The organism is Streptomyces sp. NPDC022910 (genome assembly GCF_055561075.1).
In genome coordinates this window covers 1-54838 of record NZ_JBVHHL010000052.1, presented here as the reverse complement: position 1 = coordinate 54838, position 54838 = coordinate 1, and the positions used below count along the sequence as shown (strand labels likewise).

At 69.3% G+C, this 54838-nt stretch carries 44 protein-coding genes and 4 pseudogenes; 22 read left to right on the top strand and 26 right to left on the bottom strand.

Annotated elements, in window-relative coordinates; genetic code table 11:
* Positions 1-174 (top strand): annotated as a pseudogene (locus ACZ3TS_RS33400) (ABC transporter ATP-binding protein); the annotation flags it as partial.
* Between the two features lie 426 nt (positions 175-600).
* Here the strand turns inward: ACZ3TS_RS33400 and ACZ3TS_RS33395 are convergent.
* Both ACZ3TS_RS33395 and ACZ3TS_RS33390 read right to left on the bottom strand, forming a co-directional pair.
* Complete coding sequence (locus ACZ3TS_RS33395) at positions 601-993, bottom strand: LysR substrate-binding domain-containing protein (RefSeq protein ID WP_467625365.1); 393 nt, start codon at positions 991-993, stop codon at positions 601-603.
* Positions 994-1033: 40 nt separating this feature from the next.
* Positions 1034-1990 carry a L,D-transpeptidase gene (locus tag ACZ3TS_RS33390; protein WP_467625363.1) on the bottom strand — a complete coding sequence of 319 codons (957 nt, stop codon included), beginning with the start codon at positions 1988-1990 and terminating at the stop codon, positions 1034-1036.
* A 1100-nt stretch (positions 1991-3090) separates the two neighbouring features.
* Here ACZ3TS_RS33390 and ACZ3TS_RS33385 point away from each other — a divergent pair.
* Complete coding sequence (locus tag ACZ3TS_RS33385; RefSeq protein ID WP_467625360.1) at positions 3091-4635, top strand: MFS transporter; 1545 nt, start codon at positions 3091-3093, stop codon at positions 4633-4635.
* Positions 4636-4742: 107 nt separating this feature from the next.
* Positions 4743-5993 carry an MptA/MptB family glycosyltransferase gene (locus ACZ3TS_RS33380; protein ID WP_467625369.1) on the top strand — a complete coding sequence of 417 codons (1251 nt, stop codon included), beginning with the start codon at positions 4743-4745 and terminating at the stop codon, positions 5991-5993.
* A gap of 340 nt (positions 5994-6333) precedes the next feature.
* Here ACZ3TS_RS33380 and ACZ3TS_RS33375 read toward each other — a convergent pair whose 3' ends face one another.
* The 4 genes from ACZ3TS_RS33375 to ACZ3TS_RS33360 all read right to left on the bottom strand — a co-directional run bounded on the left by ACZ3TS_RS33375 (position 6334) and on the right by ACZ3TS_RS33360 (position 9197).
* Complete coding sequence (locus ACZ3TS_RS33375; protein WP_467625357.1) at positions 6334-6876, bottom strand: dihydrofolate reductase family protein; 543 nt, start codon at positions 6874-6876, stop codon at positions 6334-6336.
* Between the two features lie 448 nt (positions 6877-7324).
* Positions 7325-8032, bottom strand: coding sequence for a dienelactone hydrolase family protein (locus ACZ3TS_RS33370; protein ID WP_467625368.1), 708 nt, complete (start codon positions 8030-8032; stop codon positions 7325-7327).
* 215 nt (positions 8033-8247) lie between these two features.
* Positions 8248-8655, bottom strand: coding sequence for a hypothetical protein (locus tag ACZ3TS_RS33365; protein WP_467625354.1), 408 nt, complete (start codon positions 8653-8655; stop codon positions 8248-8250).
* Positions 8625-9197 carry a hypothetical protein gene (locus ACZ3TS_RS33360; RefSeq protein ID WP_467625351.1) on the bottom strand — a complete coding sequence of 191 codons (573 nt, stop codon included), beginning with the start codon at positions 9195-9197 and terminating at the stop codon, positions 8625-8627. The genes ACZ3TS_RS33365 and ACZ3TS_RS33360 overlap by 31 nt, the downstream gene beginning before the upstream one ends.
* Before the next feature lie 465 nt (positions 9198-9662).
* Here ACZ3TS_RS33360 and ACZ3TS_RS33355 point away from each other — a divergent pair, with 465 nt between their 5' ends.
* On the top strand, positions 9663-10625 hold the full coding sequence (locus tag ACZ3TS_RS33355) for an NAD(P)-dependent oxidoreductase (RefSeq protein WP_467625349.1): 963 nt from the start codon (positions 9663-9665) through the stop codon (positions 10623-10625).
* 89 nt (positions 10626-10714) lie between these two features.
* Here the strand turns inward: ACZ3TS_RS33355 and ACZ3TS_RS33350 are convergent, their stop codons facing one another.
* Complete coding sequence (locus ACZ3TS_RS33350) at positions 10715-11572, bottom strand: aldo/keto reductase (RefSeq protein WP_467625346.1); 858 nt, start codon at positions 11570-11572, stop codon at positions 10715-10717.
* A gap of 191 nt (positions 11573-11763) precedes the next feature.
* On the opposite strand from ACZ3TS_RS33350, the gene ACZ3TS_RS33345 reads away from it, so the two are divergent.
* Complete coding sequence (locus ACZ3TS_RS33345; protein WP_467625343.1) at positions 11764-12201, top strand: zinc ribbon domain-containing protein; 438 nt, start codon at positions 11764-11766, stop codon at positions 12199-12201.
* Here ACZ3TS_RS33345 and ACZ3TS_RS33340 read toward each other — a convergent pair.
* Positions 12187-12963 (bottom strand): IclR family transcriptional regulator, encoded by a 777-nt coding sequence (locus tag ACZ3TS_RS33340; RefSeq protein WP_467625341.1) that lies wholly within the window; start codon positions 12961-12963, stop codon positions 12187-12189. The two genes, ACZ3TS_RS33345 and ACZ3TS_RS33340, sit on opposite strands and share 15 nt — an antisense overlap.
* Positions 12964-13058: 95 nt before the next feature.
* Between ACZ3TS_RS33340 and ACZ3TS_RS33335 the strand changes: the two genes are divergently transcribed.
* The 4 genes from ACZ3TS_RS33335 (at position 13059) to ACZ3TS_RS33320 (ending at position 19607) form a co-directional block, all read left to right on the top strand.
* Positions 13059-14225, top strand: coding sequence for a pyridoxal-phosphate-dependent aminotransferase family protein (locus ACZ3TS_RS33335; RefSeq protein ID WP_467625338.1), 1167 nt, complete (start codon positions 13059-13061; stop codon positions 14223-14225).
* 37 nt (positions 14226-14262) lie between these two features.
* Positions 14263-17190, top strand: coding sequence for an FAD-binding and (Fe-S)-binding domain-containing protein (locus tag ACZ3TS_RS33330; RefSeq protein WP_467625336.1), 2928 nt, complete (start codon positions 14263-14265; stop codon positions 17188-17190).
* 154 nt (positions 17191-17344) lie between these two features.
* Positions 17345-18679 (top strand): MFS transporter, encoded by a 1335-nt coding sequence (locus tag ACZ3TS_RS33325; RefSeq protein WP_467625333.1) that lies wholly within the window; start codon positions 17345-17347, stop codon positions 18677-18679.
* 142 nt (positions 18680-18821) lie between these two features.
* The gene (locus ACZ3TS_RS33320) at positions 18822-19607 is read left to right on the top strand and encodes a fumarylacetoacetate hydrolase family protein (RefSeq protein ID WP_467625331.1); all 786 of its coding nucleotides are present in this window, start codon (positions 18822-18824) and stop codon (positions 19605-19607) included.
* A gap of 241 nt (positions 19608-19848) precedes the next feature.
* Here the strand turns inward: ACZ3TS_RS33320 and ACZ3TS_RS33315 are convergent, their stop codons facing one another.
* Complete coding sequence (locus tag ACZ3TS_RS33315; protein ID WP_467625329.1) at positions 19849-20574, bottom strand: DedA family protein; 726 nt, start codon at positions 20572-20574, stop codon at positions 19849-19851.
* 270 nt (positions 20575-20844) lie between these two features.
* A pseudogene (locus ACZ3TS_RS33310) lies at positions 20845-20976 on the bottom strand (antibiotic biosynthesis monooxygenase); the annotation flags it as partial.
* Between ACZ3TS_RS33310 and ACZ3TS_RS33305 the strand changes: the two are divergent.
* From ACZ3TS_RS33305 to ACZ3TS_RS33270, 8 genes are all read left to right on the top strand, one after another.
* Positions 20918-21277: a beta-eliminating lyase-related protein gene (locus tag ACZ3TS_RS33305; RefSeq protein ID WP_467625327.1), complete on the top strand. Its 360-nt coding sequence runs from the start codon at positions 20918-20920 to the stop codon at positions 21275-21277. The pseudogene ACZ3TS_RS33310 and the gene ACZ3TS_RS33305 overlap by 59 nt on opposite strands.
* An 81-nt stretch (positions 21278-21358) precedes the next feature.
* Positions 21359-21664 carry a DUF427 domain-containing protein gene (locus ACZ3TS_RS33300; RefSeq protein WP_467625325.1) on the top strand — a complete coding sequence of 102 codons (306 nt, stop codon included), beginning with the start codon at positions 21359-21361 and terminating at the stop codon, positions 21662-21664.
* Positions 21661-22242 carry an SRPBCC family protein gene (locus tag ACZ3TS_RS33295; protein WP_467625322.1) on the top strand — a complete coding sequence of 194 codons (582 nt, stop codon included), beginning with the start codon at positions 21661-21663 and terminating at the stop codon, positions 22240-22242. The genes ACZ3TS_RS33300 and ACZ3TS_RS33295 overlap by 4 nt, the downstream gene beginning before the upstream one ends.
* Before the next feature lie 274 nt (positions 22243-22516).
* Complete coding sequence (locus ACZ3TS_RS33290) at positions 22517-22765, top strand: hypothetical protein (RefSeq protein WP_467625320.1); 249 nt, start codon at positions 22517-22519, stop codon at positions 22763-22765.
* A 323-nt stretch (positions 22766-23088) separates the two neighbouring features.
* Positions 23089-24666 (top strand): radical SAM protein, encoded by a 1578-nt coding sequence (locus ACZ3TS_RS33285; RefSeq protein ID WP_467625317.1) that lies wholly within the window; start codon positions 23089-23091, stop codon positions 24664-24666.
* Complete coding sequence (locus ACZ3TS_RS33280; RefSeq protein WP_467625315.1) at positions 24663-25484, top strand: class I SAM-dependent methyltransferase; 822 nt, start codon at positions 24663-24665, stop codon at positions 25482-25484. The genes ACZ3TS_RS33285 and ACZ3TS_RS33280 overlap by 4 nt, the downstream gene beginning before the upstream one ends.
* 457 nt (positions 25485-25941) lie before the next feature.
* A complete protein-coding gene (locus tag ACZ3TS_RS33275) occupies positions 25942-26517 on the top strand; it encodes a TetR/AcrR family transcriptional regulator (RefSeq protein WP_467625312.1) in 576 nt (191 codons plus the stop codon).
* Positions 26518-26622: 105 nt separating this feature from the next.
* Entirely contained in the window at positions 26623-27417 is a 795-nt protein-coding gene (locus ACZ3TS_RS33270) for an SDR family NAD(P)-dependent oxidoreductase (RefSeq protein WP_467625310.1), read from the top strand.
* A gap of 510 nt (positions 27418-27927) precedes the next feature.
* Here the strand turns inward: ACZ3TS_RS33270 and ACZ3TS_RS33265 are convergent.
* Together ACZ3TS_RS33265 and ACZ3TS_RS33260 are read right to left on the bottom strand one after the other, a co-directional pair.
* Positions 27928-28008: pseudogene (locus tag ACZ3TS_RS33265) on the bottom strand (DUF3761 domain-containing protein); the annotation flags it as partial.
* Between the two features lie 140 nt (positions 28009-28148).
* Positions 28149-29393, bottom strand: coding sequence for an MFS transporter (locus ACZ3TS_RS33260; protein WP_467625307.1), 1245 nt, complete (start codon positions 29391-29393; stop codon positions 28149-28151).
* A gap of 134 nt (positions 29394-29527) precedes the next feature.
* Between ACZ3TS_RS33260 and ACZ3TS_RS33255 the strand changes: the two genes are divergently transcribed.
* Positions 29528-30496 (top strand): LysR family transcriptional regulator, encoded by a 969-nt coding sequence (locus ACZ3TS_RS33255; RefSeq protein WP_467625305.1) that lies wholly within the window; start codon positions 29528-29530, stop codon positions 30494-30496.
* Positions 30497-30659: 163 nt separating this feature from the next.
* Here ACZ3TS_RS33255 and ACZ3TS_RS33250 read toward each other — a convergent pair whose 3' ends face one another.
* From ACZ3TS_RS33250 to ACZ3TS_RS33225, 6 genes are all read right to left on the bottom strand, one after another.
* Positions 30660-32912 carry a carbohydrate-binding protein gene (locus tag ACZ3TS_RS33250; protein ID WP_467625303.1) on the bottom strand — a complete coding sequence of 751 codons (2253 nt, stop codon included), beginning with the start codon at positions 32910-32912 and terminating at the stop codon, positions 30660-30662.
* 811 nt (positions 32913-33723) lie between these two features.
* Entirely contained in the window at positions 33724-34137 is a 414-nt protein-coding gene (locus ACZ3TS_RS33245; RefSeq protein WP_467625300.1) for a hypothetical protein, read from the bottom strand.
* 139 nt (positions 34138-34276) lie between these two features.
* The gene (locus ACZ3TS_RS33240; RefSeq protein WP_467625298.1) at positions 34277-34930 is read right to left on the bottom strand and encodes an FAD-binding oxidoreductase; all 654 of its coding nucleotides are present in this window, start codon (positions 34928-34930) and stop codon (positions 34277-34279) included.
* A complete protein-coding gene (locus ACZ3TS_RS33235) occupies positions 34927-36150 on the bottom strand; it encodes an anhydro-N-acetylmuramic acid kinase (RefSeq protein WP_467625296.1) in 1224 nt (407 codons plus the stop codon). Before ACZ3TS_RS33235 ends, ACZ3TS_RS33240 begins: the two co-directional genes overlap by 4 nt.
* 156 nt (positions 36151-36306) lie before the next feature.
* Positions 36307-37878: a sodium:solute symporter gene (locus ACZ3TS_RS33230; RefSeq protein ID WP_467625293.1), complete on the bottom strand. Its 1572-nt coding sequence runs from the start codon at positions 37876-37878 to the stop codon at positions 36307-36309.
* Between the two features lie 8 nt (positions 37879-37886).
* Positions 37887-38738: a BadF/BadG/BcrA/BcrD ATPase family protein gene (locus ACZ3TS_RS33225; protein WP_467625291.1), complete on the bottom strand. Its 852-nt coding sequence runs from the start codon at positions 38736-38738 to the stop codon at positions 37887-37889.
* Between the two features lie 363 nt (positions 38739-39101).
* On the opposite strand from ACZ3TS_RS33225, the gene ACZ3TS_RS33220 reads away from it, so the two are divergent.
* The gene (locus ACZ3TS_RS33220) at positions 39102-40049 is read left to right on the top strand and encodes a MurR/RpiR family transcriptional regulator (RefSeq protein ID WP_467625289.1); all 948 of its coding nucleotides are present in this window, start codon (positions 39102-39104) and stop codon (positions 40047-40049) included.
* A gap of 67 nt (positions 40050-40116) precedes the next feature.
* Complete coding sequence (gene murQ / locus ACZ3TS_RS33215; protein WP_467625286.1) at positions 40117-41013, top strand: N-acetylmuramic acid 6-phosphate etherase; 897 nt, start codon at positions 40117-40119, stop codon at positions 41011-41013.
* Between the two features lie 408 nt (positions 41014-41421).
* On the opposite strand, the gene ACZ3TS_RS33210 is transcribed toward murQ, so the two are convergent.
* From ACZ3TS_RS33210 to ACZ3TS_RS33190, 5 genes are all read right to left on the bottom strand, one after another.
* Complete coding sequence (locus ACZ3TS_RS33210; RefSeq protein ID WP_467625284.1) at positions 41422-41769, bottom strand: hypothetical protein; 348 nt, start codon at positions 41767-41769, stop codon at positions 41422-41424.
* Positions 41770-42059: 290 nt separating this feature from the next.
* Entirely contained in the window at positions 42060-44528 is a 2469-nt protein-coding gene (locus ACZ3TS_RS33205) for an alkaline phosphatase D family protein (RefSeq protein WP_467625282.1), read from the bottom strand.
* Between the two features lie 614 nt (positions 44529-45142).
* Entirely contained in the window at positions 45143-46936 is a 1794-nt protein-coding gene (locus ACZ3TS_RS33200; RefSeq protein ID WP_467625279.1) for a nuclease/transposase family protein, read from the bottom strand.
* 78 nt (positions 46937-47014) lie between these two features.
* Entirely contained in the window at positions 47015-47269 is a 255-nt protein-coding gene (locus ACZ3TS_RS33195) for a hypothetical protein (protein WP_467625278.1), read from the bottom strand.
* Positions 47270-47424: 155 nt separating this feature from the next.
* Positions 47425-48090 (bottom strand): DUF4097 family beta strand repeat-containing protein, encoded by a 666-nt coding sequence (locus ACZ3TS_RS33190; protein ID WP_467625276.1) that lies wholly within the window; start codon positions 48088-48090, stop codon positions 47425-47427.
* 238 nt (positions 48091-48328) lie between these two features.
* Here ACZ3TS_RS33190 and ACZ3TS_RS33185 point away from each other — a divergent pair, with 238 nt between their 5' ends.
* Positions 48329-49084, top strand: a complete 756-nt coding sequence (locus tag ACZ3TS_RS33185) for a helix-turn-helix domain-containing protein (protein ID WP_467625273.1) — start codon at positions 48329-48331, stop codon at positions 49082-49084.
* Positions 49085-49188: 104 nt separating this feature from the next.
* On the opposite strand, the pseudogene ACZ3TS_RS33180 reads toward ACZ3TS_RS33185, so the two are convergent.
* A pseudogene (locus ACZ3TS_RS33180) lies at positions 49189-49395 on the bottom strand (LacI family transcriptional regulator); the annotation flags it as partial.
* A gap of 161 nt (positions 49396-49556) precedes the next feature.
* Between ACZ3TS_RS33180 and ACZ3TS_RS33175 the strand changes: the two are divergent.
* Entirely contained in the window at positions 49557-52172 is a 2616-nt protein-coding gene (locus ACZ3TS_RS33175) for a PA14 domain-containing protein (protein WP_467625272.1), read from the top strand.
* Positions 52173-52375: 203 nt separating this feature from the next.
* Here ACZ3TS_RS33175 and ACZ3TS_RS33170 read toward each other — a convergent pair whose 3' ends face one another.
* Both ACZ3TS_RS33170 and ACZ3TS_RS33165 read right to left on the bottom strand, forming a co-directional pair.
* On the bottom strand, positions 52376-53572 hold the full coding sequence (locus tag ACZ3TS_RS33170) for a cytochrome P450 (protein ID WP_467625269.1): 1197 nt from the start codon (positions 53570-53572) through the stop codon (positions 52376-52378).
* A gap of 525 nt (positions 53573-54097) precedes the next feature.
* Positions 54098-54574 carry a transcriptional regulator gene (locus ACZ3TS_RS33165; protein ID WP_467625267.1) on the bottom strand — a complete coding sequence of 159 codons (477 nt, stop codon included), beginning with the start codon at positions 54572-54574 and terminating at the stop codon, positions 54098-54100.
* Positions 54575-54838: the final 264 nt, after the last annotated feature.

Here is a 54838-nt window from a genome sequence, read left to right as displayed (position 1 = left end):
AACCTCGACGAGTCGATGCGCGACGAGATCATGGACGTGCTCGAACGCATGTGGAAGGAGCACGGACTGACCTTCATCATGGTCACCCACGACTCGTCGATCGCGAAGAAGGCCCCGCGGCTCGCCACCATCCGCAAGGGCCGGATCACCGTCAAGGAGAACGCCGCCCCATAGGGCGCTGGCCTTCCGCGGGCGAAATGGCTGTCAGGATCAGGGCGGGCGCCCAGTAGGGCGCCCGCCCTGACGGCGTTGCAGACCGGGCCGAGAAGCTGCTTTTGATCTCGTTGTCCTCCTCGACCTGCCAGCGGCCACCGGCCCGGGCGATGATCTGCGGAACCGTGGTACCGAGGCCCCGGCCTCATTCGCGCACCGCCAGAAGATCTGGATCAGCAGCCGAGCCACGATCGGAACGGTGTCGGGGGAGGGTACGGCGGGCTTCGGGGGGCGGCCCGTGGTGATGGACGTGGCAGCCACGGGACTACTCTCGCCGACGCGGGTAGCTTGTGACGCGTCGGCATGGTTGCGTGCGCTCGCCACTCTTCCCTCAAAACTTCTGGAAGACCTTTGAGTGCTCCCCTCGCTCGCCGATTCAGAGGAGAGTCAGAAGCTCCCCCGCTCGGTCAGCGGGACGGGATCCGGGACGGCGTGGGTGGCCAGGACGAGGTCGACCAACGCCTTGGCGGCGGCGGACGGGCGGCGTTCCGTGGAGGTGACGAGGGAGACCTCGAAGCGGGGGGCGGGCTGCACCGGGCGCAGCGCAAGGGCGTCGGCGCGGGAGCCGGAGGTCAGCGAGGCGCTGAGAAAGGCGCAGCCGAATCCGGCGCGGACCAGGTCTACGGCCGTGGGGATGTCGGTCACCTCCACGGCGATCTCCCGCCGCAGGCCGGTACGGGTGAACAGGCGGTCGACGCTGGCCCGGGTGCCCCACCCGGCGGCAGGCGAAACACACACCTGCCGCCACCAGCGTGAGTCCGACGAGTTGGTGGTGCTCACCGCCGGCCGCCAAAACCGCGAGGCGGCTGAGCGAGGTGGGTCAGGACGTGCTGGTCGTCAGCTGCCCTGTGGCGCTGCCCGCGAGCCACTGCGGCCAGGACGCGTTGTAGTCCGTATACCCGTTGTCCCCCGGGGACTTGCCGCGCGGAGACCCGGAGATGGTGACCGGGTCGCCCTGTTCGACGTAGTTGTAGAACCACTCGGCATTGGCATAGGACAGGTGGACGCAGCCGTGCGAGCCGTAGGAATGTCCCGGGTCCGGGTCGCCGGTGGAGTAATGGACGTAAGTGCCCGACGTGGTGAGGTGCACGTCCCAAGGCAGCGTCAGATCATAGTAGTCGGGGCTGTTCGGGTTACAGCTGATGCCGACGCTGCAGGACGTCATCCGCACCGCGCGTTCCTTGTCGATCACCGCCATGGTGCCGTCCCAGGAGGGCCAGCTCGGGCTGCCGGCGTCGATGGGCATGGTGTGCACCAGCTTGCCGTTGCGGTAGACCTTCATGGTGTGGCTCGGGGCGTTCACCTGAGTCTCGACATCCGCCCCGATGGTGAAGCTGTGGTCGTAGTCGTGCGCGCCGTAGCGGCCGTTCCCGTCGCCGACCCCCTTCAACTCGGCGTTGAGCGTCACCTTGGTGCCCGACGGCCAGAACGCCTTGGGCCGGAAGTCGACCCGGGTGCTGCTGAACCAGTGCCAGGCACCGGTGACCGGTGTGGAGGTGGTCACCTTCAGGTGTCGCTCGATCGCGGCGCGGGCGGAGGTAGCCACGGGGTCGCTGAATTCGATGGAGATCGGCATGGCCACTCCGACGGTGGCGCCCGGCTCGGGGACGATCGTGTTGAGCAGCATCGGCGGGCCGGACGGTCGCGTAGGGGAGGGGCTCGCACTCGCGCCGACCGTCGCGGACGGGTGCGTCGCGGCCGTGGCGCTGTCTCCGCAGGCGCTGAGCCCTGACATCAGCATGCCGACGACTCCGGCGACGCCGACCGTCCTCCTCATTCGCTTGATGCTTTTGCTCCGCTCAGGTCGCTTCATACTTGTGGAAACGCTTGTACTCCACAGGCTGTTTCAGGGCGTGAGTAAGAAGCAGGGATGGAAGTCATATGTTTGCTGAGTTCCGATCCCGGCGGACCCGCACGGGCACGCGGCAGGGGCCCGCGCCGTCCGCATGGCAAGCGGCGCGGTTCGCCGACCGGTTGACGAAGCCGCAGACGATGCTTCCAGTTCTGCCTCGCCGCCAAGTCCCGTCACGAAGCCGGCCATGTGCACCTTTCACAGAATCAAGCCCGAGTACGCGCAGAAGTGGCCCGAGATCTCAAGGGAGTTCGTGGAAGCCACCGGCGCTGAGCCCGCTCCTCATACGCCTCGCCGCGGGGGCGAGTGGTGGACTGCGGCGATGGCGGCCGCGACTGCTCGTCGTCCGGCTGCTGAGACACGGGTCGGCGGATCCGTGGCCGCCTAATATAGTGAACTAACAGTACAGAAATATGAGCATGCTCAGGGACGGGAATGCATGAGCGGGGCCCAGGGGGCGAAGGAGAGCAGACGGAGCGGAGCCGCCGTTGAGTCCTCCGGCAAGCGCGGGCCCCTGCTCTCGCCCGTCGCCGGCACGTTCGGCGGGAGCCACGGCAGCGCCACGCTCGTCGTTGCCCTGACCCCGTTCGCATACGCCCTCGGGTCGCTCCCTCTGCCGCCGCTCGGCGACATCCCGGAGAACCGGGCGCTCGTGGAGGTCAGGCCCATGAGGACTGAGAGGCGAGGAACATGCCGAAGCAAGACCCAGCCGTCCAGGGCCACCGAAGCTTCAGCCTCCCGGACACCCGCAGCCCGCGGAAGAACGTCCGGGCACGCGTCAGCAGCCGCTGCCTGGTCTTCAGCTTCACCGGCGGTGCCATGGCGACGGCCCCGTCCGGCATCGTGAACGGCACGCACGAACGGAAAGGCCTCTGCCTGCTGGGAGCGCCCCTGGACCTTATGGCCCTGCTCGTCTCGGCGTACTCCCTCCGGCGTCCCCCTCCGGGTCGTACGGGAGCTCCCCCCGCATGCAGGTCCGCCGCCTCCGCTCGGGAACGGGCCGAAGGCGCGGGGAGGGTGGCGGTATGACGGCCACACCGGCTCGGGCCGGCCTCGCACGGCCGGCGAGTCGCGGTTCGCGCCGGCACGGTGCGAACACCCAGTGGGCGGGCAGCGGGCTGGCCCTCCTGGTCGCCGCGACGTACTTCATGGAGAACCTCGACGGCACCATCATCGCGACCGCCGCGCCCCGCATGGCGCACAGTTTCCACACCAGCGCCGACAGCATCGGCGTGGTCATGACCGTCTATCTGGTCGCCCTGGCAGTCGGCATTCCAGCGAGCGGCTGGCTCGCCGAGCGATGGGGACCCCGGAGCGTCTTCGCCCTGGCCATCACGGTCTTCACCGTCGCCTCCGTGCTGTGCGCCCTCAGCGACAGCCTGCCCCTGCTCACAGGCGTGCGTGTCCTGCAAGGACTGGGCGGCGCCATGATGGTGCCCGTCGGCCGACTCATCGTCCTGCGCACCACCGACCGCAAGGACCTGGCCACGGCGATCGCCTACCTCACCTGGCCCGCGATGCTCGCACCCGTGCTCGCGCCGGTCCTGGGCGGCCTCTTCGTCACCTACGCCTCCTGGCGATGGATCTTCCTGGTCAACCTGCCGCTCGGTGTCGCCTGCCTGATCGCGGAACTGCGGATGGTCGCCACGACACAACCCGCCGAAGAGAAGGCGCCCCTGGACTGGCCGGGTTTCCTGCTGACCGGCACGGGCCTTGCGACGCTGGTCCTCGGCATGGAGGAAGTCGGCGGCGGAGGCGGCCTCGCTCGCCCCCTGGTGGCGCTCGCCGTCTCAGCAGCGCTGCTCGCGGTGTCGGTGCGCCACCTGCGCCGCGCCGCGCGCCCCCTCCTGGACCTCAGGAGCCTTCAGGTGCGCACCTACCGGGCGTCCACGCTCGACGGCTCGCTCTACCGGACGATGGTCAGCGCGGCCCCGTTCCTCCTCCCTCTCATGTTCCAGGACGCGTACCGCTGGTCACCACTGCGGACGGGCCTCATGGTCATCGCGGTCTTCATCGGTAACGTCGGCATCAAGCCCGCCACCACGCCCCTCATGCGCCGCTTCGGTTTCCGCCCGGTGATCCTGGTCAGCACGGTCGGACTCGCGGTGAGCTTCGCGGGCTGCGCGGCTCTGTCGTCCGGCACACCGCTGTGGGTGACGGCGCTGATCCTGCTGGCGAGCGGCATCTTCCGGTCGACCGGGTTCTCGGCGTACAACACCCTGCAGTTCGCCGATGTCGGCCCGGACATCCTGCCCGCCGCCAACACCCTGGCCGCGACGGCGCAGCAACTGGCCGCGGGCCTCGGAGTCGCCGTCACCGCGCTCGTCCTGCGCGGAGCGCAGGCCCTGCCCGGCGCCACCGGGCACAGCACCGAACCGTACCGCGTGACCTGGCTGGTGCTGGTGCTCATCACCTGCCTGTCCGGATGGCAGACCTTCAAGCTCCCTCCCGACGCGGGCTCCGCGGCCCGTCCGTCGGCGAGGGTGGTGTCCACATCGGCCGCGCCCAGGGTTTCTTCGGCGGACGTCGGGCGAACGAAACCCGACAGCGACTCGGAGAGTCGGCCTTGACGACGGACAGCAACGAGTGGTCTCCGGGTTCTGCGGGCCGGATCAGGACGGCTCCCTCCTGGGCGGTGACGGTCGTCGCGCGCCCCCGGCCACGTGCGGCCGTGTGGATGTCCGGGGCAGGCGTCGCACTCTTGGCGCTCGTCGGGGCAAGCGCGCCCAACACCAACACGCTCAGGGCGCCGATCACCTTGTTCCGACTGCCTGCCATGCCTGGCACCGTCTCCGAGGTGGTCACGTCCGCGGCCATCGTGCTGTCGTGTCTTGGTTCACTGCGCATGCTCAAGGCGCACAGTCGGGGCTGGAGTCCGAACCCCCGGCTTCTGTTCCGCGCCGGCGCGCTGGCGGCGCTCGTCGTCGCCAATCTCACTCCGGTCGGTTCCTCGGACACGGCCAGTTATGCCGCATACGGCCGTATAACCGCGCTCGGCGCTGATCCGTATGTGATGACCCCCGCCCAATTGGGAGGCGCCTACGCCCATCTGGTGGGCGCCGCGTGGCGGAACACGGCATCCGTGTACGGGCCGGTCGCGACGTGGTGGCAGGCCGTTGCAGCGTTTGTCGGCGGCGATCGGCCGTGGCTGACGATCTGGGTGCTCATGCTCGCGAATGCGGCCGCGTTCGTGGGCACCGGCTACCTGCTGATGCGCACCGCCGACGATCCGGTCCGGGCCGGCCTGCTGTGGATCGCCAACCCGCTCCTGATCGGTGTGCTGGTCGCGGGCGGGCATCTGGACACCCTCGTCGCCTGCCTGGCCGTCTGCGCGGTCCACTGCGCCCTCCGGGCTGCCCGACGGCACCACGATCTGGCGGTCGGAGTGCTGGTGGGCCTGGCGTGCGGTGTCAAGATCAGTGCTGCCCTGCTCGGCGTGGGACTGGCCTGGCCGTGGCTGCGTGCAGGCCTCTGGCGCCAGGCTGCCCGGCTGACGTGCGCGGCCACGCTGATGCCGGCCGTCCTCTACGGTGTCTACGGCCTGCACGCCCTTGTCCCGCTCTCGGCGGCCTCACACATGGTCTCGACACCCTCGATGTGGGCAGTGTTCGACCACTTCGGTACCGCGTTCCTGGGCCGTCGTGCGACCGCCACCGCTTCCGGTGTTCTGTGGCCCGTCCTGATGCTCGCACTGGCTTGGATACTCCACCGCCGCGTTCCGGCGGACACGCCCGCCGTCGTCGCCGTACCGTTCGCGCTCGCTTTCGCCTGGGTCCTCTCGGCGCCGTGGTCGATGCCCTGGTACACAGCTCTCGCCTGGGCACTGGCCGCCTTGTTCCGCCTAGGCCGCCTCACCCAGTACCTCGTCGTGACCACCGCCGTCCTGGCTTTGTTCCACAGCAACGGCGGTCACGGCTGGACATGGTGACGACTCCGTGGTTCCGGTGAACGGCACGAACGTGGCCTTCTGCGGTGGCCCCGGACACGACCTGCTGGACCACGACTTCGGCACCGTCTACAACGCCCGCCGCCAGTGGTGATGCGTGCGTGCGGTGGCGGGCCGGGGGAGCGGGCGGTTGCCGGGGCCGTGCTCGTCGGCCCCGTCTCCGGCTGACTGGTGGGTGGTTCGAGGGAGCGTGCACACCGCAGCATGATCAACCCACTCGTCGAACGATCGCGGCCAACGCACGAGGCACGTCGCCGATGTCCGGCCCGAGCTGGACATCAGGGTGTCCGAACGTGCTGGTGCAACTGCTGGAGGGCTGCGCCTACTCTCGCACGCGGAAGCGGAGCATCGTGACGGCGCCAGACTGGGTGTTGCTGAAAGGTTCCAGGTCGATCCTGTCGAGGCTTGGGGGCGAGAAGCGGACACCGTCGCCGAGTAGCACCGGTAGGACATACACCAGGATCTCGTCGACGAGCCCGCGCTGCAGGCACTGGGCGGCCACGTCAGCACCGAGGATCTCCAGGTTCTTGCCGCCCGCGGCGCTGCGTGCCGTGGCAACGGCTTCCTCAAGGTCACAGGTGAGGAACGTGACGGTAGGGTCCGGCTCGTCGGGAGGCTCGTGGGTGAGGACGAACTGTGCTCCCCCGTCGTAGGCGGTGTCCTGGTCGGCCATACGCTTGGCGACCTCGTACGTGCCCCGGCCGACGAGCATGGCGCCCGTGGCCGCCATAACCTCCGGGAACGCATCCGCAGTCAGGTACTCGAAGATCCAGTCCATCGCGTGGCCACGACCGGCGATGAACCCGTCCAGCGACATCGCCCTGTTCACGACCACTTTGCCGGTGCCGATGCTCACATCACTCATGCGTCTTCTCCAAGGATTCTGGAGGCCCGAGGTCGAATCATAGTTCGGCCGGTGGGGAGGGCGACGGCGGGAGTTGTATGCGTATCTGCGGTGGCCCAACGCTAACAACCGGCATCCGGATGTGCTGGTCGCGCAGCGTCGGGAACGTGCCCGGTTACGGAGTGAACGACACGTGGGGTCGTCCCCAGTCCCGGGCTGCGTGACCAACCCGGTGATCGTTTGTGGTCACCGCCTAGTACTGCAACCGCACTCATGGAATCAGCGCAGGTCAGCGTAGGCGTCTGGGCATTTCGGAGCTGACAGTCCATCGGATGAAGATGCCGTTGACCTGCCAGTTCGCGATCGGTCCCGGCGCGGCGACTATCACCGTGCACCGTCGGATCGCCACCGCCCGAAAAGCGCCGCACTGCGCCTGACCTGCGGTGACGCGACAGGTGCGGTTGCAGTACTAGCCGACGTGAGAGTTCAGGAACTCGAGCGTACGGTTCCAAGCCAGCTGCGCGGACGCAGCATGGTACGTCTCACGGCCGTCGTTGAAGAATGCGTGGCCCGCCGGGTAGAGGTGGAATGTCGGTACGATGCCGGCCTGCTGCTCGATCGCGGTGCGCAGCTGCTCCAGCGACTCCAGCGGGACGGTCGTGTCCAACTCGCCGTAGTGCCCGAGCACTTCGGCCTTGAGCCCGGAGAAGTCCGGCAACGCGCCCGGGATGACCCCGTAGAAGGGCACCGCCGCCACCACCCGCGGATCACGGGCGGCGAGGGCGAGGACGAAGCCGCCTCCCATGCAGAAGCCGGCCGTGCCCACACCGGCGCTGGTGACCTCCTCCTGCGAGAGCAGGAAGTCCACGGCCCCGGACAGCAACTGCGCGCCGAGCTCGGTGGGGAGCTCGGACATCATGCGGTGCGCCTCGGCGGCGTCGTGGGCCACCCGTCCCCCGTACAGGTCCGGAGCGAGGGCCACGAACCCGGCCTCGGCGAACCGATCGGTGATGTCGGCTATGTGGTCGGTCAGTCCCCACCACTCCTGGATGACGATGATGCCGGGCCCGCGGCCGGACGGCGGAAGGGCCAGATGGCCATGGGCGATCTGGCCCGCGCTGGGGAAAGTGACGTTCTGACGGGCGGGGATCGATGACACGGCGCGTGGCTCCTGGATGTCGAGGACGTGGTGGTCCAACACTGTGCTCAACGTGCCAACCATCTCAGAAAATCCCAGGAGTAACATTGGTCACACATCTCCCGGAACGGCCAGTCCATCGGCTGTCGCCCTGGCTCTGCACGAGGTGGCATGACCGAGCGATGCGCGGACAGGAGCCTGGCGGCTCGTGAGGAGAATGCCGAGCCGGTGGCGGCGTCAACGGGCCGGTGGTGTCAGTGGGCCGCCCACGCCTCCACCGCTGTGGACACCGGCGTCCCCGTCCGCGCCGACTCCTCGATCGCCATCGCCAGCAGATGGTCCTGGCAGCCCTCGGCCAGCGGATACGGTTCCGGGCCCGCGCCCCGTACCCATGCGCCCGTACGGCACAGCAGATCCATCACGGCGAGGTCGTCCTCGGACAGGCTCGCGCCCAGATACTGGTTGCGCCACACCACCCGTCCGTCGAACGAGATGTGGTGCACCTCGGCGCCCTCCAGGTTGAGATCCGTGCCGGTGCGGCGCCGCATCAGAGGAGACTTGACGGGCGTGCGCGGATCGGCCATCCGCACCACGGTGTCGTCCACGATCTCGCCGAGTGAGCCGCGCACCACTACGCGGCGGCCCCGCAGCGGTTCCACCACTGATTGTCCGTGAAGTCGTACAGGCCCGTGCGGGCCCCGCCGAAGTCGAGGAAAGCAAGGGTGGTGACGGAGTCCCCGGGCGTCAGGTCGTCCGACCAGCCGCGGGGGGACAGCGGGTCGGCGAGCGGGGCGGTGAAGGCCCGGGCCGTAACCGTCGCGGGCCCGGAACCGACGTCCAGCGTGTGCCGGATCAGCGACATCGCGTGGTACATGTGCGTCGAGGACACCTGGACCGACGTGACCTCGCCGATCAGGCCCTCCCTCACGAGCGCGATGCGAGCGGCGTGGCCCGGCATCAGCGGGTACTGCTCGGCGACTTGGACGCGCGCACCGCCGCCGACGCGCGTCGCGGCCCCAACGGCGCCCCACAACTCCCGCAGCCCGACGACGTCGGGTGCCGGCGGTGTTTCGGCGAGGACCGGTGCGAGCTCGACCAGTTCTCGTACGACCTCGGGGTGGCGTCCCAGGGCACGGAGGCGACCACGAACTCCGGTGCAGTGCCGCTCAGTTCGCCGACAGACCGGAAAGCGGGCACCCCCCACGCCGCCTCGACCTGCGCGGCCCGTGCTGCCGAGCGTGTTACCACACCGGCCCATGCCAGCCGTTGCGGCAACGCCCGCGCCAGCCGTGCGAGGAACGCGGCGCGCCAGCCACTGCACACGATGCCGAAACGTACGGGTGCTGCGCTCACGTGTCCACTCCTTAGGGGTCCTTGCACCGGGCCGGGGAGGCCGACTGCGGGCCTACATGAGACCATCGCGGCTGTCGGCTCCGCCGCCCAGTGGAACGCGGCGATCGGCTCCGCTTACGCCGGCGGCGCCGCCTTTGGGATGAGACCGTGCGCCCCATCGACGATGCGGCCGAGGCAGTAGCCTGCGGGCCCGCCATGGCCCACTCCGCGTCGTCATCCCCAAGGGTATGTGCGCACCTGCTGCGGCAGTCCGCGGCTGCTGCGGAAGACACAGACACGTCGACTGACGTGCGGATCGTTGTGAGAGAGGCTGTACGTGCGGATTCTGGACGAGCTGCAGCGCTCGGTCGTGTTGGTGGCCCCTGACCTGGTCGGAGATGTCGTCGAGGCGCTCAAGGAGATCACCGGCCGCCCGGTGAAGGGCTACGCCGGGGTGTCCTTTGGCAGCGGGGAGGATCACCTCGCCGCGGAGACTCCCGTTGTCTATGTCGGCCCTGACGTTCCCGAATCGCTGCGCCTGAAGAGGCTGAGCTGGTTCCACAGCACCAACGCCGGGGTCGACGCGTTGCTGCGCCGCAGGTCCTGGCCGCCCGAAGTGCTCCTCACCCGCACCGTGGGACGCATGGGGGAGCGGATCGGTCAGTACGTACTGGCCTGGATCCTCGCGGAATGTCAGACGGTGCCGGTCTTCCTCGAGCAGCACCGGCGCACCGAGTGGCAGCGCGTGCCGTCCGAGCTCGTCGCAGGCCAGACGGCGCTGATCTACGGTGCAGGACGCATGGGAGCGCGGGTCGCAGCGATGCTGAGCGGCTGCGGGATCCACACGGTGGGCGTGAGCCGCACGGCGCGTACCGCTGTCCCCGGCTTCGACGAGACGGTGACCACCGACGCGGCCGACGCCCTGCTCGGCGGGGCCCGCTGGGTCGTCTCCACGCTGCCGCTGACCGCCGAGACGGAGAACTTCTTCGACGCCGACAGGTTCGACGCCATGCGCGGCGCCACGTTCATCAACGCCGGTCGCGGCGCCAACGTCGACCTCGCCGCCCTCGCCCACGCGATCGACACGGGCGCGGTGCGCACCGCCGTACTCGACGTGCTGCGTGAAGAGCCGCCCGGATTCGACCACCTGGTGTGGAGGCTGCCTCGCACCGTGGTCACCTCCCACTCCGCGGGCATCACCGGGCCGGACGACGTGACCACTGATTTCGCCGTCTGCTGGGAGGCGTTGAGCAAGGGGCGCCTTCCCGAGCTCGCCGTGGTTCCTGCGCAGGGCTACTGACCAGCGACCAACGGCTGCCGCCGGCTCGACGATCCTCGAGGGACGCCGGCTCGGTGGCCGAGCCGGCGTCGAGCGCAGGCTGCGCCGTGTCAGACGGTGTCCAACTCGGCGATCTCCTCGTCCGTCAGCTTCAGCTCGGCAGCCGCCGCCGAGTCGCGGATGGTCTCCGGCCGGCTCGCGCCGGGAATCGGAACGACGACCGGCGACTTGGCGAGCATCCAGGCCAGGCAGACCTGCTGCGGGCTGACCCCGTGAGCCTCGGCGACCCGCGCGAACGGTGCGTAGGCCGAGCCGAGTTCGCGCGCACGGGAGATGCCCCCCAGAGGGCTCCACGGCAGGAACGCGATGCCGAGCTCGTCACACAGCTGAAGCTCGGGCTCGCTGGAGCGGAAGGCCGGCGAGAACTGGTTCTGGACGGAGACCAGGCGGCCGCCGAGGATCTCGCCCGCCTGCCGGATCTGGTCCGGGTTGGCGTTGGAGATGCCGGCCAGGCGGATCTTGCCCTCGTCGAGGAGTTCCCGCACCGCACCGACCGACTCCGCATAGGGGACCTTGGGATCGGGACGGTGGAACTGGTAGAGCCCGATGGCCTCCACGCCAAGGCGGCGCAGGGAGGCTTCACAGGCCTCCTTGATGTGCTTGGGGGAGCCGTCCAGCGTCCAGCTGCCGTCTCCGGGACGCAGGTGGCCGCCCTTCGTGGCGACGAGGACATCCCCACCCAGCGCGTGGGAGGCGAGAGCCTTGGCGATCAGCGTTTCGTTGTGACCGACTTCACCGGCGTCCCGGTGGTATGCATCGGCGGTGTCGATCAGCGTCACACCGGCGTCGAGCGCGGCGTGAATGGTGGCGAGGGAACGTGCCTCCGCCGGGCGGCCCTCGATCGACATGGGCATGGCGCCCAGGCCGATCGCGCTGACCTCGATGTCACCGATGCGGCGAGTGTGCATGGGCTCGAGACCTCTTTCGAATGTCACGCGGGTTCGCGCGGAACTGGTGCCGGCCGACACCTGCGGTAGGGTCCCGCGGCGATTCGGCACAACCCAGCGTCGTCGAGCCACAGCCAGGGGTCCAATAGAAGAAAGCGAACGCATTCAGCAGCGAGTCATCTGAATGGGGCGACCTTCACAATGCTCACTGATTGCAGCGCGAGCCGGATCGCGCGCAACGGCCATGCCGCTGGGCGAGCTCCGACTCCGGACGTCTCGAGGCAACGCGGGTACGCTCATGGCTGCGGGTCGGGCGCTGCTGTCGGCCAGGGTCTCCCGCACCACGGTCGCCGCGCGTTCCGCATCCTCCCGCGAGACGTCGAGGTGGAACACGCACCGTCCGCGAGTGGACGTGCGGCGAGTGCGCCACCGTGCACGACCGCGACCACAACGCAGCACGCAACGTCCTCTTCGAAGGACGCCGTATCGTCACCGCCGGACGGGTGGAGACGCTAAACGCCTGTGGAGTGCCGCTAAGACGGGCCACGTGCCCGCACAGCGCGTTGAAGCAGGAAGCCCCCGGAAGGGTCAGACGATCCAGGCCGGAACCCCTGGACATTAGGCCAGGGAATACGTCAAGGGACAGCTGATGCGGGCGGGTTGGCACCGGGTGTGTGCCCCAGGTGCGCTGAGAGGGTCTTCGCCGCCTCGCTCACCACGGCGCCGAAGAACGGCTCGGATTCGTCGGTCAACCGGCTCATCGGGACATTGACACTGAGACTCGCGATCGGCTCGCCCGCCTCACCCATGACGGCCGCCGCGACCGATCCGACGTCGGACCGCCATTCCCCCCTGTTCGTCGCGTAGCCGTGCGCTCGGATCCGGTCCAGCTCGGCGAGCAACCGGTCGGGATCGGTGATGGTCGTGTCGGTGTAACGCGAAAGCCCCTCGGCGAGCAGCCGATCGACCACCTCGGCAGAGCTGTTCGCCAGCACCGCCTTGCCGTTGGCGGACGCGTGGAAGGGCAGGGAATGCCCCAGGGACATGCTGGTGCGCACCGGCTTGGACGTCTCCAGTCGCTCGATGAGCACCATCCTGTTTCCCTCCGGAACCGTGAGGTGGATCGTCTCGTCGGTGCGCCGGCGCAACTCCTCCATCACGGGAACGGCTGCGTTGCGCAGGCCGAGGTCGCCGCTGGCATGCCGGCCCACATCCAGTGCCTTGGTGGTCAGGGCCCAGCGTGTGATCTCACCTCCCGCAGGACGGATCCACCCCGCCTCGTCCAGCGTGCGCAGTGCGCGTTGCACAGAACTCTTAGGCATCCCCAGAACCCGTGACAGCTCGCCGACGCCGATCGGCTGCCGCGTCGCGACCTCCTCCAGCACACGCAGAGCGTTGAGGACGTTCCGCATCCATTGACTCCTCTCTGACTCGTCCCTAACATCACCGTACCTTTTTACGGCACAGTGTGCCACGTCACGGCACAAGCGAAATTGGGTGATTGTCAGTGACCACGCGCAGTGGACGGCATTTCCTCCAGATCCCCGGCCCCACCAACGTTCCCGACCGAGTGCTGCGGGCCATTGCACAGCCCACAATCGACCATCGTGGGCCGGAGTTCGCCGAGTTGGCACTGGACCTCCTGCCGCGCCTGAAGCCGGTGTTCGGCACAAGTGGCCCCGTCATCGTCTACCCCTCCTCCGGAACCGGTGCCTGGGAAGCGGCGCTGGTCAACACCCTCAGCCCGGGTGACCGTGTACTGGCCTTCGAGACCGGGCACTTCGCCACGCTCTGGCACGAGATGGCCGAACGCCTCGGGCTGGAAGTCGACTTCGTCCCCGGGGACTGGCGGCGCGGCGCGGACCCCGAGGCCGTCGCCGAACGGCTGGCGGCGGACACGGCGCACTCCATCGCGGCCGTGATGGTGGTCCACAACGAGACCTCCACCGGCGTCACCAGCCGTGTGCCGGATATCAGGGCTGCCATCGACGAGGCGGGCCACCCCGCTCTGCTCCTGGTCGACACCATCTCCTCGCTGGGCTCGATCGACTACCGCCACGAGGAGTGGGGCGTCGACGTCACCGTCAGCTGCTCGCAGAAGGGCCTGATGCTGCCGCCGGGACTGGGCTTCAACGCGGTGAGCGAGAAGGCACTGGCCGCCTCCGCGACGGCGCGGCTTCCGCGGTCGTACTGGGACTGGGCACCCATCCTCGAGGCGAACAGGCAGGGCTTCTTTCCCTACACGCCTGCCACCAACTTGCTCTACGGCCTGCGGGAAGCCCTGCTCATGCTCGAGGAGGAGGGGCTGCCCGACGTCTTCGCACGCCATGCCCGCCACGCGGCGGCCACCCGGGCCGCCGTCAACGGCTGGGGCCTGGAGGTGCTGTGTGCCGACGAGCGGGAGTACTCGGGATCCCTGACCGCCGTGCTGCTGGGCGAGGAGCACGATGCGGACAAGGTGCGCCGGATCATCCTGGACCGCTTCGACATGTCCCTGGGGACCGGCCTGGGCAGGCTCGCCGGACGGGTCTTCCGGATCGGACACCTCGGACACTTCAACGACCTGACCCTGGCCGCAACTCTCGCCGGCGTCCACATGGGGTTGCAACTGGCAGGAGTGGACATCAACCCTGCCGGCTTGGGTGCAGCACTGGACCTGCTGAGCTCCGAGTGAACAGCGTCGAGCAACGATCGTGAGAAGGAGGCGGACAGTGACCGCGGTCAGCAGTTCCAGTCCCACCGGCGAACACGTTGCCGCTCAGGACCTCGCGGACAGGCTCCGGCGCGAACTCGACGGCGAGGTCGCCTTCGACGACTACACCCGGCACCTGTTCGCCCGGGACGCGAGCATGTACGCGATCACCCCGACCGGCGTGGTGTTCCCTCGCCACGCCGAAGATGTGGCGGCGGCGGTGGCGGCGGCCGCCGAACAGGGCGTCCCCGTCACCGCACGGGGGGCCGGCACCAGCCTCGCCGGCCAGACCGTCGGGCCCGGCCTGGTGCTGGACCTGTCCCGGCACATGAACCGCATCCATGAGATCGACGCCGGCAACCGTACCGCCCTGGTCGACGTGGGCGTGGTGCAGGACCAGCTCAACCGGGCCGCCGCCCCACTGGGGTTGATGTTCGGCCCCGACACCTCGACCAGCAACCGCGCCACGATCGGCGGCATGATCGGGAACAACTCGGCGGGCAGCGGGTCGGTCCGCTACGGGATGACCATCGATCACGTACGCGAGCTCGACGTGGTGCTCAGCGACGCGAGCCTCGCCCACCTGGCGCCGGTGAGCGAGGCCGAGCGGGAGCGCCGGGCGAAGGCGGCCACCCTCGAAGGCGCCATCCACCGGCGACTGCCCGAGATACTGAACGAGAACGCATCGGCGATCGCCGAGGGGTTCCCGAAGTTCTGGCGGCGGGCCGGCGGCTACCGGCTGGACCGGCTCGCCGGGGACGGACCGTTCGACCCGGCCAAGTTCGTCGTGGGCTCGGAGGGCACCCTCGTGGTCGCCACCCAGGCTCTGGTCGACCTCGTGCCCAAACCGCTCAGCACGGTGATCGCCGTCGGCCACTTCGTCTCCACGCCCGCCGCCATCGCGGCCACCGATGACGCGCTCTCCTGCGATCCGGCCGCCGTCGAGCTGATGGACCGCACGATCCTGGAACTGTCCCGGCAGAAGATCGAGTACGCCTCACTCGGCTCGATCCTGGAAGGCGACCCCGGGGCGCTGCTCTTCGTCACCTTCACCGGGGACGACGAGCAGGTGCTGGTCGGGCAGTTGGAGCGGCTGACCGCGCTGTGGCGGCGCCACGGCCACGGCTACCACACGCTGAAGGCCGTCACGGCCGGCCAGCAGGGGGCCCTCCTCAAGGTACGCAAGTCCAGCCTGGGCCTGCTGATGGCCGCGAGCGTGGGCTCACGCCGTCCGCTGGCCTTCATCGAGGACACCGCGGTCGATCCCGCGCACCTCGCCGAGTACACCCGGCGCTTCAAGGCGATCCTGGACCGGCACGATCTGACGGCCGGGTTCTACGGGCACTGCTCGGTGGGCTGCCTGCACATCCGCCCGTTCCTCGATCTCACCGATCCGGCCCAGGTGCACACGATGCGCTCCGTCGCACGGCAGATCAAGGACCTGGTCACGGAGTACGGTGGCGTCAACTCCAGCGAGCACGGCGACGGGCTGGCCAGAAGCGAGTTCAACCGGGAACTCTTCGGTGACGACCTCTACGAAACCATGCGCCAGGTCAAGCGTGTCTTCGATCCGGACAACCGGTTGAACCCGGGCAAGATCGTGGACGCCCCGTCGATGACAGACAACCTGCGGGACCCCGCGTTGCCGCCGGCACCCCCGTTGCGGACGCGGCTGTCCTTCGACGTGGTCGGAGGCATGCGCAGTGCCGCGGACCGGTGCATGAACATCGGCCTCTGCCGCAAGAGCGCCACCGGCACCATGTGCCCCTCCTACATGGCCACCCGCCAGGAGGAGCACTCCACCCGTGGCCGGGCCAACGCGCTGGTCAAGGCTCTGTCGGAGCCCGATCCCCGGGCGGCGCTCGGCGACGAACGGCTGCACGAGATCCTGGACCTCTGTCTCGGGTGCAAGGCGTGCAAGAGCGAGTGCCCCCTCGGCGTGGACATGGCCGCACTCAAGACCGAGACGCTGTCACACCACCATGACCTGCACGGAACACCGCTGCGGTCCCGGATCTTCGGTGCGATCCGGTCACTGAACCGCCTCGGCTCGGCGACCGCGCCGCTGTCCAACCTGCCGGGACGGATACGGCCGGTGCGCCAACTCATGGACCGGCTGATCGGTATCGCTCCGGCCAGGCCGCTGCCGAGGTTCGAGCGAGCCAACCTGCTGCGCTGGTTCCGCCGCCGCAGGAGCCGCGGACACGCCGTCACTCAGGGAACGGTCGTCTTCCTCGCCGACTCCTTCACCACGTTCACCGAGCCGGGCATCGGCCAGGCGGCGATCGAACTGTTGGAACGGGCGGGCTGGCAGGTTCAGTTGAAGGCCGACGGCTGTTGCGGCAGGTCAAGCCTGTCCAAGGGGCTGGTCGACGACGCCCGGCGCAAGGCCCGTAAGCTCGCCCACACGCTCAGCTCCCGCGGGGAGCCGGGCTCACCGATCGTGGGCTGCGAACCGTCCTGCCTGATGACCTTGCGGGACGAGCACCTGGCGCTGCTGCCCGACGACGTGGCGGTCAAGGACGTCGCGGGCCGGGTCAGGCAGGTGGAAGAGCTGCTGGTGGAGGCCATCGACGAAGGCCGGCTGCGGCTGCGTGCTGATTCGTGGCTCGCCGGGCGCACGTTGCTTTACCACGGTCACTGTCATCAGAAGGCCGAAGTGGGCACCGCCGCGACCATCGCGCTGCTGGGCCGGATCCCCGGCGCGACGGTCGACGAACTCGACGCCGGGTGCTGCGGTATGGCCGGATCCTTCGGCTTCGAGACCGAGCACTACGAGATGTCGATGACCGTGGGTGACGACCGCCTTTTCCCCGCCGTCAGGGCGGCCTCGGAGGACACCGTCGTGGTGGCGACCGGGGTGTCCTGCCGGCAGCAGATCTCCCATGGCGGCGGACGCCGTGCCCTCCACCCCGTGGAACTCGTTCGCTCCGCCCTGCATCCCTGACAGACCGGCAGTCCCGGCTCACTGCGCCCCCGCGGAGAAATCGCCGGGCGGCAAACACACCCCGAAAGGAGAGGACGCAACTCGCCCCACGAGTCTCTCGTGCAGTCAGCGCGCTGAGGCATCCGGTAGTTCGCACCTACAAGGAGGTAGGTCGTTGGTCACGCAGACATCCTGGTTCCGGCGCCGATCCGACGTGAGACGATGGACGAGGATCCTTCCAGTCATCGTCTTCATCTACATCATCTGCTACATAGACCGGACGAACATCAGCTTCGCCCTGCCTCACCTGCAGATGAGCATGCACCTTTCCGGGGCCCAACAGGGCTTCGCGAGCGGCGTGTTCTTCTGGGGGTATCTGCTCCTCCAGGTGCCCGGCGGATACATGGCCGAGCGGTGGAGCGCCAAGCGATGGATCGCGATCCTGATGGTGCTGTGGAGTGCGGCCGCGGTGGCCTCAGGACTGACGCACAACTTCACCGAACTCGTCATCACCCGCTTCCTGCTCGGGGTGGCCGAGGGCGGCGTGCAGCCCGCACTGATGGCCTCCATCCGGTCGTGGTTCCCGTTCGCCGAACGCAGCCGGGCCTACGCGATCTTCAAGTTGTACACGCCGATCGCGGCCATCGTGGCCGCGCCGTTCTCCGGTGTCATTCTCACGTACCTGGACTGGCGCTGGATGTTCATCATCCAGGGCGGCGGCCCGCTCGTGCTCGGGCTCGTCGTATGGCTCGTGATCATGCGGGACACGCCGGCGAAGGCCGAGTGGTTGTCGGCCACCGAACGCCACCACATCGAGCAGTCCCGCGCGGCGGAGGGCGAACCGCTCCAACACCGCGGGACTTTCAAGGCAGCGTTCGGCAGCCCGATCGTGTGGCTGTTCGCCCTCATCTACACCCTGACCCAACTGGGTCTGCTCGGACTCTCGATGTGGCTGCCGAGCGTGCTCAAGACGGCCTTCCACACCGACATGAAGGTCGGCCTCGTCGCGATGCTGCCCCAGGTCGCCGCCGGCCTGGCGATCGTTCTCATCGGCAGGTCCGCGGACCGCCACGGCAGGCACACCACCCACATGTTCGCAGTCCTCGGCGTCGGAGCCGTGGTCCTCGCCGGGGCGGGCCTGATCTCCGCACAGCAGAAGTGGCTCGTGCTGGGAGCGATGATCCTCGGCACCGGCGCGTCGATCGCCTGGTACGGACCGTTCTGGGCCACCGTCACCAAGCTCACGCCGGTGGCGGCCGCGGGCGCCGGCATCGGCATCATCAACGGCGTCGGTAACCTCGGCGGCTTCTTCGGGCCCTACATCGGGGGATGGCTCAAGGACATCAGCGGAGGATACGCCCTCACCCAGGTGTTCTTCGGCGCGGTCTTCGCGGTGGCGGCGCTGCTCGTCCTGACGTTGCGCAAGAGGCTGCGCGAGGCGACGACCGCACCGCCAGTGGACACCGGAACCGCGGAAACGGAGGGATCAGCCGCTGCCAGGCCTGCCTGACAGTTCCTCTCGCCCCGCTCCTGTGGGCCAGGCGGCCGGGAGCCGGGCCGTCCGGCCCACAGACACGACAAGGGCGGGAACCGGCTTCGACAACAGTCATGGGACAACAACGGCCCGCAGAGGCCGGCAAGGGAGATGCGCGGTGCGGTTGGTCAGGTATCGCAAGGCGGAGCACACCGGGCACGGTGCGCTGATGGGCGAGTACATCCACGCCGTGGGCGACAGCCCGCTCGGCAGCTCACGGCCCGGACCCAGGATCGCTGCGGTCGACGAGGTCGAGCTCCTGGCGCCCTGCGATCCGCGCACCATCGTGTGCGCGGGAAGCAACTACGCGGGACAGATAGCGGAGAAGCAGCGTCCCTGGCCGACCCAGCCACCCCTGTTCCTGAAAGCACCCAATGCCGTGGTCGGCCCCGGCTCAGCGGTGATCCACCCGGCCGAACTGCGGAGGCTGGAGTACGAGGGAGAACTCGCCGTTGTGATCGGCCGCAGCGCCCGGGACGTCTCCGCGGCGTCGTTCGCCGACTACGTACTCGGCTACACCTGTGCCAACGACATCACCGCGCACGACTGGCGCGCGGACGGGCAGTGGACCAGGGCCAAGAGCGCCGACACCTTCTGCCCGCTCGGGCCATGGATCGAGACGGACGTGGCCGACCCCCAAGCGCTACGACTGCGCACTCTCGTCAACGGCCGTACGGTCCAGGACGGCTCCACCGCCGACATGGTCTTCGGCGTGGGCGAACTGCTCGCCTTCGTCACCCGCTGGATCACCCTGCAGCCGGGCGACGTACTGCTCACCGGCAGCCCCGCAGGCGTGGGCCCACTGGTCCCCGGGGACCGGGTCGAGGTCCGGATCGAGGGCGTGGGGACCCTGTCCAATCCGGTGGCCGGCACGGAACCGCTGGACGCGCCGGGCACGACGTGAGCGTTTCACCGGGGCGATCGCCGGCGCGAGACCAAAGGCGCCGATAGGGCGGTGCGGCAGGCGTTGCACCGCCCTCGGCGGAGGGCATGCCGTGGACGAGCCCGGCTCGCCCTGCACGCAGTTTGTGCGCGGCAGCCGCGTTGTGGCTTTGATGGGCGGAGATCGCGAAGTATCCGGCCGGGACCAGCACCAAGAGCGAGGCGGCGATCCCGCGGCGCACCCGGCCCGGCGCGCCCGAGGGTCACCGGCACCTCACCTGTCCGGGGTCCGACTGGCGCTGGGTCGGTACGTCCACCGCACGCACCGCATGATCCGCTTCGGCCGGGTGACGATCGGCCCGGCGGGCGCGGAGCCACTGGATGGCGGGGGGCAGCAGTCCGACGGCGGCGACCGCGGCGATGGCGGGGGCCAGGTACGCCGAGCCTTGTCGCCCGCTCTCGCCCAGGGCGTACCCGGCCAGCACCAGCGACTGCGACCAGAGGAGTCCGGCCACGGCCTGCCACAGGATGAAGGAGGCCGTCGGCATGCCCAGCAGCCCGGCTGCCGGATGGACCAGGGTGCGCACCACCGGCACGAACCGTCCCAGCATCACCGCCCGCCGGGGCCCGTAGCGCATGAACAGCGCCTCAGCTCGCTTCATGGGGGCCTGGCCACGGCCCTTCAGTCCACGCAGCCGCATCGACCTGCCGCCGCGCTGCCCCAGCCAGAACCCCGTCTGCGCCCCGGCGAGCGAGCCCACGCCCGCGCACACAAGCACCAACGGCAGCGACAACCGGGCCGCACCCAGCGGGCTCAGCGAGCACGCCAGTCCGGCCGGCAGGAGCAGTGTGTCTCCGGGCAGGAAGACGCCGAGGGCCGGGAGCCCCGTCTCGGCGAAGACCACGACCAGTACCGCCCAGGCGCCGAATCTCGCCAGCATCGCGTGTGGATCCAGTGTCGCTGCGACGGTCACGGAACCTGGTGCCATTGACGGGTCTCCCCCCTCTTTGCGCTCCTGCGCTCGCATCAAATTTTACATCTTGTAGTAGATGATGTTTTACGCCATGTAGTAGCTTCGCGGTCGGTACCGCCCCGGCCGGGCGCGGCCGGGGTCGCCGCCGCCGCGGAGGCCACCGTCTCGCTGGGCGTCGCCGTCCCGCCGGCCTACGTCTGTACCGAGGTCCCGGCCCGCATCACCGCCGTCACCCACTGCCTGGACGGAGAGAGGCGATGACCCCGGCCCGCACGCACGTCTTGGTCAGTCCTGGACGGCCATCTCCCCGAGCAGGGACCAGTCGTCCTGTTCCAGTTCGGCGTTGAGGATCTGCGGTGTGTGGGCCAGGTATGGCGGCAGGGTCTGTTGCGCGGCCTTGAAGTGGGCGGACTGGAGACTGTTCAATGCTGCGGTGGCCGGCGGCGGTGACCCGTACGACGGGGCGAGGGTGATCGCGGAGCATTTCGACAGCGTGTCGGTGTGCTTCAGCAAGGGGTTGGGGGCACCGGTGGGCTCGGTGTTGCTCGGTTCCCGGGAATTCGTCGGTGAGGCCCGGCGGTGGAGGAAGGTTCTGGGCGGCGGCTTGCGGCAGGCGGGAGTACTGGCGGCGGCCGCGTCGTACGCGCTGGACCACCACGTCGAGCGGTTGGCCGAGGATCATGCGAACCACTCCGCTGACACGGGCGGCGGAGTGTAAGCGGGATCACCGTCGTGGTGGGTGGTCGGCGCCTATCGTCGGCGGCATGAAGCACAATGCTCTCGTCGGAGGTGGCCGGTCATGATGCGCGCCGTGTGGAACGGCACCGTGCTCGCGGAGGCCGAACGGACCGTCGTGGTGGAGGATAACCACTACTTTCCGCCCGAGTCGCTGCACCGCGAGTACTTCACCGACAGCCGGGCCAGCTCGCTGTGTTTCTGGAAGGGGCTGGCCCGCTACTACACGGTGACCGCTGGCGGGCAGACCAACGTGAACGCCGCCTGGTACTACCCGCACCCGAGCCCGCTGGCCCGGAAGATCAAGAATCACGTCGCCTTCTGGAACGGCGTCGTGGTTGAGGAAGTCGCCCCGCGGGTGAGCCGGTGACCGCCGAGCGCAGTCTGCGGATCGCGGCCTGGGCCGCCGGTGTGGGCGGGTCGCTGGCCGCCGCCTACCTGGGGCTGGTGACCGGTGCCGTCCCGGTCGATGTCGGTGTTGGCCGCCGGACACGGCCGCTGGGCCCGCAGACGGTCGACATCGCGGCCCCTCAGGAGATCGTGTTCGACGTGGTGGCCCGGCCGTATCTGGGCCGCACGCCGCGGGCGATGCAAGAGAAGCTGAACGTGCTGGAGCGCGGCAGTGACATGGTGCTGGCCGAGCACTACACACCGATCGCCGGCAGGCGGCTGAAAGCCGTGACGGTGGAGACGGTGCGCTTCACCCGGCCCGAACGCATCGACTTCCGGCTGGTGCGCGGCCCGGTGCCGCACGTGACGGAGTCCTTCGTACTGAGCGACACATCGGCGGGGACGCTGCTGGTGTACGAGGGCGAACTGGGCGCCGACCTGTGGCGGCTCGGCCAGTGGTGGGGCACGGCGGTGGCGGCCCGCTGGGAGGCCACGGTCGCTGCCTCGCTCGCCTCGGTCAAGGCCGAGGCCGAACGCCGCGCCGCATCGCGCCGGTGACCGCGCGGCCGGTTCGGTGAGCGCGCTTACAGTTCCCGTCGCCTCGGCGGCCGTAGCGTCAGGCGCATGATCTTCCGTCTCGTCCTCGGCACGGTCTACACGGCGATGGCCGTCGGCCAGCTCACCTCGATCACGGACATGCCGACGGGTCTCGGCGCGTACGGTCGGGGGCACGGCGCCGTGGCGGCCGTGCACGCCGTGGCGCTGATCGCCGGGGAGCTGGTGTGCGGAGTGTGGTTCCTGGGCTCGTCTCCGGTCGACGGCCATCGCCCCCGTGTGGGTCTACACCGCCGTGCCCGTTGTATGGACGGTGATGGCCGTCCAGGCGTATGCACGAGGGCTGGCCGTGGACAACTGCGGCTGCTTCGGGAGCTGCCTCACCCAGCGGCTGAGCTGGTTCGTCCTCCTCCAGGACGCTCTCACCCTCGTGTACGCCGCCGCGCTGCTGCGCACCGCCCGTACAGCCGCCGCGAGGAAGTCGACTCGTGGAGTGCAGGTGGATCGTGATGTCGGCATCCCATGAACGCTGCCGCTTCGGTGGTCGTCGCCGTTGTCGGGGCCGGTCCGGTCATGGTCGTGTGCCGCCCGGGTCCACTGCCTTACGGGCGGAGCGGTACTCGGCGCCGTCGGTTGGCGCGCTGGCGAATCCGTGGCTGATCACGGTCGGCGCGGCCGTACTTCTGGTCGGCACCACCTATGCCCTGCGATGCCGAGGCCGGCGTCGCCGAGGCGCCGGTCCGGAGGACTGCTGCCCGACCGTGGGCGGCCCCGCACCCTGCGGGACGACACCCCGGACCGCGACGTTCAGTGACCGTTTGAGACTGCCCCTGTGAAAGGAGTTCTGCGATGACCCAGGCGCCGGCGCCGAGGCGCAAGGTGGATCGGGACGAGGTGTTCGTGGAGTTCACCAAGTCGATCTGCCCCCTGTGCAAGACCCCCATCGACGCGCAGGTCAACATCCGTGAGAAAAAGGTTTATCTGCGCAAACGTTGCCGGGAGCACGGCGAGTTCGAGGCCCTGGTCTACGGGGATGCCGAGGAATATCTGTCCTCGGCCCGCTTCAACAAGCCCGGCACCGTCCCCCTCACCTTCCAGACCGAGGTGAAGGACGGCTGCCCGTCGGACTGCGGGCTGTGCCCGGAGCACAAGCAGCACGCCTGCCTGGGGATCATCGAGGTCAACACCGGCTGCAACCTGGACTGCCCGATCTGCTTCGCCGACTCCGGCCACCAGAGCGACGGCTACTCGATCACTCACGAACAGTGCGAGCGGATGCTGGACACCTTCGTGGCCTCCGAGGGGGAGGCGGAGGTGGTGATGTTCTCGGGCGGCGAGCCCACCATCCACAAACACATCCTCGACTTCATCGACCTCGCGCAGGGCCGCCCGATCAAGAACGTCAACCTCAACACCAACGGCATCCGCCTGGCCACCGACAAGAACCTCGTCGCCGAACTCCGCAAGCGCAATCAGGCGCCGGGTAAGTCGGTGAACATCTACCTGCAGTTCGACGGCTTCGACGAGCGCACCCACCTGGAGATCCGGGGCCGGGACCTGCGGACATTCAAGCAGCGGGCTCTGGACAACTGCGCCGAGGCCGGGCTGACCGTCACCCTGGTCGCGGCCGTGGAACGGGGTCTGAACGAGCACGAACTCGGGGCGATCATCGAGTACGGCATCGACCATCCCGCTGTTCGCGCGGTCACATTCCAGCCGGTCACCCACGCCGGCCGGCACGTGCCGTTCGACCCCCTGAACCGGCTCACCATCACCGACGTCATCCGGCTGATCAACGAGCAGCGCCCGGGCTGGTTCCAGAAGGGCGACTTCTTCCCCGTGCCGTGCTGCTTCCCCACCTGCCGCTCCATCACCTACCTCTTGGTGGACGGCGAACCGGGCAACCGCACCATCGTGCCGATCCCGCGGCTGCTGAACGTCGAGGACTACCTCGACTACGTCACCAACCGGGTCCTGCCCGACGCCGGGATCCGCGAGGCGCTGGAGAAGCTCTGGTCCGCCTCCGCGTTCATGGGCACCGCCACCACCGAGGAGAAGCTGCGGGCCACCGCCGAAGCCCTGGACTGCGCGGACGCCTGCGGCATCGACCTGCCCCAGGCCGTCAAGGACCTGAACGACAAGGCGTTCATGATCGTGGTCCAGGACTTCCAGGACCCCTATACCCTCAACGTCAAACAGTTGATGAAGTGCTGCGTCGAGGAGATCACCCCCGACGGGAGGCTCATCCCGTTCTGCGCGTACAACTCCGTCGGCTACCGCGAACAGGTCCGCGCCGCGATGTCCGGCGTGGCCGTCGCCGATGTAGTTCCGAACGCACTACCGCTTGCCGATCGGCTCACGGCCACCCCGTACGGATCCAAGACCGCCGCCCTCACCGGGCCCACCGTCGAGGAAGACGCACGATGACCGACCGGAACCCGCTCTCGTCCGGCCCGACCGCCGACGAGCTGAAAGCCTGCTGCGCCGCCGCGTACTCATCGGACGTGGTCGCCCTGCTCCTGGGGGATTCCTATCATCCCGGCGGCACCGCCCTGACCCGCCACCTCGCCGACGGCCTGGACCTGGACGAGAAGCGCCGCGTGCTCGACGTGGCCTCCGGTCGCGGCACCACCGCCCTGCTCCTCGCCGACATCTACGGCGTTCGGGTCGACGGCTTGGACTACTCGCCGGCCAACACCGCCCTCGCCCAAGGCGCCGCCCAGGCCGCAGGACTCGCCGACCGAGCCGAGTTCACGACCGGGGACGCCGAACAACTGCCCTACCCGGATGGTGTCTTCGACGCGCTGGTCTGCGAGTGCGCCCTGTGCACCTTCCCGGACAAGGCCCAGGCCGCCGCCGAGTTCGCCCGCGTTCTGAAACCCGGCGGCCGACTCGGTATCACCGACGTCACCATTGACCCTGCGCGGCTTCCATCCGAACTCACCGGCCTGAGCGCCCGCATCGCCTGCATCGCCGACGCCCGGCCACTGGAGGAGTACAGCCAGATCCTGGCCGCCGCAGGCCTACGCACCCGGTGCACCGAACGCCACGGCCAGGCCATGCTGCGCATGATCAACCAGATCGAAGCACGGCTGAACCTGCTGCGTATGATCGCGCCGGACAAGCTCACCGACGTCGGCGTCAAACTCGACGCCGCCCCAGCCGTCCTCGAAGCAGCCCGTACCGCAGTCGCGGACGGTGTCGTCGGTTACGGCATGCTGATCGCAGAGCGCGCAACCGAGTAGGGGCGTGAAGACACGCCAAAGGGGCAATACGGGCACGTGCGCGCCGTGCCTGAGCCGACTGACCCGGCGCCCTGTGGGGGCCGGTGGCGAGACTGCCCAGCGCCCCCTCATCCCTGACGGCCCCCAGTTCCGAGGAGGACGGCAGCCTTGTCCGCCGAACGGCCTGTAGTGCTGATCTTCGATGTCAACGAGACCCTCAGCGACCTGACTCCGCTGCGCGGCCGGTTTCGCATGGCCTTGGGGACGTCGAGGAGCACCTTCATGATGACCTCCCGTTCGAGAGGTCGTCCGCAGATCTGATGGCCCCGTCATTTGGCCGGCATGAGTGTCCATGGCCTGGCCGACCTGCTCGGCCGACAGCTTTGAGTCACGCCCGCTCTGCTACGCGATGTATGCGTGAGAACGGTACGTGGGCCAATATTTGATTGAGCGATCCAGAACCGCTATCGTGCTCGCCATGGCACGTAATCGGGAGTTCGACGTCGACAGGGCGGTCGACCGTGCGATGGACCTGTTCTGGCGCCGTGGCTATGCCGCGACGTCGCTGCAGGACCTGCTCGGGGAACTGTCGATCGGCAGCGGGAGCCTGTATGCGGCGTTCGGCTCCAAGGAGAAGCTGTATGCCCGTGCGCTGGAGCGCTACTGCTCGCGGCACACGGGCGGCTTCGTGGAGCGGCTGGAGAGCGCCACCGAGGTGCGGCCCGCTGTGCGCGGCGTGCTGTTGGAGATGGTCGAGACTGATCTTGCCGATCCCGAGCGCGGATGTCTGGTGGTCAACGCCGCCACGGAGCGCGGTGGTGATCCGGCCACGGTCGACCGGGTCGCGGCCGCCATGCGGCTGCTGGAATCGGCTCTTGCCGGCGCACTGGAGAGGGCGAAGGCCCGAGGTGAGCTGTCGTCCGACAAGAACCCGGCGGAGCTCGCTCGCTTCCTGACCACCTTCGTCCAGGGTCTGCGGGTGGTGGGTCAGGCCCGCCTCGGCCGGGCGTTCGTCGAGGATGCCGTGTCGACGGCACTGCGCGCCCTGGACTGATCAACTCGCTCGGCGGGTCACCGGTACGGCAGCGCTCCAGTGGTGCCGCGACCTGGCCTCGTCTACATTCATTGTGTATCAATCAATCCAGAAAAGAGGGTAACCATGGAGCTCCACCTCAAGGACAAGGTCGCCGTCGTCACCGGGGCCAGCAAGGGCATCGGTCTGGCCATCGTCGAGGCGCTGGGCCGCGAGGGTGTCCGCGTGGTCGCCGGCAGCCGGAGCACCACTGCCGAACTCGACGCCCTCCGCGACAAGTACGACGTCGCCGTCGTGCCCGTCGACCTCTCGACGGCGGACGGAGCGGACACGCTCATCCAGCGCGCCGTGGACGGACACGGCAGGCTCGACATCCTCGTCAACAACCTGGGCGCGGCAGACCCGCGACCCAGCTTCCTCGAGGTGGACGACGCCGAGTGGCAGCGCATCTTCGACCTCACCTTCTTCAGCGCCGTACGCGCCAGCCGCGCGGCTCTGCCCCACCTGCTGCAGGCGCAGGGCGCCGCCATCGTCAACATCAGCTCCATCAACGCCCGGCTGCCCTTCCCCATGGTCATGGACTACTCCGCGGCCAAGGCCGCACTGACCAGCCTGACCAAGTCGCTATCCGAGGAGTTCGCACCTCGTGGCGTACGCGTCAACGCGATCGCCCCCGGACCTGTCCGCACCCCCTTGTGGACCGCGCCGGGCGGATTCGCCGACGCCACCGCAGCCGCCGCCGGCACCACCGCCCAGGAGGCCATCGATGTGGTGGTGCCGCAGAGCATGGGCATCTCCACCGGGCGCGTCACCGAGCCCCACGAGGTCGCCGACCTGGCCCTCTTCCTCGCCTCGCCGGTGGCGGGCAACATCACCGGCGCCGAGTTCGTCATCGACGGCGGCCAGATCAAGACCACCTGAGGTTCGCACCATCCCGCCCGAGCCGGTTGCCCATGCCCCGGCGAGCGCTTGGGCCACTTCAGACGCGCCGAATCCGTCGACGCGGCCCGGCGGGCAGCCCGGCCGACAATCGACCGCACCGCCGGCAACGAGGGTCGCCGAGTTCAGGCGCCGGGGTTGGACCAGGCCGCGGCGAAGGACGCAGACCTTGCAGTGGCCGCCGGACACCGGCTGCGCCGGCGGCCGTGTGCGCGGCGAGGGTTCCGCTGCTCGGTCCACGCGCCGCTGTGCGGGTCTTGGGTAGGGTGAGCGGTGATCGACCTGACGGGTGGGGATGAGAGCGGCGGAGAGCATGGGCGGCAGGGCCGAGGACAGAAACCGTGCGATCAGCGGGCGTCCGACGTCACGGGACGTCGCCCGGCTTGCCGGCCGTGAGCGTGTGTGAAGCGAGCAAACTGCACAGGTAAATTCCGGGCCGTTGAGCGGCACCTGCCGCGCGCTCCCGGTCCACGCCGAGGACGACCCGTGATGGTGGCAACAGGTGCCCTGGTGGTGTCGGCTGTAGGAGAGCGTGCCGTCGTTGCACAGGGCGGTCGCACCCGCCGTGGCCATCGACGGGGGCATGATCGTGTGATGGTGTTGCCGTGGTGAGGATCAAAGGTTGATACGGCTCAGAAGCGGTCGGACCGACGCCAGCCGACGCAGCCCTGTGGTGTACGCAGGCAAGGCGGAGACTCACTCTTTGCTGCGTCTCATGTGAGGCTCGCGGCCTGTTCCCTTGTGTTCAGGGGCGCGTTCTCGCGGCGAGGGAGGAGCAGCGGGGTGGCCAGGAGGAGGACTCCGGCGACCGCGATCGCGGTGCGGGGCCCGGTGACGGCGGCAAGCAGACCCCACACGGCGGTCAGGGCCGCGATGGCAGCGCTGCTGCTGACCGACCACGCGGACAGGGTGCGGGCGACCCGGTCGGGGTCGGTGTGGTCGAGCCGGTAGGTGGCCAGCACCGGGTTGAACAGGCCAATACAGGTCACCAGGCCGAATTGGACGGCGATGATGAGTACGATCCCGGCAACACCGGGCCGGACAAAAGCCAATCCGACAGGCCAGCAGGCACGCAGTGCCCCGGCGGTGAGGATCACCTTGTGCTGCCCGAACCGCGCCACGAGTCGACGCGCCAGGCGTGCGCCGACGAGGCCACCGACGCAAGGGGTCGCGAATGCGAGACCGTACTGCCAGGGTGCGAACCCGAGGCGGCCCAGCAGGAGTACGGCGAGCAGCGGCTGGGTCGCCATGATCAGGCCGTTGACCACGATGGTGTTGAAGAACAGCGGTCGCAGCGCGGGGTGCGTGAGGACGTGGCGCCAGCCTTCGAGCAGATCGCCTGCTCGCATCCGCGGTGCACCGCTCCGCGCGGGGCGCGGTTCCGTCCCGCCGATGGCGCGGATGCCCAGCGCCGAGAGCAGGTAGCTGACCGCATCGGCCACTACGGTCGTCATCGGGCCGAACAGCCCGATCGCGGCCCCGCCGAGCGGCGGTCCGACCACAGTCGCGGTCCAGGTCGTGGACTCGAACCGGCTGTTCGCGATGAGCAGGGTCTCCGGCGGCAGGAGCGACTTCAGATACGCACCGCTGGCCGCGTTGAACGCGATGTTGGCCGCGGCGACGACGACGGCGACAACGAGGAGTTGGGCGAAGCTCAGCCAGCCGAGCGCGAACGCGGCGGGGACGCTCATCATCGCCGCGAAACGGGTCAGGTCCATCGCGACCATGACCGGCCGCTTGCGGCGGAACTCCACCCACGGACCGAGCGGCACCGCGACCACGGCCCCTACTGCCCGCCCCGCGGCAGACAGCGCCGCCACCTGGGTCGGCCCGGCGTGCAGCACGAGGATCGCGATCAAGGGAAACGCGCCGAATCCGAGCCCTGTGCCGTACGAGCTGACGGCATACGCTGCCCACAACCGCCCGAACCGCCGCCCCAGCGCCCGCCTACCCGGCATACCCAACGCACCTCTCGCCGATCTGAACAACCACACGCTGACCACCGGCATCAAAGCGGGTAGCGGATGGCAGGATCAAACAACCGATCCGCCAGGAAGGCACAACCATTGGTTGTGTCGATACGCTGGTCGGCGTGGATCTTGATGCTGTGCGCACCTTTGTGGCCGCCGCGGACGCGGGGCGGTTCCAAGACGCTGCCGCCGAATTGTCGATCACCCAGCAGGCCGTCTCAAAACGCATCGCCACGCTGGAGAAGTTCCTCGGCGTGCGGCTGTTCACCCGCACCGCGCGAGGAGCGAAGCTCACCATCGACGGACAGGCGTTCCTGCCCCACGCCCGCGGTCTCCTACGGGCCGAAGAGCGGGCCGTCGCCTCCGTTCGTCCGGGGCGCCGCGCGCTGCGCGTCGACGTGATCGGCCGACGGCTCGCCCCGGCTGCCGTGCTTGGCGACTTCCATCGCGCACACCCTGAGGTCGAGCTTGATGTCATGACGCTCTTCGACGTCGACGCGGCCATCGACGCTGTCCGGTCCGGCACGATCGACGCGTCCTTCCGCGCCGTCACCATGCCCGGCCGGCAGCTCCCCGACGACATCGGGGCCGCCCGGGCCTTCGACGAGCCCATCCAGCTTCTCACCGGACCGGCCCACGAGCTCGCGTCCGCCCGCGCGGTCACGCCCCCCGAGCTCGTCGGGCACCGGATCTGGATGCCGGGCATCGTTCCCGGAACCGAGTGGGCCGCCTACTACGATGCCCTCGCCGCCGCGTTCGGGCTCACCATCGAGATCACCAGCCCCGACTTCGGCACCGAGCCTCTTCTGGACACCATCGCGGACTCCCGGTCACTGGCGACCTTCGTCGGCGAGCAGACACGCCTCGTCTGGCCCGCCGACCACGGCCTGCGGCGGATCGCCCTGCGCGACCCGACACCGGTCTACCCGCACTCACTGGTATGGCACCGCGACAACCCGCACCCGGCACTCGCCGCGCTCCGCGACCACCTTTGCTCCAGTTGGTTCAACCGCCCTGACACCGAGACCTGGACACCGACATGGGCATGGTGGTCGGGAGCACCGCGTTACCCAGCGCCAACGACATCGTGAGCGAGAGGACGTCCGGGCACCAGCGACGTTCAACCCCGCGAAGGGCGGCCGACGACGCCACATCGTGGCATCGCGGTCCACCGGCAGGAGGCCCACCCGCGTCCCCGGTGCCGGGGACGCAGGTACCAGGCCAGGAGCTGAGCGATGTGGTTCGGAGATTCGGTTACGCCGTGAGGCGTAGGTAGTCGAGGTTGAAGCCGCCGGTTTGGCAGTGGACGGTGATCGTCTGCTCGCCGGCCGGAAGGGCGACGGGTACGTGCACCGACTGGTACGTCCCCCAGCCGCCCGTGGCGGGTACCGAGGCCGTCGCCAGTGTGGTGCCGTTGCCGTCGCGGAGGGACAGGGCGTTCGGCGCTGTCGTACCGGTGCCGTTGGCCACCCGCAGCTCGAGATCGTAGGTGCCTTCCTGTGCCACCTCGATGCGGTACTCGAGCCAGTTGCCGGCGGCCGTCCAGCCCACGTTCCTGCCTCCGCTGGCCGCAGCGTTGTTCTCGATGAAGTTGCTGCCGTCCGCGGGCCAGCCGTGCTGGTCGGTGTAGCCCTCCGCCTCGATCTTCTCGCCCACCGGCACGGCGTGCGGCCGGACGGTCAGGTGGACCGTTACCTGGTCACGTGCCCTGCCGTCGGTGGCGTAGAAGGTCATGTCCTGCTTGCCGGCGGTGGTCGGATGGATGGTGACCAGGCCGGTCGCCGGGTCGACGCCGACGCCGTCGGGCAACTCGGTGGCGTAGTAGGCCAGTGGGTCGCCGTCGGGGTCGGTGGCCTGCAACGGAACGTGCACCGTGCTGTACTGGTCCGCGACCACATCGGTGGTCCGGCCGAGGACCGGGGCGTGGTTGTGGTGGGCCGAGGGCACGTGGCCCTTCCACCGGTAGCTGGCGAAGGAGCCCGCCGGAACGGTGACCACGAACGACTGGCCGGCGACCTCGATGCGGACCTTGCTGTCGGTGGTGTTGCCGTTGCCGAGGACGGCGACGAACTTGTCGGCGCCGGAGCGGAAGACCACGTTGCTCACGCCATGTTCCGCGGCGCTGGACTCGACACGCACGTCCCCGGGGGAGAGGTACTTGGCGAACTGCCCCATCCCGTACAGCTCTTCGCGGACGCTGAAGTCCCTTGTCGCCGTGTTCACCGTGACCAGCCGGTCCGGCCACTTGGTGGTGGCGCCGACCTTCTCCCAGTCGATGTTGTTGTCCCGTGCGGGCGTCCAGTGCAGCGTACCGCCGTCCTGATCCGTGGTCTGGGCCCACAGGATGTAGGACCCGGCATCCAGGCGGAAGTCGTTGAGGACGGTCGACGGGGACAGGTCGCTCGTCTCCGTGAGGTGGACCGGCTTCCCGGTTTGTTCGTACGCGTCGCGCATCACGCGCGGGTCGCCCCAGTAGGGGTGGAAGGCGATGCCGTCCGCCGCGTCTTGGACCTGTTTGCCTGTCACCGAACCGTCGGGGGCGTCGTCGAAGATGCGGTGATAGTTCTTGGTCGCCGTGCTGTTGGGATCCCGCCAGTCCCAGAAGTTGAAGTCGTGCACATAGAGCTGGGTGTTCAGCCGGGCAGCGCGGAGTTCGCGTTTGATCGCCAGGGCCAGCTTCTGCTGCTGGGCGACACTGATGTCCATGGCCGGGTAGACCACGTCCATGCCCGGCTCGTTCAGCAGAGTCAGGGCGTCGACGCGGATGCCGTGCTTGGCGTAGGACTGGACGAACTTGACGTAGTAGCGCGCGAAGACGTCGATGCAGTCGTCGCGCAGCTTCCCGACCTGGTAGTAGTCCGTGGTGCTCCCGGGCTTCAGCGCGACCTCGCCGGTGAACCGGTTGTTCGTCTTCATCCATGCCGGTGCGCTCCACGCGGAGGCGAAGAAGGTGGCCTTCGGGTTGTAGCGCTGGATGAGCTTGATGGTGTCGACGATGTGGAGGTCGACGTCCCGCTGTATGGAGAAGTGCCTGAGGCCGAAGTCCTCGGTGACGCCGGAGGGGAGGTCGTCCTCCGACCAGAACGGCAGGTGCTCGATGAGGTCGGGGCTGCCGATCGTCAACCGGAAGCGGTTGAGGCCCGCGCCGTTCTTGGGGTCGACCAGCAGCTGGATGGCCTCCTTGCGCTTGGCGGGGGTGAGTTTCCAGAGGTTGGACACGCTCGTCTCGTCCAGGGAGAAACCGATGCCCGCGTACTTCTGCCGGGTGGCGCTCGGATCGACGACCACGGTGGCATCGGCGGGGCTGTCCGTGTCACCGCCGACTCGGACACTCGGCAGCGGCTGCCACGCGTGGGCAGCACCGCTGGAGTAGGTGCCGGTCACGACCGGGTTCTGCCCGGTCGGTCCGCGCCCGGCTCGGTCCGCGTGCGCGGTGGCACCCGTGCCGACCAGTGTGGTCAGGGTGGTGACCGCGAGTGCGGCGATCGCGGTGAGAGAACGTCTCACGGCATCTCCTGAAGTGTGTGGAGTGGGGGAGTGGCGCTGTGGCACATCGGTGGTGCCCGGCCGGTGCCGGCGGCAACGGCGCACGGGGTCGCGTGAGTCGGTGATACTCCCTGTTGAGGCGCGAGGATCCCTCGACGGCTCCGCTTCGGAAGCGGGGGTCGGCGAGGTCGTCGCCGCGGTTCGGCAGTGAACTGCCCTGAGAGGTAACCAACCTGACGTGGTGACAGCCATCGCATTGCCCCCCTCCCGCCTCGACGCTGCGTGAATCCAAGCAATTTCCCTCGTGTTAAGTCAAGGCTTGAATAAAGCATCGGTCCTGGCCGCTGCCCCAGGCCTGCCATGTGGGTTACGTGAAAGGGCTGATGGGGACGGAGCGGCTCCCCGTCGAACCAGGAACCGGCGGGTCGGCTGATGACCGGTGGCGCACGAGGCGCTGCCCGCTACTCGGAGCTGTGTGCTTCCCCCGGCGACAGGATGCCACTGGCCGAGTGCAGGAGCTCTTCGCCCCGGACGCCGTGTGGGAGGGAACTGGCCCGCTCCACACCGCCAAGTTCGGGCGAATCGCCGTACCGGAGGCGATCGCGGCGGTGCTCTCGTCCGATCCCGCATCCGCACTTCCAGGCGCACGTTGGCCTGCTCGACTTGACCCGGCGTCGCAGAGTGGCCTGGTGAGGACCTCGATGCGGCGACTGATGATGCTTCTGGTGGCCGAAGGGGCCGTGGGTGACGCCCTGTCTGAGGGGCGCCGGCGCGCCGACGGTCGTGCTGGAGCCGTTGCCGGCGCGCACGTGTTCGACGGCGAGCAGCGGCCTCAGGCGGTGGCCTCGTCGAGCAGTTCGAGCACATGTCGGTAGGGGCGGCCGGTGGCGCGGGTCATGCCCATCTCACAGGTGCGGTTGCAGGAGGCGTACGCGTCATATTCGCGGGCGGTGATTTCGGCGGCCTGGGCGGTCGTGGCTGCCGCGGTGATTTCCGGGTGGAGCAGGCCGCGGTCTCCGGCGAAGGCGCAGCAGCCCCAACTGTCGGGCACGGTGGCCCCGTTGCTGAGGACGGCGGCCACGGTGCGCAGGGCGCCGTCGATGCCGAGGTGGGTGGTGGAGCAGGTGGGGTGCAGGGGGAGGGTGTCGAGCCGGCGGGGTGCGGAGCAGGCGTTCGGCGGTGAAGGCGACGCTGTCGACGATGCGCAGGGCTGCGAAGCGGGTGCGGTCGGGTTCGGGGAGGGCACCGGGCAGTTGCTGCAGGCCGTGGGTGCAGGAGGAGGCGTCGCAGACGATGGGCAGGCGGCCGTGGTCAGTGGCTGCCCAGAGTGTCTCCAGGGTACGGGCGGCCATGGTGCGGTGCCCGGCGGTGTAGCCCTTGGACTGTCAGGGCGTGCCACAGCACAGGCCGGCCAGGCCGTCGGGGACGGTGACGGGAACGCCGGCCCGTTCGCACAGCCGGAGGAAGGCGGCCGCCGAGCCAGTTGCCTGCCCGGAGGCCGCTTCGGCGGCGAAGACGCTGCCGATGCAGGCGGCGAAGAACACCGCCCGGGCCTCGGCCGGCCGGCGCGGCGCGGGGCGGGGCGGTCGAGCCCGCCGCGGGGGATGTCTGCGGTCCAGGCAGCCGAGTCGGCGCCCGTGGCGGGCGAGCCGTGTGTTGGCCTGGCGGACGGTCAGTCCGGGTTGGAGCCGGATGCGGAGCCCGTCGTTGAGGACCTCGGCGGCGCGCCAGTGGCCACGGACATCGACCAGGATGCCGTCGCCACCCGCCTGTCCCTCCAGGCTGGTGCCGCCCGAGCCCAGTGTCAGCGGGATCCCGGCTGCGCGGGCTGCGGCCATCAGCGCGCCCACTTCGGCGGCCGACGCGGCCCGGACGACGGCTTGGGGGGTGAACAGGTACGAAGAGGCGTCGTGGGCGGCCGCAACCCTGCGGGGTACGTCGCTGGTCACCCGGGCAGGGTTGCTCACACATGAGGCCAGCAGCTCGGCCAGGCCGGCGGTCGGGTCCGGGGCGGGCGGCGTGACGGCGGTGGGGCTCATGGTTCCTCGGGCGCTGGGTCGGACGGGTGAACGCCGGGGCGGTCAGCGGTCGGCGTGGTGATCCGCAGCAGGCGCGGCGCCTGTGCGGCGGGCTCGGGCAGGCGCAACGGGAGCAGGCCGGGGGTGATGCTGCCCAGGACGGTGGCGCGGCGGGCGCCGGTGCCGGACGGGAGGGTGCCGGGCAGACCGTTGACGGTAAGAAAGCCCAGGATGGCGAAGGCCAGGGCTTCCTTGGCGTCGGAGGGCAGACCGAGTTCGTCGCTGGTGCGCAGGGCCACGCCCGGCAACTCCTCGGCGATCATGCGCATCAGCACCGGGTTGCGGGCGCCGCCGCCGGAGACGACGAGCTGGGTGACTTCGTGGGTGCGGCAGGCGTCGGCCACGGTGACCGCGGTGAGCCGGGTCACGGTGGCCAGGACATCGTCGGGGCGGGGCGTGGGAACGGCCTCGAGTGCCCGCTGCAGATAGGGCAGGTGGAAGTGTTCCTTGCCGGTGCTCTTGGGGGCGGGCCTGCGGTAGTACGGGTCGGCCAGCAGCAGCGTGAGCAGGTCGGGGCTGGTGCGTCCGGCGGCGGCCCGGCGTCCGCCCTCGTCGTACTCGGCGGCGCCGTCGGTGAAGTGGCGCACGGCGGCGTCCAGCAGGGCGTTGGCGGGGCCGGTGTCGAAGGCCAGCGGGTCGGCGCCGGGCGCCACGATGGTGACGTTGGCGATGCCGCCGAGGTTGAGGGCGGCAGGGACGCCGGGCAGGCCGCGCAGCAGCAGGGTGTCGGTCAGGCCGACCAGAGGGGCGCCCTGCCCGCCGGCGGCGACGTCCCTGCTGCGCAGGTCGGAGACGACAGGGAGGCCGGTTGCTTCGGCGATCCAGGCGGGTTGCCCCAGCTGGAGGGTGCCGCTGACAATGCCGTCCTCGACCCAGTGGTGCATGGTCTGGCCATGCGAGACCACCAGGTCGGCGGTGTCGTCGCACAGGTCGCGCAGGGCGCGTGCGGCGGCGTCGGCGAAGGCGTGGCCGATGCCGGTGTCGAGGGCGCAGACGGCCTGGGTGGTCGTGGCCGCCGGCGGGAGGGTGGCGGCGATCAAGTGGCGCAGGTCGTCGGGGTAGGGGTGGGAGAGGTGGCCGAGGGGCCGCATGAGCAGGGTGTCGCCGTCGAGGGTGAGTTCGGCGGCGGCCGCTTCGATGGCGTCGTACGAGGTGCCCGACATCAGGCCGATCACGCGCACGGTGCCTCCTGGGGAACGTATCTCCGCGCGGACTTTGTCGGACAGGCGTGAGGCATGGCGCGTCCCAGTGGATGTCGTGGTCGGGGCAGTCGGTGCGGACGGGACCGCTCGGGCAGGCGGCCCCGTCTCTCGGTCGGTCGCGGTGCGCGCGCGCAGTCACTCCCGTCCGGCGGTCGCGGAGACGCGGTCGGAACCGGGACCCGGGTCGCCGTCGCGCGCGCTGATCGCCTCGGCTGCGGTCGCGCGATGGAACAGGCTCACCAGGGCGCCGACGGCCAGGGTGATCACCACGCCGATCGGTACCAGCCATTGGGCGGCGATCGCCATCGGCACGGTGGCTCCCGCCGTGGTGACGTCGATCTTCACCTCGCGGACGATGTAGGTCATGACCGCCACGGTCACGACGAACGCCACGATGGAGTCGACCTCGTTGGCGCGCTTGATGAGCCGTCCGAGGAGGAAGGCGCCGAGCAGCGCGCCGTAGGTGTAGCCCGCGATGGTCAGGCCGGTGAGGTAGACGTTGCCCGTGCTTGTGCTGAAGGCGCAGGCGAAGACAGCCATCAGCACCGCCCACACCAGCGTCATCACCCGGGCGAGCTTGAGCAGGGTGTCCTCGGAGGGCGTGCTGCGGAAGAAGCTGTGGATGATGTCGGCGACCGTCGAGTTCGACATGGAGTTCAGCGCTGAGGACAGGGATCCCATTGCGGCGCCGAGGATGCCGGCCACGAGCAGGCCGGAGATCACCACGGGCAGCCCGTGCAGGATGAAGTTCGGGTAGAGGTTGTCGGAGCTGGTCAGGCCCAGTTCCTTGAAGGTCTTGCCCTGGTTGTAGGACCACAGCAGCGCGCCGACGAGGGAGAAGGCGGCGAACTGGAGGGTGACGAAGACACCAGAGGCGATCATGGCCTTCTGGCCGTCGCGCAGCGAGCGGGTGGCGAGGATGCGCTGGACGATCAGCTGGTCGGAGCCGTGGCTGGCCATCGCGAAGATGGCACCGCCGATGATCGCGGTCGGCAGGGCGAACGGGCTCGTGAGGATGTGCGCCAGGTCGAAGTTGGTGTCGAAGAGCTTGAACTGGCCCGCGTGCAGGGCCCGTGCGAAGCCGTCGCCGCCGACGTGGCCGGACAGTACCGCGATGGTGAGGATCGCGCCGCCCAGGTACAGGCCCATCTGGATGGCGTCGGTCCAGATGACGGCCTTGATGCCGCCGAGGTAGGTGTAGACGACGGTGATCACCGTCAGGACGATGATGATGACGCGGTAACCGGTGTGCACGCCGAACTCGTCGAGCAGGAGCTTGATCGGGATCGCGGAGGCGAACAGCCGGACCCCCTCGGCCAGGAGCCGGGTGAAGACGAAGGTCACCGAGGCGAGCCCCTGCAGTTTGAGCCCGAATCTGCTTCCCAGGTACTGGTAGGCGCTGACGAAGCCGCCGCGCTTGTACAGGGGAATCAGCACGGTGGCGACGACGACGCGGCCGATCACGTAGCCGAGGGCCAGTTCGACGTTGCCGAAGCCCTGCCCGCTGTACGCGCCGCCGGGCACGCTGATGACCGTGAGCACGCTGGTTTCGGTGGCCACCACGGAGAACGAGACGATCCACCACGGCATGTGGCCTTCGCCGACGAAGTAGTCCTTCGCCGATTTCTGCCGTCCGGCCAGGCGCAGTCCGATCACGGCGATGGCGACCAGATAGACGACGACGACCACGAGGTCGAGTTGGCGCACACTCACTCCTAAACAACGGCCAGCGGGGTCACCGGCGGGGTGGGGACAGTGAGGAGGGGCGTCGTCCGCCGTACGCGGACGACGTGGGGTTCGTGCGGTGCCGAGGCGTCCAGCGCCAGCAGGCGTGCGCCGTCCAGCGGGTCCCCGAGCGGGGGACGCAGGTCGAGGGGGCGCGGGGAGCCGGTGAGGGCCGACCGCAACGGACCGAGGAGCGGTTCGCCGAGGCCGGTGAGCCCGCCGATGACGGTGACGGGGAGGGTGTCGCCGCCACCGATCCGGCCGGCGGCGGTGAGTACGGCCTCGCCGAGCGCGGTGGCGGCGTCCTGGACGATCGCGGAGGCGACGACATCGCCCCCCGCGGCGGCGCGGGCCACGTCCGGGGCGAAGGCCGCGGCGGTGCGGGCGGGGTTGCCGCCCCGGCCGACGGCCGAGGGCAGTTGGTCGGGGTCGCCGAAGTGCTCGACGGCGGCGGCCAGCAGCGCGGTGTCCGGTCCGCGTCCGTCGTGGGCGCGCAGTGCGGCCCGCAGTCCCGCCGCGCCGATCCAGGCGCCGCTGCCCTCGTCGCCGAGCCAGGGACCCCAGCCGTCGACGCGGGCGTACGATCCGTCGTCCCCGATGCCATGGCGACCGAGCCGGTGCCGATCGCGAGCACCACGCCGGTACGGCCGCCGAAGGCGCCCGCGTGGGCGGTGACCGCCTCGTTGGTGACGGCCACCTCGTCCGCGGGGAGGTCGTGGAGGAGCAGGCCGGCCAGGGCGCGGGCCGCCTCCGGTGCGGCGGCAGCTCCCGCGGCGCCGACACAGACGGCCGTCAGCCGGAGCGAGGGCTCCCGTTCCAGGAGCGGGAGGACGGCGGCGCACACAGCGGCACGGGCCGCCTCCACTCCGTTGTCGGCGGCGAGCCCGGGGGCCCCGGGCACCTCGTGGACGTCGTGGGCAGGGCCGCCGCCGCTCCACAGCACGGCACGGCAGCCGATCTTGCCCAGGTCCACCGCCACTGCTGCTGTCATACGGCACGCCTTCGTGTCTCCGGGGACCCGGCGCGTCGGGCGGTCACAGGACGGCCGGAAGGCCGGTGACCGGCGCGGATCACGGTCCAGCGAGTATCGGAAGGCAGACCTCTCGATGTCAATAAGTGACCTCACGCAAGTCTGATCGTAAATTTTTGACGCGCTGCCGAGGCGTGGCTAATGTGTCGCCCATTCACTGAGGAGGGAACGGCCCATGGCCCGCCATGAACCACCCCGCATACCGGACCAGCCGACGGAGACCACGTCCCCCGCCGGCACCCTGGCGCGTATCCGCGCGGCGCTGTCGACGCTGGCGCCCTCGGAACGGCGGGTGGCCGACGCCGTCCTGGCCGATCCGGCGCAGGCGTCGGAGCTGTCCATCAGCGCGCTCGGCAAGCGGGCCGACACCTCGGTGGCCACGGTGATGCGGTTCTGCCGGGCCATAGGGATCCCCAACTACCCGCAGCTGCGCCTCGCGCTGGCCGCGGCCGCCGCCCGCGAGCACGCCCTCGGCGGCGAACGCCCGGCGCCGGGCACCGACATCAGCGCCACCGACACCCTGGACGATATCGTCAGCAAGATCATCTACAACGAGGTGCGCGCACTGGAGGACTCCGAGGCCGGGCTGGACGTCGAGGTGCTGGGCCGGGCGGTTGACGCCGTGGCGCAGGCCCGGCGGATCGACATCTTCGGCGTCGGCGCCAGCGCTTTCGTCGGCCAGGACCTGCACCAGAAGCTGCACCGGATCGGCCGCATGGCCTTCATCTGGACCGACCGGCATGCCGCGCTCACCGCCACCGCCCTCCTCGGACCCGGCGACGTGGCGCTGGCCATCTCCCATTCCGGGGAGACCGAGGACACCGTCGAGCCCCTCCAGGCCGCCGCCGAACGCGGCGCCACCACCATCGCCCTCACCAACGTCCCGCGCTCGACCCTCGCGGAGAGCGCGGACCTCGTGCTGACGACCAGCGCCAGGGAGACTCCCTTCCGCTCCGGCGCGACCGTCAGCCGCATTGCGCAACTCGCGTTCGTCGACTGCCTGTTCGTCGGCGTGGCGCAGCGTTCCTTCGACGCCACGACCGCGGCGCTCGAGAAGACCTACGCGGCCGTCCAGCGCCGCAGGCGCCCTCAGCCGCACCGTCGCACACCGGCCGGCGACTGACCGCCGTCCGACCTCTTCCAACCTCAGCACCACCCCCGAGCACCACCCCTGAAAGGACGACCGCGCCGTGGACCTCAGTACACTCGGCACCGAGACCCGCAACGAGCGGACAGCCGAACTGGACCGCATGCCGGTCTCCCAACTGCTCTCGGTCATGAACGCAGAGGACCAGACCGTCGCCTTCGCGGTACGCGACGCCCTGCCGGAGATCGGCGCCGCCGTCGAGGCGATCACCCAGTCGCTGCGGCAGGGCGGACGGCTGATCTACCTCGGCGCCGGCACCAGCGGCCGGATGGGCCTGCTCGACGCCGTCGAGTGCCCGCCCACCTTCGGCACCTCCCCCGAGCAGGTGGTGGGCCTGCTCTCCGGCGGCCCGGGCGCCTTCGTCGTGGCGGTCGAAGGGGCCGAGGACGAACCCGCGAGGGCGGTCGCCGACCTCGACGAGATCGACGTGAACGACCGGGACACGGTCGTCGGGCTCCCCGCCAGCGGCCGTACCCCCTACGTCGTCGGCGGCCTCAAGCACGCCGCCGCCAAGGGCGCCGTCACGGTGTCGGTCGCCTGCAACCGCGACGCGGTCATCAGCCGTTACGCCGACATCCCGATCGAGGTCCCCACCGGCCCGGAGGTCCTCACCGGGTCGACCCGGCTCAAGGGTGGCACCGCCGAGAAAATGGTCTGCAACATGCTCTCGACCGCCTCGATGGTGTGCGTGGGGAAGGTCTACGGGAACCTCATGGTCGATGTCCGGGCCAGCAACGACAAGCTCGTCGACCGGGCCCGCCGCATGGTCGTCCAGGCCACCGGCACCGACCCCGACACCGCCGCTGATGCCCTGCGTGCGGCCGGCGGCCATGCCAAGACCGCCATCGTCATGCTCCTCGCCCACTGCACCCCTCAGGAGGCCGCCCGGGCCCTGGAGAAGGCCGCCGGCGACACCCGCGCTGCCATCGCGAACTTGTGACTCAGTACTGCCGTACGCGGGCGTGTGGCACCGAGGGGATGCGCAGACAGCCTCCGAAGTCCTGCGACCTGATCGCTGCATGGCCAGGATGGGGGTGGCGACCTCGAGCGGTGACGCCACGAACTGTTGTCATGCCAGGCGGGCCCGGCACCTGACGGCATCAAGCGATCCAGCTCACCAGGCGCGTGCGCAGCCCTGGCATCCTGTGACGCCGGCCGGCATCGGTTGCCCCGCTCGTCCAACGGGGTGTGGGCGGCGACCGCCGGCGCCAGGATCCCGGTCACGTCGTCCCGTGCTCTGCACTCGGGGAGACTCCCCTCGTAGGGCCGTCCCGAGAAGTTTTGGGCCAGGCGGCCCGATCAGCAGACTTCCTCGTAGGGCCAGACGCTCGAATACGAGGTGCGATGCTCAGGCCTCGGCTGCTGCGGCCTGGATGTCCTGGTGGATATGCCCCATCAGCTCGTCCATATCACCGACCTTGGGGTCGAGCTCTCCGGCGCGCGGCGCGACCTGCTGGAGCCACGCCGCCGTGGCCGGCGCAAGCTCAACGGCCTCTTCTTGTCGACCGTCGCCGAGCAGGTCTTCGATCTTGAAGGCGACGCTGCCGAGGGTCTCGTCGTCGGTTTCCGGTACCAGGTGACCCTTGAGTCCGGGTGGATAGGGTCTCCGCTCCCGGAATTCGCGCAGGGCGGTGACCACCGCGGGCTCGGCGCTGAATTGATCAAGGAGGCCCATGAGGACGTACAGCCGTGCCACCGTGACTTCACACTCGACCGCGTGGTCGCAGGTTCCGGTGTGATCGCCGCCATCGAGGCGACACGTACGACCGGGTGAGGAACGGGCCCCCAGACTTGAGGCACGCACGAGGTCCTCGTCCTCATGGTCCAGCGAGGAACCCGGATGATCCAGCGAGGAACCCCGGGTCTTCAGACCCGGGGTTGAATCGCTTTTCTCGACCCCCGCGCTGGAGTACGTCCTTCAGCAGACGTCCCCGTGGCGAACTGGAGTGATGCTGCTGACCATGGACCAAGTGGTCGGCGGACGGGTCACAGTGTCGCCAGGACCGCGAACGGATCGGCGGTGCCGCCGTTGTCGATCGCGACGATGCGTCGGCGGAGCGTGAAGGTGGCTCCGGGCTCGAGCGTGAGCTGACGTTGTGTCATGGCCCAGATGCCACACGCGTACGCGGTGAATCCGGCCTCGTCGTACAGCAGCCCGTACGTCTGGCGGTCGGAGCCGGTCATGCCGATCCACGGTGCGGTCGGCGCGAAGTCCTGCGGCGAGCCCGCCGTGATCGTGCCGTGCCCCGCGACGCCACTGCGCTGACCGGTGCCGTCGTGGTCCAGGACGTCACCCACCCAGACCGTGTGCGGTGCGGTACCGCGGTTGGTGAACTCCGTCTCGGCCGTGACCCACGGCTCGCCCGCGCGCACGCTGTACGTCGTCACGACGCCGATGTCGGGCACCGACGTGCTGGCGCCGACCGCACGGACCGAGGCGATGGGGCCCTCGGGCGACACCACCTCGACGGACGTGGAGCGCACCGTACGCTGCTGCCATGCGTTGGAGCCGCGCGGCTGCTGGGCCGATGCGTACGGGAGGTTGAGCCAGTCCAGCTGGTCCAGGTGGCCGACGGCCGCCAGGTCCAGCGGCTTGCCCAAGGTCACGCCGGAGAGTTGAGGGTCCTCGGAGCCCGCCGAGACGGCCAGCGCCAGCTTGTCGTTGGCCAGCACGATGTCGTCGGCCATCGCCTGCGACTGTGGACCGGGCACCTTCCGGCCCGTGCCGGCGCGCACCGCGCCGGGCGCGAGGGACATGACGGCCCGCGTCTGAGAGCCCTTCGCGATGGTCGCGGTCGCGTTCCCGGGCTCGTATCCGGCGCCGACGGCGGTCAGCCGGTAGGACCCGGGCGGGGCGAACGCGAGGAACTCGCCCTCGGGGTCGGTGATGCCGGAGGCGATGCGCGTGCCGTCCGTCGCGGTCACGGTGACCTCGATGTTGGGCAGCGGCGCACCGGAGACCCTGTCGGTCACGCGGCCCGACAGCCCGTCACCCGCGTCGATCCGCCGTGCGCCGGGCCGGCCGTCCTGCACTTCGAACGCGGCGATGGTGAAAGCGGGTGAGGCCGGATCGCGCGCGTCGAGCACGATCCGAAGGTCGCTGCGCCAGCGCTCGGGGGTCACGTCACACAGGACGTAGCCGCGATAGGAGCCGTTGTAGAACCGCACATGGGGGTTGGCGGGCAGGCCGAGCCGTACGTCCGCGTCCCAGCCGGCGCCCGAGGAGATCGACGTGCCGACGAACTCGGTGGCGATGGTGGGGGAGTCCGGTTCGTCGAAGTCGGTCTTGAGGTCGTTGACCCAGTGTGTGTGCCAGTCGCCGCTGAGCACCACCGGGTTGGCGGGGCTGTGCGCGGCGATGAAGTCGAGGATGCGGGAACGGGCCGCGGCGTATCCGTCCCACTGGTCGAGGTTGACTATCTTTCCGGGACCGAGGTCGTAGTCGAACTGGGCCATGATCGTCTGTTGGGCGATGACGTTCCAGTGGGCCTTCGAGCGGCTCAGGCCGTCCAGCAGCCACTGCTCCTGGGCCGGTCCGGTCATCGTGCGCGCCGGATCCAGGACGTCGGGGCCCGGTTCCTTGCGGCCGTCGCCGTACGCCTGGTCCGTGCGGTACTGGCGGGTGTCCAGGATGCTGAACTCCGCCAGCCTGCCCACGTTCACCCGCCGGTACATCGTGGCGTCGGAGCCCTGCGGCTGCTGCGCCGGCCGCATCGGCAGATGCTCGTAGTACGCCTGGTAGCCGTTGGCGCGGCGCTCCAGGAAGGGGCGGCCGTCACCGGCCCCGCCGGGCACGTCACCGGCGTAGTTGTTCTGGACCTCGTGGTCGTCCCAGGTGAGGAAGAACGGGAAGCGGGCGTGGGCGGCCCGCAGGTCGGGGGAGGTCTTGTAGAGCGCGTGCAGCCGGCGGAACTCGGTCAGGCTGCCCGCCGCGGTCTCGTAGATGTAGTCGCCGAGATGCAGGACGAAGTCCACGTCCTGCTCCGACAGGTCGCGGTAGGCGGGATAGGGGCCGCCTGCCCAGGACTGGCAGGAGACGAACGCGAACCGTAGGCGGTCGGCCTTGGCGCCGGGCGGCGGCATGGTGCGGGTGCGTCCGACACGGCTGAGGACGCCGTCGTGGCGGAACCGGTACCAGTACCAGCGGTCCGGTGCCAGGTCCTCGACGACCACGTGGACGGTGTGTGCCGACGCCGCGTCGGTCGTCACCCGGCCCGTGTGCACCAGCTGGCGGAACTGCGCGTCGCGCGCCACCTCCCACTCCACCTCTGCGGGCGCGTCGGGCATGCCGCCCGTCGCCGCGTCGAGGGGGTCGGGTGCCAGCCGGGTCCACAGGACCACGCTCTCGTGGTCGGGCTCACCGGAGGCAACACCGAGGGTGAAGGGAGCGGGGTCGAGCTCGGCGGCCCGCGCGTCCAGTGCGTCGGCCAACTGCGTGAGTGCGATGCCGCCCACGGCACCACCTGCCAACGCGAGGAATCTTCGGCGGTCGAGTGTTCTGAAGCCGGCGTTTGTCATGACCGCAGACTGTGTTGCCGATGCGCCATGATGATGACATTTCAGTAAATGCCGTACATACACCGGCTGTCGTACTGCGTGTTCGGTCCGCAGCAGCCGAGAGATGTCCGTCGCCGCGCACCTGGCCGGGGTCAAAGCCGGGAGCGCTCGTTTCCCGGTCAGCTGGTCAGCTGGTCAGCCAGGTCACGCCGGTCTGCACGCGGTCGACGGTGACGGTGTCCGTGGTGTGTCCCAGGGCCACGGTGGAGCCGGACAGTCCCGGAGTCTCGCCGAGGTCGGGAGTGACCTCGGTGATCCCGTCGGCCGCCGGGTTGTTCTCCGTGCCGACCGAGGCGAGGGCGTGGGAGGCGGAGGCCGCAGTGAGCGTACGGGGCGGAAGCCTGCGGTCCCTTCATCATGGTGCCGTCGGCGCGAAAGCCGAGCCGGGCTGCGAGGCCGGGCTTCGGGGTCATGAGGATGCGCCCGTCGGAGATCACGTCGCCGAGCGTACGTCCGCTCGCGCGGATCGCGAAGCAGTCGCCGTCGGCACCGGCCGCTCGGGTGCTACAGCTTCACCGCGTCCGTCCCGCGCGAAGGACTGCGGCCCTTGTGCGACCCGGACGCAGTCGAGCTGGACGATGACGACCATGGTGGCGAGGAGGTGTAGTCGTCTGTCCGCTGGTCGTGTCTTCAGTCCCCCCTGCGGTCGAGGGCGGCGACCTCGCGTACGGCCTCGGCGATGGCGCGGAAGTCCTTACGCAGGATAGCGGGGCCCAGCTTGTGCTCGCGGGAGAGCCTGCCGAGTTCGATGTTGCTGTTCGCCTGCTGTTCGGCGGTCTCGCTTTCGCTCCGCATCCGGCGGCGACGGATCGTGTCCGTGGTCCGGGAATGCGGGGGCGGGTTTCCTCACGCCCCGAAGCACCCGATGCGGCCTGGACGGTCCGATGCCCCACCCGATCGCTCTGGTCGTGTGGGGGCGGTGCCGTCCGTCGCCGGATCGGGTATCCCAGAGCGCGTCGTCCGATCGCCACGGCAGCAGCGTCGTGCCGCGTGGCCTTCCTGTTCTTGGTGGTGAGGGGCTTTTGCCAGTGCTGGGCACCCCAGCGGCTGGTGTAAGCGGGATCGACAGCGACGACGGTGATGCCCAGCTCGGCCGCCATGGACACCAGCCTGCTGCGCAGCTTCGCAGTGGGCGTACCGGAGATCAGCTTGCGGAACCGTTTGCGCCGCCCGTGCTTCTCCCGGGTCTTCTGCGCGGCGAAGTCCAGGTCCTCGATCGCGAGGGACAGGCCGTGGTGCTGGGCCCAGTGCAGCAGGCGGATGAGCGCGTGCCGCACCTGCGCGTCCCGATGCCGCGCGTTGCCGGTGAGGTCGTAGTCGAACCTGCGGGGCTCACCGACCGGGTTGCCATGGGCGTCCAGCCGCCAGGCGGCCAGGTGGTCGGCGTTCATGTCCACGCCGACCAGCCCGCCTGACCGGGCCGCCTCCAGCGGCACGGTCCGCACCGGTGGGATCTGCCAGGAAGCAGTCAGGTACCAGCGGTCACGGTCGGGGTCGTGGTGGATGCGGTAGGCCACGGCCCGGTTCGCGATGATGCGGTCGGCCCACTGTTCGCCCCGGTGCCGGAAGCCGACCTCGCAGGCCAGCACGTACCGGCCGTGAGGCGCGTTCGCCAGGTCGGCCAGGGGCGCCGGAAGCTTGATGCTCACCTCACCGTCCGGGGTGACGCGGATCGTTTCATTCCCGTACCGCTTCCCGCTCTCGCCATCGGCCTCGAGGAACCAGCGCTCCGCCTCCCACCGCAGCCGCCACTGCGCCTCGGTCAACTGGGCGGCTTCGAGGTGGTGCCGGGCGCGCAGAAGCTTCTTGCCACCCCGCACCACGCGCACGCGTCCGGCCTCGAAGTCCGCCCGCTCTCGCTCCAGCCGGTCTTCGAGCAGGTATTGACGCCGGGACTTGGCAAACCACTCCTGCCGGGAGCGGTAACCGCCCGGCTGCCCCTGGGAGCCCTTTGCCCCGATCGGCAGCGACAGACGGCGCGCGATCATGCGGATGCCCGCTTCGAGGTTCTGGATGCAGGCGAGCTGACCGCGCCGGGCCAGCGCCCACTGGTCATGCGTGGCCTTGGTGATGCTGCCCGCCCAGCGCGACGAGGACTCCCCGGTCACAGCCCGCTTGCGCTGCGCCCACTGATCACTGTCATGGTCCAGCCCCACCGCGCACCGGACCTTCAGGTCGCGGGAAGCCAGGGAACCAAGCAGGTTACCGACCAGGCGCAGCACCTTCTCGTCCTGGGCGGTCACCCCCTTGAGACTGTCACGGATCGCCACCCCGGACGGGCCGGGCACCACGAACGGCGCCGCCACCTCAGCCCGCCCACTTCCCCCACCCCCGCCCGATGCCGAAGATCCATCACCGCACTCAACGAGCACCTCCCGCACAGGTCACGCATTCGATGAAAAAACTCCCGTTCCCTTCCAAGGTCCGTTGTGCGGTCGTCGATGCTCACTCATGCACACCAAAACGCGCCCAAGCGCTGCCAACCGGCAGCAGCTCCACCCCTGAGTGGCGAACTGGCCATTGAGGTAGACCACAGGGATACCGGGACCGCCGGTGTCGGTGACGGCCAGCGCCGTATCGTCAACCGGCACCATGCCGGCCCACTTCGAATCGGTCGAGGAAGTGCTGTTCTTCGTCATGTGTTCCCCCGGGTCGCGTGACAGCGTCTTGTACGACTTCTCCAGGCCCTGCACATGGATCGCAGGCCCCTCGGGACGGCCGGCCGGGCCGCCGGCGACGACCGACAGGATCTCGATCGCGGTGGGCCCGGCCGCATGGTCCTGGCTCTGCTCCTTCAGAGGCTGCGGGCGGTGATGTCGCCGTGGGAGGTCGTGGCGCGGATGTCGAGTTCGGCGGTGCCATCGTTCTTGAGGGCGTTGTTGATGCGGCCGTAACCGGTGCCGGCGTCCAGGGCGGCCGAGACGCCGCTGGCGGCGGCTACCGAAATGTCGCCGGACTGGGTGCGGAGCACGACCGTGCCGCGCACGGCCTCGGTGATCCGGATGTCGCCCCTTGCGGTGCTGATCTCCGCGGGGCCGCCCAGCCGGCCGACCTCGACGTCGCCGTCGATCGCAGTGAGGCGGACGCTCGCGGCCTCGTCGATCTTGATCTGGCGGTACGCGCCTTCGAAGGCGACGTCGCCGAGGCGGCCGACGCCGCGGAGCTCGGAGCTGGCGGCCTTGGCCTCGATGCGGGAGCCGGCGGGCAGCTGGACGGTGACCTCCAGGGATCCGGAGGGGCCGAAGAGCTGGTTTCCGGGCTCGGGGGTCTGTATACGCAGGACGCCGTCGGCGTAGGCGACGGTGGTCTGCTCGGCGGTCTGGACGTCGCGGCTCTTGGAGGGGTTGGCGGGAAGGACCTCGACGGTGGTGTCGGCGCGGTCGGCGGCGATGAACTGGATGCGTCCGGCGGGGATGTCGAGAACGGCGGAGATCGGGGCCGGGGTGTCGAACTTCTGCATCGTGCTCTCCCGTGTTCGCTGTTTGTTTCTGACTCCGGAAACGCTACGTTGCTTTCCATAGTCCGGCAACAAGTTCGTTGCATTGTATCGACATCCATGCAGGTGAGGTGCTAGAAACTGTTGCAACGGATCGGTTGGTAATGCAACGACGACAGCTCCGATTATTGCAATGAATGAGAAGTGAAAGCTATGGTGGGGGTAGCAGAGACCACCATGAAGGATCACCAAGGAGATAGCGATGCCGGGAGGCAGGCTCACCCAGCAGGAACGCCGGCAGATCGCGCTGGGGCTGGCCGACAGCCTCCCCTACGCCGAGATCGCGCGACGCCTCGACCGTCCGACCTCGACGATCACGCGTGAGGTGATGCGCAACGGCGGCCCCACCGCCTACCGCGCCGACCTGGCCCACCGCGCCACCCAACGCCGCGCTCACCGGCGCAGGCCCCCTTCCTCCCGAGGGTCGGAGTCGGTCCCCCAGCCCCACGGACGCGATGCCGAGGCCGTGGCCGAGTACGAGGAGACGCTCACCACCGTCCTCATGGCTTCGGGCCTGCCCAAGATGACGGCTCGGGTGCTGACCTGCCTGTTCACCACCGACGCGGGCAGCCTCACCGCGTCCCAACTCGCCCAGCGCCTCCAGGTCAGCCCGGCGTCCATCTCCAAAGCCATCGCCTTCCTGGAGAGCCAGAGCCTCGTCCGCCGAGAACGCGACGAACGCCGTCGCGACCGCTACGTCGTCGACGACGAGCTCTTCTACCAGGCGACGATCGCCAGCGCCCGATCCAACGACCAGCTCGTGGAAACCGCACGGCAAGGCGTCGCCATCCTCGGCCCCCACACCCCCGCCGCCGCCCGCCTGGAGAACATCGCCCGCTTCCTCGACTTCATCAGCGAAAGCATCACCCGCGCAGCCGAACAGGCTCGCGAAGTCCTCCACACCAAACCCGAGACAACCCCAAACGACACCGCCCGACCAAGTCCAGGCCACGGATAGACAACCGTCTCGATCGTCACGGCCAGGAGACGAAGCGGGCTGCGTTCTGGGGGAAACATAGGGTTCCGCCACGGCGGCCGTCATCATCCCTACTTCCTGCTCCACCTGGCACGGGTGTGGTCGAGCAGGACCGTGGACTCGTGCTCGGCGGCCGCGTCGATCACCGCGCCGGCCGTCTCGGCGAAGTACCCGTTGCCGAGCTCGGGGACGGCAAGGGCGATGATGCCCGTGCGGCCCTCGCGCAGGTGCCGTGCCGTCAGGTTCGGCCGGTAGCCCGGTTCGTCGATGGCCGCGTGCACGCGGGCCCGCATCGCCGGGATCGCCCCGGCATCGCCGGAGCCCCGGAAGCCAGCGCCTTGTCATGGCCCTGGACAGCGGCCGGGAGCCGTGTTCTCATGCCAACTGCCGTTGCTTACAACGTTGTACAGACTGAAGCAGTGAGCCGCCACCTTTCCTCAGTCTAGGAGGATCCGTGCGCATCAGACCACTCAGACACCGCTTATCCCTCCTGCTCGCGGCCGCGTTGGGCATCGCCGGGTCGGCCGCGACACCGACCGCCACGGCAGCCGCCACACCGGCGAACGACCCCGTCGACGTCCATGGCCTCAAGGGCGAGTACTACACCCAATCCGGCCCCGGGGCCTTCGACTTTGCACAGCTCAAGGCCACCGGATTCGACCCGCAACTCGACTTCGACTCCCTGGAGTCCCGCCTGAACTCGGCCACCGGCCAGTCGGACGACGTCAGCGTCCGCTGGACCGGCCGCATCGTACCGGAGCAGACGGGCCCCACCACCTTCTCGATCATCGGCGACAACGGATTCCGGCTCTGGGTCGACGGCAAACTCGTCATCGACCACTGGATCGACGACTGGGACCGCGAACAGTCGGGCGCACCCGTCGAGTTGACCGCCGGCAAGGCCTACGACATCAAGGTCGAGTACTTCGAGCACTATGGAGGCTCCAACCTCCATGTGCGCTGGACCCCGCCCGGCGGGACCAAGACCGCCGTACCGCAGTCGGCCTTCCTCCTGCCCGAGGACTACGCCTACGACGGCGCCATCGCCACCACCGTCCAACGTGACGGCCGTACCCTCCAACTCGACTTCACCCAGGCGCTCGATGCGCCCGACGCCGGACTCACCGACCACCTTCACGCCGTGATCGGCGGAGCCGCCTGGGCGCTGGGCGCCGTCCGCCCGAACCCGGCCGACCCCAAGTCGCTGCTCGTCTCGCTGAAGGAACCCGTCGTCGGCAACAAGACCGGCACGGCGCCGGGCCTGGCGGACGTCCGCTACGACGGGCAAGGCGGCCTGACCGACCGGGACGGCAACGTTGTCGGAGCGTTCTGGAGCAGCGGCGCCAACCACTCCACGTACGAGCTGCGCACCAAGTGGGCCGACGACGTCACCCCGGCCAACGCCCACCGCGAGTACCCAAGGCCCCAGCTCACCCGCGACGCCTGGCAGAACCTCAACGGCAGCTGGCAGTTCGCCCCGGCCAAGGCGGGCGAGCAGCCGCCCGTGGGGCGCAACCTCGCGGAGCGGATCCTCGTCCCGTACCCTGTCGAGTCCCAGCTCTCCGGCATCGAACGGCACGAGGACCGGATGTGGTACCGCCGCACCTTCACCGTCCCCTCCGGCTGGAAGATCGGCGACCGCAAGCGGCTGCAACTCAACTTCGGCGCCGTCGACTGGCAGGCCGAGGTCTATGTCAACGGCACGCAGGTCGCCGAACACAAGGGCGGCTACGACAAGTTCAGCGCCGATGTCACCGATGCCCTCAAGCCCGGCCGCACCCAGGAGCTGATCGTCGGCGTCTACGACTCCACGGACGCCGCAGACGGGGACAATCCGCCGCTCGGCAAGCAGCGCCTCGATCCCAGTGGCATCTGGTACACACCATCCTCCGGTATCTGGCAGACAGTCTGGATGGAGCCCGTGGTCGCCGATCACATCGACCAGCTGAAGCTGACCCCGCACGTCGACAGCGGCACGCTCACCGTCGAGCCGCAGGGCGTGCGCGACGGTGTCCGGGTCACCGCGACCGCGTACGACGGCAAGCGCCGGATCGCCACCGCCACCGGCCGCACCGGCGAACCCCTCACCCTCAAGATCCCGCAAGCCCACTTGTGGTCGCCCGACGCCCCGTTCCTCTACCAGCTCAAGGTGGACGTCGGCGGCGACCGTGTCGGCAGCTACTTCGGCATGCGCTCCATCGCAGTGCAGAAGGTCGACGGCGTCCCGCGCACCGTCCTCAACGGCAAACCGGTCTTCATGATGGCCACCCTCGACCAGGGCTTCTGGCCGGACGGCCTGTACACCGCGCCGAGCGACGAAGCACTCGCCTACGACCTGAAGATGCACAAGGAGATGGGCTTCAACGCGGTCCGCAAGCACATCAAGGTCGAACCCGACCGCTGGTTCTACTGGGCGGACCGGCTCGGCCTGATGGTGTGGCAGGACATGCCGGCGATGACGGCGGGGGTCAACCCGAGCACCGCCGCCCGTGCGGAGTACGAGCGCGAGATGAAACAGATGATCGACGAGCACATCAGCAGCCCGGCGGTCGTCATGTGGGTCGTCTTCAACGAGGGCTGGGGCCAGTACGACATCGGCCGCGTCGCCTCCCAGGCCAAGTCCTGGGACCCCAGCCGGCTCGTCAACAACATGTCCGGTCTCAACCTCGGGGCCGACGGCGGAGCCGGCGACATCATGGACGAGCACGGCTATCCGAGCCCGGCCCTGCCGGCGCACCCCGACGGCCGACGAGCCCTGGTCAGCGGCGAGTACGGCGGTCTGGGCCTCGCGGTACCGGGCCACGCCTGGTCGGTGCAGCAGTCGTACGTCGACGTCGACCCCACCACCTACACCGACGACTACCTGCAGAAGCTGACCGAGGTCCACGCGCTGGCCTGCCGAGGCAGCAACGGCGCGGTCTACACACAGATCTCGGACGTCGAGGGCGAGCTCAACGGCCTGATGACGTACGACCGCAAGGTGATCAAGCCCGACGTGCGGCGCCTGAAGGCGGCACAGGACGCGCTGATCGACGACGCGTCACGGGCGGTACCGGCGGGCTGCGTGTGACACCCGGGCAGCACCGGCCAACGCCTCCCCGCTGTGCGCCGGACGACTGCCCACGCCACCGTCCGTGACGATCCCAGGCCCGTTCCGCCCCCGCCGCCTCGGCGGGGGCGGACCGGACAGGACAACTCACGCTTCCCACGATGCACACAGCACACCGCTCCACCCCGGCGCCCCGCGAAGCCGAGGCCACCCCCACCCAACCTCTAGCGCGTCGATGGCACCGCCACGGTCAGGTTTCTGATCTCGTAACCTCCGATCTCGTCCTTGAAGGAGACGCGCGGTTCAGTCGTCATCCGTATGCCGTCGAGTGCGAAGAGTCGGCTCAGGAACACGTCCGCCTCCAGGATCGCCACCCCGGCTCCAGGACAGCGATGGGCTCCGTCCCCGAAGGACAGACCGGCGGCTCCAGGGCCCAGCCCCAGAGCCCGGCCAGGGCGGAGGCGGTACGGGTCGTCGCCGACGGTCGCCGGATCCGTGTTGGCGTCCTCGACGAGGACGGTGACGACGTCGCCGGGCTCGACGGTGGCCGGCCCGTTCTCGGTCGGGAGCGTCAGCTCGGCGGTGGCGCGTCGGCACAGCCGCGCCACGACGGGCTCCAGGCGCAGGATCTCTTGGAGGATGTCGAGCCGCTGGGGTTCCTCGGCCGCGCGATAGCGGTCGCGCAGATCGGCGTCGGTGAACAGATGCCAGGCGGCAACACAGATGAACTCGCGTGTGGTGACCATTCCGGCGGCGGCGAAGGTCAGGCACTCGCCGAGGATCTCGGCGTCCGAACACCCGTCGGCGAGTAGATGGGAGATCAGGTCGTCGCGCTCGTGGCGGCGGTGCGCGCGTATCGCGGGCCGGACGTCGGCGAAGTAGATGCGGAGCCAGTTGGTGTTCTGACGTATGAGCCAGTAGATGCCGTGCAGGCTGGTCAGCCCGGGGGTGCCGAACTCCTCGGGGAAGAAGGCCTCCAGTCGCCTGCGTATTCCGGGCCTGCTGTGGCGCAAGCCGATGATGTCGCTGGTCACGGCGATCGCTACGTTGAAGCTCAGGTCGGCGAGCTGGGCCTGACCGGTGGCGCGCAGTACCGACAACTGTTCCTCGACGATCCGCACGATGACCTCGCGGTAGTGCTCGCTCACGCGGCGGGGTGTGAAGAACCGGGCGGTCTGGCGCCGCTGTTCGCGGTGTCCGGGACCGTCCTGGTAGAGGACGGGACGACGGATCCGCCGGGGCAGTTTCTCCACCGTTTCGATGCCGAGACCGGCCTGCACCGTCTCGGAGCTGCGCAGCACGGCACGGGCAGCCGCGTAACCGTGAACCTGCCAGCTGCCGTCGGCCGCGCGGCTCACCGGGCATCCGGGTGGCCCGCTGTTCCTGTCGATCTTACGTGCGCTGTTCTGTCCGTCGCTCATCGGGCCAACCCCCTTGGCGCTTCGACCACACGGCGCTCAGGTTCTGCCCAAAGGAGAGGTACGGCAAAGCAGTTGCACCCGGCGAACCGTTCGGCCACTTGGGCGCGAACTGCGGTGCACCCGGCCGTGGGCACCGTTCGACGTTGGCCGCCAAGTGGACGCGGCCCTGAACACTTCAGTGACGCTCGTGATCGTATGCCTCGATGTTTCGTTTGCGGGACCGTTTCGGCAGTGGGGGTGGCTCGCCGCCAGCGGCGGCCCGCAGATCCCCGTACGCCCTCGCCGTGAACTGGGCGCTTGCCAAGGCGAGTTCGCGGGAGATGAGCTGGCGGATGATCCGCAGCAACCGCCGGCCTTCTTCGTCATCGATCTCGCGAACGCGTACTCGCTCGGCCACCCGCATAGCTTGGCGGCCCGGAGGCCGCTCAAGCGATCACTCGGGCCGCGCGTCGCCCCAACAGGGTGAAGGTTGCCTGATGCGGCACTAGTGGTGCTAGCGATAGTCCGTCTGTACACCACTTTCGGTTACCCCCTTGCAACGGCCCCCCGGTCGTCGGCTGCGTCGATCTCCTTTTGGAGTTTGATCGCCTGGACGATGTTCCCGTTGAGTGTCTTGCGAATGATGGGATCGGTGATCCCCCATGCGTTTATGGCCTCTTCTGGAGAGAGTGCTGCTGAGGCTACCGCCCGGCTTGGGGGTTCGGGCCCTTGTTCGTCAGGAATAAGGCCGCTTTCAACCAACATCGTTCGATGATCAAGGTTGAGAACCGTCGCCCACGTCGTCAGTTGGGAGGGGAGCGGCAAAGTCTTGCCGTCCAGTGTTCGGCTGATCGTGGTGAGGTTCAGTCCGGTCACGGTCGCCAGTTGTGCTCGGCCGCCCTGCCGCGGGCGGACGTCGTACCCGGCCGCGACCGCGGCCTCGGTAAGAAACGCGCCGACCCGCCGCGCCTGAGCTTGTCGTTTTGCCCGGGTCCCGTGGGGGGGACCTTCCATGCTCCGCATGCCCGGAGGGTAGCGCGCACGCGTGCAAGTTACACACTGCTTGCACGTATGCGTATGTGCAGGTGAGGGCCAAGAAGGGCGTTCTTGCAGGACAGTCTGTGATTACGTATGTATGTACGGATTGAAAACTTCTCATCTGACTTCACACTGGCGACTGACGCAGGCATGATGAACCGCCCCGGGTAGGTCGGAGACTCTAGATCGTGGTTGTGGCCTGGGGTTTCTTGGTTGTCCGGTAGTAGGTGGCTTCGTATTCGGCCGGTG

Excerpts from the sequence above, each read along its gene's own strand:
- ACZ3TS_RS33270 (WP_467625310.1), top strand. The coding sequence starts at position 26,623 with ATGGAGCTCCACCTCAAGGACAAGGTCGCCGTCGTCACCGGGGCCAGC.
- ACZ3TS_RS33285 (WP_467625317.1), top strand. The coding sequence starts at position 23,089 with ATGACCCAGGCGCCGGCGCCGAGGCGCAAGGTGGATCGGGACGAGGTG.
- ACZ3TS_RS33165 (WP_467625267.1), bottom strand. The coding sequence starts at position 54,574 with ATGCGGAGCATGGAAGGTCCCCCCCACGGGACCCGGGCAAAACGACAA.
- ACZ3TS_RS33260 (WP_467625307.1), bottom strand. The coding sequence starts at position 29,393 with ATGCCGGGTAGGCGGGCGCTGGGGCGGCGGTTCGGGCGGTTGTGGGCA.
- ACZ3TS_RS33375 (WP_467625357.1), bottom strand. The coding sequence starts at position 6,876 with ATGAGTGATGTGAGCATCGGCACCGGCAAAGTGGTCGTGAACAGGGCG.
- ACZ3TS_RS33385 (WP_467625360.1), top strand. The coding sequence starts at position 3,091 with ATGACGGCCACACCGGCTCGGGCCGGCCTCGCACGGCCGGCGAGTCGC.
- ACZ3TS_RS33340 (WP_467625341.1), bottom strand. The coding sequence starts at position 12,963 with ATGCGGAACGTCCTCAACGCTCTGCGTGTGCTGGAGGAGGTCGCGACG.
- ACZ3TS_RS33315 (WP_467625329.1), bottom strand. The coding sequence starts at position 20,574 with ATGGCACCAGGTTCCGTGACCGTCGCAGCGACACTGGATCCACACGCG.
- ACZ3TS_RS33170 (WP_467625269.1), bottom strand. The coding sequence starts at position 53,572 with ATGAGCGACGGACAGAACAGCGCACGTAAGATCGACAGGAACAGCGGG.
- ACZ3TS_RS33300 (WP_467625325.1), top strand. The coding sequence starts at position 21,359 with ATGATGCGCGCCGTGTGGAACGGCACCGTGCTCGCGGAGGCCGAACGG.
- ACZ3TS_RS33195 (WP_467625278.1), bottom strand. The coding sequence starts at position 47,269 with ATGACGAAGAACAGCACTTCCTCGACCGATTCGAAGTGGGCCGGCATG.
- ACZ3TS_RS33380 (WP_467625369.1), top strand. The coding sequence starts at position 4,743 with ATGTCCGGGGCAGGCGTCGCACTCTTGGCGCTCGTCGGGGCAAGCGCG.
- ACZ3TS_RS33240 (WP_467625298.1), bottom strand. The coding sequence starts at position 34,930 with ATGAGCCCCACCGCCGTCACGCCGCCCGCCCCGGACCCGACCGCCGGC.
- ACZ3TS_RS33275 (WP_467625312.1), top strand. The coding sequence starts at position 25,942 with ATGGCACGTAATCGGGAGTTCGACGTCGACAGGGCGGTCGACCGTGCG.
- ACZ3TS_RS33350 (WP_467625346.1), bottom strand. The coding sequence starts at position 11,572 with ATGCACACTCGCCGCATCGGTGACATCGAGGTCAGCGCGATCGGCCTG.
- ACZ3TS_RS33280 (WP_467625315.1), top strand. The coding sequence starts at position 24,663 with ATGACCGACCGGAACCCGCTCTCGTCCGGCCCGACCGCCGACGAGCTG.
- ACZ3TS_RS33390 (WP_467625363.1), bottom strand. The coding sequence starts at position 1,990 with ATGAGGAGGACGGTCGGCGTCGCCGGAGTCGTCGGCATGCTGATGTCA.
- ACZ3TS_RS33220 (WP_467625289.1), top strand. The coding sequence starts at position 39,102 with ATGGCCCGCCATGAACCACCCCGCATACCGGACCAGCCGACGGAGACC.
- ACZ3TS_RS33190 (WP_467625276.1), bottom strand. The coding sequence starts at position 48,090 with ATGCAGAAGTTCGACACCCCGGCCCCGATCTCCGCCGTTCTCGACATC.
- ACZ3TS_RS33185 (WP_467625273.1), top strand. The coding sequence starts at position 48,329 with ATGCCGGGAGGCAGGCTCACCCAGCAGGAACGCCGGCAGATCGCGCTG.